At 71.7% G+C, this 57,202-nt stretch carries 50 protein-coding genes, 1 tRNA gene and 1 pseudogene (1 of these 52 cut by a window edge); 33 read left to right on the top strand and 19 right to left on the bottom strand.

The window, feature by feature from the left end; all coding sequences use genetic code 11:
- The 5 genes from QPJ90_RS00260 to QPJ90_RS00240 form a co-directional block, all read left to right on the top strand.
- Positions 1-607 carry the 3' end of a trypsin-like peptidase domain-containing protein gene (locus QPJ90_RS00260; protein ID WP_290132476.1) on the top strand. It extends 1,442 nt beyond the left edge of the window, so only the last 607 of its 2,049 coding nucleotides appear in the window; the start codon falls outside the window, past its left edge; its stop codon occupies positions 605-607.
- A gap of 154 nt (positions 608-761) precedes the next feature.
- On the top strand, positions 762-1,805 hold the full coding sequence (locus tag QPJ90_RS00255) for a glycosyltransferase family 2 protein (RefSeq protein WP_290132475.1): 1,044 nt from the start codon (positions 762-764) through the stop codon (positions 1,803-1,805).
- 5 nt (positions 1,806-1,810) lie between these two features.
- Positions 1,811-2,629: a CDP-alcohol phosphatidyltransferase family protein gene (locus QPJ90_RS00250; RefSeq protein WP_290132474.1), complete on the top strand. Its 819-nt coding sequence runs from the start codon at positions 1,811-1,813 to the stop codon at positions 2,627-2,629.
- On the top strand, positions 2,629-3,534 hold the full coding sequence (locus tag QPJ90_RS00245; RefSeq protein WP_290134275.1) for a glycosyltransferase: 906 nt from the start codon (positions 2,629-2,631) through the stop codon (positions 3,532-3,534). The genes QPJ90_RS00250 and QPJ90_RS00245 overlap by 1 nt, the downstream gene beginning before the upstream one ends.
- A gap of 8 nt (positions 3,535-3,542) precedes the next feature.
- Positions 3,543-4,775 (top strand): CDP-glycerol glycerophosphotransferase family protein, encoded by a 1,233-nt coding sequence (locus QPJ90_RS00240; protein WP_290132473.1) that lies wholly within the window; start codon positions 3,543-3,545, stop codon positions 4,773-4,775.
- Positions 4,776-4,811: 36 nt separating this feature from the next.
- Here QPJ90_RS00240 and QPJ90_RS00235 read toward each other — a convergent pair whose 3' ends face one another.
- The 4 genes from QPJ90_RS00235 to QPJ90_RS00220 form a co-directional block, all read right to left on the bottom strand.
- Positions 4,812-5,114 (bottom strand): hypothetical protein, encoded by a 303-nt coding sequence (locus QPJ90_RS00235; protein ID WP_290132472.1) that lies wholly within the window; start codon positions 5,112-5,114, stop codon positions 4,812-4,814.
- A 115-nt stretch (positions 5,115-5,229) separates the two neighbouring features.
- Positions 5,230-6,000 (bottom strand): ABC transporter ATP-binding protein, encoded by a 771-nt coding sequence (locus QPJ90_RS00230; RefSeq protein WP_290132471.1) that lies wholly within the window; start codon positions 5,998-6,000, stop codon positions 5,230-5,232.
- Positions 6,000-6,779: an ABC transporter permease gene (locus QPJ90_RS00225; protein WP_290134274.1), complete on the bottom strand. Its 780-nt coding sequence runs from the start codon at positions 6,777-6,779 to the stop codon at positions 6,000-6,002. Before QPJ90_RS00225 ends, QPJ90_RS00230 begins: the two co-directional genes overlap by 1 nt.
- An 86-nt stretch (positions 6,780-6,865) precedes the next feature.
- Positions 6,866-7,561: a phosphocholine cytidylyltransferase family protein gene (locus QPJ90_RS00220; RefSeq protein ID WP_290132470.1), complete on the bottom strand. Its 696-nt coding sequence runs from the start codon at positions 7,559-7,561 to the stop codon at positions 6,866-6,868.
- A 323-nt stretch (positions 7,562-7,884) separates the two neighbouring features.
- Here QPJ90_RS00220 and QPJ90_RS00215 point away from each other — a divergent pair, with 323 nt between their 5' ends.
- The 3 genes from QPJ90_RS00215 to QPJ90_RS00205 all read left to right on the top strand — a co-directional run bounded on the left by QPJ90_RS00215 (position 7,885) and on the right by QPJ90_RS00205 (position 11,251).
- Positions 7,885-9,219, top strand: a complete 1,335-nt coding sequence (locus QPJ90_RS00215) for an ABC transporter ATP-binding protein (protein ID WP_290132469.1) — start codon at positions 7,885-7,887, stop codon at positions 9,217-9,219.
- Positions 9,195-10,766: an ABC transporter permease gene (locus QPJ90_RS00210; protein ID WP_290132468.1), complete on the top strand. Its 1,572-nt coding sequence runs from the start codon at positions 9,195-9,197 to the stop codon at positions 10,764-10,766. The genes QPJ90_RS00215 and QPJ90_RS00210 overlap by 25 nt, the downstream gene beginning before the upstream one ends.
- 224 nt (positions 10,767-10,990) lie before the next feature.
- Positions 10,991-11,251: a DUF3039 domain-containing protein gene (locus tag QPJ90_RS00205; RefSeq protein WP_022904204.1), complete on the top strand. Its 261-nt coding sequence runs from the start codon at positions 10,991-10,993 to the stop codon at positions 11,249-11,251.
- 24 nt (positions 11,252-11,275) lie between these two features.
- On the opposite strand, the gene QPJ90_RS00200 is transcribed toward QPJ90_RS00205, so the two are convergent.
- On the bottom strand, positions 11,276-12,565 hold the full coding sequence (locus QPJ90_RS00200; RefSeq protein ID WP_290132467.1) for a nicotinate phosphoribosyltransferase: 1,290 nt from the start codon (positions 12,563-12,565) through the stop codon (positions 11,276-11,278).
- 80 nt (positions 12,566-12,645) lie between these two features.
- On the opposite strand from QPJ90_RS00200, the gene murI reads away from it, so the two are divergent.
- Genes murI through rdgB form a run of 3 tightly spaced genes read left to right on the top strand, consistent with a single transcriptional unit; the run spans position 12,646 to position 14,815 of the window.
- A complete protein-coding gene (gene murI, locus QPJ90_RS00195; RefSeq protein WP_290132466.1) occupies positions 12,646-13,491 on the top strand; it encodes a glutamate racemase in 846 nt (281 codons plus the stop codon).
- A complete protein-coding gene (rph, locus tag QPJ90_RS00190) occupies positions 13,488-14,222 on the top strand; it encodes a ribonuclease PH (RefSeq protein WP_290132465.1) in 735 nt (244 codons plus the stop codon). The genes murI and rph overlap by 4 nt, the downstream gene beginning before the upstream one ends.
- Complete coding sequence (gene rdgB, locus QPJ90_RS00185) at positions 14,219-14,815, top strand: RdgB/HAM1 family non-canonical purine NTP pyrophosphatase (RefSeq protein ID WP_290132464.1); 597 nt, start codon at positions 14,219-14,221, stop codon at positions 14,813-14,815. Before rph ends, rdgB begins: the two co-directional genes overlap by 4 nt.
- A gap of 132 nt (positions 14,816-14,947) precedes the next feature.
- Here rdgB and QPJ90_RS00180 read toward each other — a convergent pair whose 3' ends face one another.
- The 3 genes from QPJ90_RS00180 to QPJ90_RS00170 form a co-directional block, all read right to left on the bottom strand.
- Positions 14,948-15,637 carry a DedA family protein gene (locus QPJ90_RS00180; RefSeq protein WP_290132463.1) on the bottom strand — a complete coding sequence of 230 codons (690 nt, stop codon included), beginning with the start codon at positions 15,635-15,637 and terminating at the stop codon, positions 14,948-14,950.
- Positions 15,638-15,792: 155 nt separating this feature from the next.
- Positions 15,793-15,872, bottom strand: a tRNA-Leu gene (locus QPJ90_RS00175).
- Positions 15,873-15,962: 90 nt separating this feature from the next.
- Positions 15,963-17,264, bottom strand: a complete 1,302-nt coding sequence (locus QPJ90_RS00170) for an MFS transporter (protein WP_290132462.1) — start codon at positions 17,262-17,264, stop codon at positions 15,963-15,965.
- Between the two features lie 38 nt (positions 17,265-17,302).
- Between QPJ90_RS00170 and mnmA the strand changes: the two genes are divergently transcribed.
- From mnmA to gap, 11 genes are all read left to right on the top strand, one after another.
- A complete protein-coding gene (mnmA, locus tag QPJ90_RS00165; protein WP_290132461.1) occupies positions 17,303-18,409 on the top strand; it encodes a tRNA 2-thiouridine(34) synthase MnmA in 1,107 nt (368 codons plus the stop codon).
- Positions 18,410-18,486: 77 nt separating this feature from the next.
- Complete coding sequence (gene ligA, locus QPJ90_RS00160) at positions 18,487-20,829, top strand: NAD-dependent DNA ligase LigA (protein ID WP_290132460.1); 2,343 nt, start codon at positions 18,487-18,489, stop codon at positions 20,827-20,829.
- Positions 20,830-21,011: 182 nt separating this feature from the next.
- Positions 21,012-22,373: an alpha/beta hydrolase gene (locus QPJ90_RS00155; RefSeq protein ID WP_290132459.1), complete on the top strand. Its 1,362-nt coding sequence runs from the start codon at positions 21,012-21,014 to the stop codon at positions 22,371-22,373.
- A gap of 205 nt (positions 22,374-22,578) precedes the next feature.
- A complete protein-coding gene (locus QPJ90_RS00150) occupies positions 22,579-24,969 on the top strand; it encodes a transglycosylase domain-containing protein (RefSeq protein ID WP_290132458.1) in 2,391 nt (796 codons plus the stop codon).
- A gap of 241 nt (positions 24,970-25,210) precedes the next feature.
- Positions 25,211-25,510 carry an Asp-tRNA(Asn)/Glu-tRNA(Gln) amidotransferase subunit GatC gene (gene gatC / locus QPJ90_RS00145; RefSeq protein WP_290132457.1) on the top strand — a complete coding sequence of 100 codons (300 nt, stop codon included), beginning with the start codon at positions 25,211-25,213 and terminating at the stop codon, positions 25,508-25,510.
- Positions 25,511-25,522: 12 nt separating this feature from the next.
- Positions 25,523-27,067, top strand: a complete 1,545-nt coding sequence (gene gatA, locus QPJ90_RS00140; protein WP_290132456.1) for an Asp-tRNA(Asn)/Glu-tRNA(Gln) amidotransferase subunit GatA — start codon at positions 25,523-25,525, stop codon at positions 27,065-27,067.
- Entirely contained in the window at positions 27,067-28,572 is a 1,506-nt protein-coding gene (gene gatB, locus QPJ90_RS00135) for an Asp-tRNA(Asn)/Glu-tRNA(Gln) amidotransferase subunit GatB (RefSeq protein WP_290132455.1), read from the top strand. The genes gatA and gatB overlap by 1 nt, the downstream gene beginning before the upstream one ends.
- Positions 28,573-28,726: 154 nt before the next feature.
- Positions 28,727-29,944, top strand: coding sequence for a type III polyketide synthase (locus QPJ90_RS00130; protein WP_290132454.1), 1,218 nt, complete (start codon positions 28,727-28,729; stop codon positions 29,942-29,944).
- The gene (locus tag QPJ90_RS00125) at positions 29,941-30,660 is read left to right on the top strand and encodes a methyltransferase domain-containing protein (RefSeq protein WP_290132453.1); all 720 of its coding nucleotides are present in this window, start codon (positions 29,941-29,943) and stop codon (positions 30,658-30,660) included. Before QPJ90_RS00130 ends, QPJ90_RS00125 begins: the two co-directional genes overlap by 4 nt.
- Positions 30,661-30,721: 61 nt before the next feature.
- Positions 30,722-31,672 (top strand): DJ-1/PfpI family protein, encoded by a 951-nt coding sequence (locus QPJ90_RS00120; RefSeq protein ID WP_290132452.1) that lies wholly within the window; start codon positions 30,722-30,724, stop codon positions 31,670-31,672.
- A 95-nt stretch (positions 31,673-31,767) separates the two neighbouring features.
- Positions 31,768-32,823, top strand: coding sequence for a type I glyceraldehyde-3-phosphate dehydrogenase (gene gap, locus QPJ90_RS00115; protein WP_290132451.1), 1,056 nt, complete (start codon positions 31,768-31,770; stop codon positions 32,821-32,823).
- A gap of 184 nt (positions 32,824-33,007) precedes the next feature.
- On the opposite strand, the gene QPJ90_RS00110 is transcribed toward gap, so the two are convergent.
- The 7 genes from QPJ90_RS00110 to QPJ90_RS00080 all read right to left on the bottom strand — a co-directional run bounded on the left by QPJ90_RS00110 (position 33,008) and on the right by QPJ90_RS00080 (position 41,180).
- Positions 33,008-34,087, bottom strand: a complete 1,080-nt coding sequence (locus QPJ90_RS00110; protein WP_290132450.1) for a BadF/BadG/BcrA/BcrD ATPase family protein — start codon at positions 34,085-34,087, stop codon at positions 33,008-33,010.
- On the bottom strand, positions 34,084-35,388 hold the full coding sequence (locus tag QPJ90_RS00105) for a 6-phospho-beta-glucosidase (RefSeq protein ID WP_290132449.1): 1,305 nt from the start codon (positions 35,386-35,388) through the stop codon (positions 34,084-34,086). The genes QPJ90_RS00110 and QPJ90_RS00105 overlap by 4 nt, the downstream gene beginning before the upstream one ends.
- Before the next feature lie 7 nt (positions 35,389-35,395).
- Positions 35,396-36,304 (bottom strand): carbohydrate ABC transporter permease, encoded by a 909-nt coding sequence (locus QPJ90_RS00100; protein ID WP_290132448.1) that lies wholly within the window; start codon positions 36,302-36,304, stop codon positions 35,396-35,398.
- Complete coding sequence (locus QPJ90_RS00095; protein WP_290132447.1) at positions 36,304-37,359, bottom strand: sugar ABC transporter permease; 1,056 nt, start codon at positions 37,357-37,359, stop codon at positions 36,304-36,306. The genes QPJ90_RS00100 and QPJ90_RS00095 overlap by 1 nt, the downstream gene beginning before the upstream one ends.
- The gene (locus tag QPJ90_RS00090; protein WP_290132446.1) at positions 37,359-38,699 is read right to left on the bottom strand and encodes an extracellular solute-binding protein; all 1,341 of its coding nucleotides are present in this window, start codon (positions 38,697-38,699) and stop codon (positions 37,359-37,361) included. The genes QPJ90_RS00095 and QPJ90_RS00090 overlap by 1 nt, the downstream gene beginning before the upstream one ends.
- A 112-nt stretch (positions 38,700-38,811) precedes the next feature.
- Complete coding sequence (locus QPJ90_RS00085; RefSeq protein WP_290132445.1) at positions 38,812-40,047, bottom strand: ROK family protein; 1,236 nt, start codon at positions 40,045-40,047, stop codon at positions 38,812-38,814.
- A gap of 83 nt (positions 40,048-40,130) precedes the next feature.
- A complete protein-coding gene (locus QPJ90_RS00080; protein WP_290132444.1) occupies positions 40,131-41,180 on the bottom strand; it encodes an alcohol dehydrogenase catalytic domain-containing protein in 1,050 nt (349 codons plus the stop codon).
- Positions 41,181-41,259: 79 nt separating this feature from the next.
- On the opposite strand from QPJ90_RS00080, the gene QPJ90_RS00075 reads away from it, so the two are divergent.
- The 8 genes from QPJ90_RS00075 (at position 41,260) to QPJ90_RS00040 (ending at position 49,836) form a co-directional block, all read left to right on the top strand.
- Positions 41,260-42,216 carry a DUF3097 domain-containing protein gene (locus QPJ90_RS00075; protein ID WP_290132443.1) on the top strand — a complete coding sequence of 319 codons (957 nt, stop codon included), beginning with the start codon at positions 41,260-41,262 and terminating at the stop codon, positions 42,214-42,216.
- Between the two features lie 71 nt (positions 42,217-42,287).
- Positions 42,288-42,941: a spermidine/putrescine ABC transporter substrate-binding protein gene (locus QPJ90_RS00070; RefSeq protein ID WP_290132442.1), complete on the top strand. Its 654-nt coding sequence runs from the start codon at positions 42,288-42,290 to the stop codon at positions 42,939-42,941.
- A 21-nt stretch (positions 42,942-42,962) separates the two neighbouring features.
- The gene (locus QPJ90_RS00065) at positions 42,963-43,373 is read left to right on the top strand and encodes a DUF3054 domain-containing protein (protein WP_290132441.1); all 411 of its coding nucleotides are present in this window, start codon (positions 42,963-42,965) and stop codon (positions 43,371-43,373) included.
- 80 nt (positions 43,374-43,453) lie between these two features.
- Positions 43,454-45,037, top strand: a complete 1,584-nt coding sequence (locus QPJ90_RS00060; RefSeq protein ID WP_290132440.1) for an inositol monophosphatase family protein — start codon at positions 43,454-43,456, stop codon at positions 45,035-45,037.
- Between the two features lie 82 nt (positions 45,038-45,119).
- On the top strand, positions 45,120-45,866 hold the full coding sequence (locus QPJ90_RS00055; protein ID WP_290132439.1) for a hypothetical protein: 747 nt from the start codon (positions 45,120-45,122) through the stop codon (positions 45,864-45,866).
- An 88-nt stretch (positions 45,867-45,954) separates the two neighbouring features.
- Complete coding sequence (locus tag QPJ90_RS00050) at positions 45,955-46,980, top strand: ATP-binding cassette domain-containing protein (RefSeq protein ID WP_290132438.1); 1,026 nt, start codon at positions 45,955-45,957, stop codon at positions 46,978-46,980.
- Positions 46,977-47,825, top strand: coding sequence for an ABC transporter permease (locus QPJ90_RS00045; protein WP_290132437.1), 849 nt, complete (start codon positions 46,977-46,979; stop codon positions 47,823-47,825). Before QPJ90_RS00050 ends, QPJ90_RS00045 begins: the two co-directional genes overlap by 4 nt.
- A 109-nt stretch (positions 47,826-47,934) precedes the next feature.
- A complete protein-coding gene (locus QPJ90_RS00040) occupies positions 47,935-49,836 on the top strand; it encodes an amino acid transporter (RefSeq protein ID WP_290134273.1) in 1,902 nt (633 codons plus the stop codon).
- A 118-nt stretch (positions 49,837-49,954) separates the two neighbouring features.
- Here QPJ90_RS00040 and QPJ90_RS00035 read toward each other — a convergent pair whose 3' ends face one another.
- Positions 49,955-51,640: a long-chain-fatty-acid--CoA ligase gene (locus QPJ90_RS00035; RefSeq protein WP_290132436.1), complete on the bottom strand. Its 1,686-nt coding sequence runs from the start codon at positions 51,638-51,640 to the stop codon at positions 49,955-49,957.
- Between the two features lie 98 nt (positions 51,641-51,738).
- On the opposite strand from QPJ90_RS00035, the gene QPJ90_RS00030 reads away from it, so the two are divergent.
- Positions 51,739-52,725, top strand: a complete 987-nt coding sequence (locus QPJ90_RS00030; protein ID WP_290132435.1) for an oxygenase MpaB family protein — start codon at positions 51,739-51,741, stop codon at positions 52,723-52,725.
- 118 nt (positions 52,726-52,843) lie between these two features.
- Here the strand turns inward: QPJ90_RS00030 and QPJ90_RS00025 are convergent, their stop codons facing one another.
- The 3 genes from QPJ90_RS00025 to QPJ90_RS00015 all read right to left on the bottom strand — a co-directional run bounded on the left by QPJ90_RS00025 (position 52,844) and on the right by QPJ90_RS00015 (position 55,313).
- Positions 52,844-53,833 (bottom strand): aldo/keto reductase, encoded by a 990-nt coding sequence (locus QPJ90_RS00025; protein WP_290132434.1) that lies wholly within the window; start codon positions 53,831-53,833, stop codon positions 52,844-52,846.
- Positions 53,830-54,396 (bottom strand): TIGR03086 family metal-binding protein, encoded by a 567-nt coding sequence (locus QPJ90_RS00020; protein ID WP_290132433.1) that lies wholly within the window; start codon positions 54,394-54,396, stop codon positions 53,830-53,832. The genes QPJ90_RS00025 and QPJ90_RS00020 overlap by 4 nt, the downstream gene beginning before the upstream one ends.
- Positions 54,397-54,752: 356 nt before the next feature.
- Positions 54,753-55,313, bottom strand: coding sequence for a YceI family protein (locus tag QPJ90_RS00015; RefSeq protein WP_058726641.1), 561 nt, complete (start codon positions 55,311-55,313; stop codon positions 54,753-54,755).
- A gap of 195 nt (positions 55,314-55,508) precedes the next feature.
- On the opposite strand from QPJ90_RS00015, the gene QPJ90_RS00010 reads away from it, so the two are divergent.
- Together QPJ90_RS00010 and QPJ90_RS00005 are read left to right on the top strand one after the other, a co-directional pair.
- On the top strand, positions 55,509-56,513 hold the full coding sequence (locus QPJ90_RS00010; RefSeq protein WP_290132432.1) for an aldo/keto reductase family protein: 1,005 nt from the start codon (positions 55,509-55,511) through the stop codon (positions 56,511-56,513).
- A gap of 191 nt (positions 56,514-56,704) precedes the next feature.
- A pseudogene (locus QPJ90_RS00005) lies at positions 56,705-57,196 on the top strand (glycosyltransferase); the annotation flags it as partial.
- Between the last annotated feature and the right edge of the window lie 6 nt (positions 57,197-57,202).

The raw sequence follows: 57,202 nt of genomic DNA, 5'->3' as shown, positions 1-57,202 counted from the left end.
CGACTCGAACGAGGGCGGCAACGGCAGCCAGGGCGGCCCGTTCGACTTCTGGGGCAACGGCGACAACGGGTCGAGCTCCTCGGCGAACTCGACGGTGTCGCTGCCGGTCATCCAGACCGACGCGTCGATCAACCCGGGCAACTCGGGTGGTGCGCTGCTCGACTCGAAGGGCAAGCTCATCGGCATCAACGTCGCGATCGCGTCCGCCGGCAGCTCCTCGTCCGAGTCGCAGTCCGGCAGCATCGGCGTCGGCTTCTCGATCCCGTCCAACCTCGTCAAGCGCGTGGCCAACGAGATCAAGGACAACGGCTCGGCGACGCACGGTCTGCTCGGCGCCGGGGTCGCGGACTCGACCGACGCCTCGAACGCCACGCAGATGGGCGCGCTGATCAAGTCGGTGACGTCCGGTGGAGCGGCCGCGAAGGCGGGCCTCAAGGCGGGCGACGTCGTCACCAAGATCGGCTCGGCCACCGTCTCCGACGCGACCGACCTGACGGCTCAGGTGCGCTTCTTCGCCGGCGGCACGAAGACCGAGATCACCTACCTCCGTGGCGGGAAGTCCTACACGGCGGACGTGACCCTGGGAACGTACGACAGCAAGGGCTGACGCGACCGACGGTCGGCCTGGAGGCCCGGTGCCAGCTGGCACCGGGCCTCCCGTCCGTCCTGGCGGTGCCCGGCTTGATAGGCTCATGGTCGCTCTGCGGGGCGGCACCGCTCGCGGTGCGCCCCGCGCACCAAGCCACCACCCCGAGGGACGCATGCAGCCAGACGGACAGCCCCTGCCGGGCGTCTCGTACGTGATGCCCGTGCTCAACGAGGTCACCGAGGTCCGTGCTGCCGTGCAGAGCCTGCTCGACCAGGACTACGCCGGTCCGTTCGAGGTCATCCTGGCGCTCGGGCCGTCGATCGACGGCACGAACGAGCTCGTCGCGGAGATGAGCGCGGCCGACCCGCGGATCCGGGCGATCGAGAACCCGGTGGGGTCGACCCCCGCCGGGCTGAACGTCGCGATCCGCGCGTCCGAGCACCCCGTCGTGGTCCGGGTCGATGCGCACTCGGTGCTGCCGCGTGACTACACCCGCATCGCCGTCCGTGTGCTGCAGGAGTCCGGCGCGGACAACGTCGGCGGGATCATGCACGCCGAGGGGCGCACTCCGTTCGAGCGGGCCGTCGCCCTCGCGTACGGCAGTCGGGTCGGGCTCGGGGGCACGCCGCACCACGTCGGCGGGCAGGCCGGACCGGCCGAGACCGCGTACCTCGGCGTCTTCCGTCGCGACCGGCTGTTCGAGGTCGGGCTCTTCGACGAGGGCATCAAACGTGGCCAGGACTGGGAGCTCAACCGGCGGCTGCGGCAGACCGGCGGCACCGTCTGGTTCACCCCGGAGCTCGTCGTCACCTACCGGCCGCGGCCGAGCCTGAAGCGGCTCGTGCGGCAGTTCGTCGCGACGGGGCTGTGGCGCGGGGAACTCGCCCGGCGGTTCCCGGCGAACAACGGGTTGCGCTACTTCGTCCCGCCGGCGATGGTCGCGGCGATGGCGGTCGGCATCGTCGCCGGGGTCGTCGGGATCGTCGGCGCCGCCACGGGCACCGGTGCGGCGTGGGCGCTGCTCGGGTTCGTGGTCCCCGCCGTGTACGTGCTCTTCGTCGTGGTCGGCGCCGTCGCCGTCGCTCGGCGATCAGGGGCGGCGACGCTCCTCTGGCTCCTCGTCGTCCTGCCGTGCATCCACGTCGGCTGGGGGATCGGGTTCATCATCGGCTTCCTGACCAGGACGTCCGAGCTCACGACGCACACGGGACGGTGACCGACATGACCGACGACGCCACCACGGGACGCGCCGCGCGGCCGACCTCGATCGCCGAACTCCGCGCGGTCGCACAGCCGGACGCCGTGCGGATGCGGGCGAACGCCGAGCACTGGACGGCCTCGCTGTACCTCCGGGACGTCTCGCCGTACCTGACCTGGGTGCTGCTGAAGACCCGGGTGAGCGCGAACCAGGTCACCGGACTGATGATCCTCGTCGGCTGGAGCGTCGCGGCCGCCCTGCTGATCCCGGGCATCTGGGGCGCGGCGCTCGCGCTCGTGCTCGGGCAGCTGCAGATGCTGGTGGACTGCAGCGACGGCGAGGTCGCCCGGTGGCGCGGGACGCACTCGCCCGCCGGGGTGTTCCTCGACAAGGTCGGGCACTACACGACCGAGGGGCTGATCCCGATCGCCCTCGGCATCCGCGCCGCCACGTGGCCGGTCCACGACGCGGACTGGATGTGGACGACGATCGGCTGCGCGCTCGGGCTCGTGATCGTCCTCAACAAGGCGCTGAACGACATGGTGCACGTGGCCCGCGCCAACGCCGGGCTCGAGAAGCTCGTCGACCGCCGCGACGCCTCGACCGCGCCGTCCGGCCGCCGACTCGCGACGCTCCGCAAGGCCGCTCGCTTCCTGCCGTTCCACCGCCTGTACCACTCGGTCGAGCTGAGCATCCTCGCGTTCGTGTTCGCGCTCCTCGGACTCGTCATCGGTGACACGACGGCGTCGCGGATCCTCGTCGGGGCGCTCCTGCCGCTCGCGGTCCTCGCGACCGCCGGGCACTTCCTCGCGATCATCGCCTCGAAGCGGGTCCGCGCGTGATGCCCGGGACCGTGCGTCGCCACGCGGTCCCGCACCGGGAACGACCCCGCGTGGCCGTGGTGAGCCTGTCGCAAGGCACGCGCCCCGACGACCTGCGGCGGGGCCTCGACAGCGTCCTCGCGCAGCAGGACGTCGAACTGGACGTCGTGTGCGTCGGCAACGGGTGGGAGCCGACCGGGCTGCCCGAGGGGGTCCGTGCGCTCGCGCTGCCCGAGAACGTCGGCATCCCGGCCGGGCGGAACGCCGGCGCCGAGGTCGTCCACGGCAACTACGTGTTCTTCCTCGACGACGACGCCTCGGTGCCGTCGCCGACCTTCCTGCGCGACGCGATCGCACTGTTCGAGCACGACCCGTCGCTGGGGCTCGTGCAGCCCCGCGTCGTCGACCCGACCGGTGCCGCGAACCCGACGCGTTGGATCCCGCGCATCCGAAAGGGCTCGCCGTCGGAGTCGTCCCCGGTGTTCTCCGTGTGGGAGGGCGCCGTCGTGCTCCCCACCGACGTCTACCGCACGGTCGGTGGCTGGGGAGCGCCGTACTTCTACGCGCACGAGGGCATCGAGCTCGCCTGGCGCGTGTGGGACGCGGGCCGCCGGACCTGGTACGCGGGGGACCTCGTCGCGCACCACCCTGCGATCGATCCCGCACGGCACCGTGAGTACTACCGGCTGAACGCCCGCAACCGGGTGTGGCTCGCCCGTCGGAACCTGCCCCCGGTGCTGCGGCCGCTGTACGTCGGCTCGTGGGCGGCGATCCAGGCCGCCCGCTGGTGGCGGCACCCCCGGCGTCTGGCGACGTGGTTCGGAGGCGTGCGCGAGGGCTGGACCACGGACTGCGGGCCGGCAGCGACCATGGGGTGGTTGACCATCGGGCGGATGACGCTCGCCGGCCGCCCCCCGATCATCTGAGGAGACCGATGTCGATCACCAGCGACGTGCGCACGGCCGTCCGGCTCGTGCAGCGACTCCTGAAGTCACGGCAGAACCGGAACACCCTCGCCCGACGGCTGCGGACAGAGCCGCCGCTCGCGCCGCGGTCCGCCGAGATCGCCGTCTACTTCGCCGACGGTCCCGTGAATCTGTACCAGGTCCGGCAGTGGTACGGCCCCCTGGCGGAACTGTACACCGAGCACCCGGTCGCGATCATCTCGCGGAGCCCCGGTGCCATGCTCGCCCTGCTCGAGGAGTCGCCGGTGCCGGTCGTGTACGCGCGACAGGTGGTGGATCTCGAACGGTTCGTGGACGAGCAGGCCCCGAAGATCGTCCTCTACGTCAACCAGAACGCCCGCAACTTCCAGATGATGCGGTACGGGCGGATGTGGCACGTCTTCGTGAACCACGGCGAGAGCGACAAGATGTACATGACGACGAACCAGTTCAAGGCGTACGACCACGCCCTGATCGCCGGTGACGCCGCTCGTGACCGCCTGGCCGCCGCGCTGTGGGACTACGACCTCGACGCCCGGACGACCGCGATCGGCCGCCCCCAGGCCGACCACTTCGCCGCGGAGGTCCCGTGGCCCGCGGACGGCCGCACCGTCGTGCTGTACGCCCCGACGTGGGAGGGCGACCGTGCCGCCGCGGCCTACGGCTCCATCGCGAGCCACGGCACGACGATCGCCGAGCGGGTGCTCGCGTCGCCGGCGCACCGGTTCGTCTACCGACCCCACCCGCGCTCGGGCGTGCTCGACGCGGAGTACAAGGCCGCCCACGAGCGCATCATCGCGGCGATCTCGGCCGCGAACGCCGCCGACCCCTCGGCCCACCACGTGTACGACGACGGCCCGACGCTCGGCTGGCAGCTCGCGGGTGCCGACGTGGCCATCACGGACATCTCGGCGATGATCTACGACCGGCTCGCGGTGGGGAAGCCGCTCATCGTGACGCGGCCGGTGTCACCGGAAGCCGACGTCGACGAACGTGGGTACCTGGGCGACGCGAACTGGCTGCAGGCGTCGGAGGCGGCGGACGTCGTCGAGCGGATCGACGCCGCCGCGAACGACGCCGAGGAGCTGGCACGCCTCCGGCACTGGGTCGAGCGGTACTTCGGCGACACGACGCCCGGGGCGGCCACCGCACGGTTCCACGCGGCCGTGGAGCAGCTGCTCGAGCGGTGGCGCACCGTCGCGGCCGAGCACGACGGGCGCTGACCCGGACGTCCGTCCGGGCCCGGCCGCCACGGCACGTCAGCGTCCGGTGGCGTGGGCGACGAGCGGCACCTGCCACAGGTACTCGGTCCGGTCGGGTCGCCGCCACCGGAGCACCACCGCGCCGGTGTCGTCCGGGGCCGCTCCGAACACGGCGATGGACAGTGCCCGACCCGGTTCGAGCCGACGGACGGCCATCGGTGGCGCGTAGCCGGTCCCCAGGTGGGTGAGCGTCAACCCGTCGACGGGCTCCGGCCCGGTGTTCACGAGGGTGTAGCGGCGCGGGGCGTCGGTGCGGTCGAGGTGGAACGGGACACGGTACGCGGTGGCGGTGGGGTGCATGCCACGAACGCTAGGTGGGGGTACCGACGTCGGTGCGGTCGGGGAGACCGTGGACCCCCGGCGTTGTGGAGGGAGGCCGTGGTGCGTGCCGTTGTGGAGGGGTGCCGGGCCCTGCTCAGGAGGCGTAGTCGGCGCTGTAGCGTGCGAGGGCCTCGTCGATCGGGCCGTCGAACTGCAGCTGCCCCTTGTCGAGGTAGAGCCCGCGGTCGCAGAACCGGCGCAGGTCCTTGTCGCTGTGGGAGACGAAGAACAGCGTCCGCCCTCCGGCCAGGAGCTCGTCGATCCGCTTGTAGCACTTCTCGCGGAACCCCTTGTCGCCGACGGCGAGGACCTCGTCCACGAGCAGCACCGGTTCGTCCAGGCGGGAGATGACCGAGAACGCGATCCGCACCTTCATGCCGCTCGACAGGTGCTTGTACGGGGTGTCGACGAAGTCGCCGATCTCCGCGAACGCGATGATCTCGTCGAAGGCGTCGCGGATCTCCGCTCGCGACATGCCGTGCAGGCCCGCCGTGAGGTAGACGTTGTCCCGCACCGTCAGGTCGCCGACGAACCCGCCGGTGATCTCGATGAGCGGTGCGACGCCGGCGCCGACCTGCACGCGGCCCTCGTCGGGGAGCATCACCTGTGCCACGAGCTTGAGCAGGGTGGACTTGCCCTGGCCGTTCCGACCGACGACGCCGATGGCCTCGCCGGGTCGGACGTCGAAGGAGACGTCGCGGAGCGCCCAGAATTCGTCACCGCGCTTCCGACGGCTGCGTCCGGCGAAGAGGTCCTTGAAGCTGCGGCTAGCCCGACGGTTCCGCTTGAACCGGATCCCGGCGCCGCGGACGGAGATCACGGGCGTCGTGGTGGTGCTGCGACGTGGCTGGTCGGTGGCGGTCATCAGAGCTCCTTCAGGACGCGGTGCTCGCTCCGCTTGAAGACGACGACGCCGACGACGAGGACGACCACGGTCACGACCGTCGACGAGGCCACCTCGAGCCAGTTCAGCTGGCTCGGGAAGAAGGCCGAGCGGTAGATCCCGATGATCCCGGAGAGCGGGTTCAGCGCCATCAGGTCACGGAACCGCTCGGGGAGTGCCGACGTGCCGTAGATGATCGGCGACGCGTAGAACAGGAAGCGCAGGACCAGCTTGACCGCGCGTTCGAGGTCGCGGAAGAAGACCACCAGCGGCGCGACGATGAGGCCCAGACCGTAGATGAGCGCGCACTGCAGCACGATCGCCAGGGGGTAGAGCAGGACCTCCCAGTGGAGGTGTGCACCCGTCGCGAGCACGAAGATCGCGAGGACCGGCAGGCTCAGCACGAACTCGATGCCCTTGGACGCGTCGATCCGGGCGACCCAGATGCTCCGGGGGATCGTCGTCGAACGGATGAGCTTGGCCTCGCTCGTGAACGCGCGGGTCGAGTCGGACACCGCGCCCGTGAACCACATCCACGGCAGGAGTGCCGAGAGCAGGAACACGATGTACGGCTCCTCGCCCACCTTGCCGCGGTGGAAGACCTGCGTGAAGACGAACCAGTAGATCGCCGACATCACGAGCGGGTCGAGGATCGACCAGAGGTAGCCGAGCGCCGACGTCGAGTAGCGGACCCGGAGGTCGCGGACGGTCAGCAGCCAGAGGGCATGGCGATAGCGCCGACCGGCACTCCGGCTGGCCATCGGGGCAGCAGCCGCGGGCACGGTCGGCGCACTCGCTGTGGTCACGGTTTCCCTCCGGGCGGAACCGCCGAGGGGACGGGGATCGTTCAGGCGAACAGGTTGTTCGCGCGCTCGAGGTCCTCGGCGAAGTCGATCTCGACCGCGTAGAGGTCCGAGATGTCGACCGGCGACCAGCGTAGCCCGTCCTCGGCGATGGCCGCCTCGATGCCGCCCTCGAAGTACTCCTGGTCGTCCACGCGGCCGAGCTGGCGGATGAGTGCCTGCTTGTCGGCGGCGGAGACGTAGTTGATGCCGACGGCTTCGCCGAGGCCACCGACGACCTGCTTCGAGAGCTTCTCGATGAAGCCCTCGGCGTCGACGGTGTACTTGACCTCTTCGTCGGAGACCTTGTCGGTGTTGACGCTGACGAACGAGCGGTCCTCGTCGATCATGTCCGCGGCACGGACGAGCGCGCGCGGGTCGAAGACGACGTCGCCGTTCATCCAGAGCACACCGCTCTTGCCGGTGGCCTTGAGCGCACGGAGGAGGCTCTTCGAGGTGTTCGTGGAGTCGTAGGACTCGTTGTAGACGAAGTTCGCCTGGGGGAAGGCCTCGACGATGTACTCCGACTTGTAGCCGACGACGATCGTCACGCGGGCGCTCGAGCCGAACGCGGCGCGGATGTTGTCGAACTGCTGCTGCATGATGGTGCGGCCGTCGGAGAGCTCCGTCAGCGGCTTCGGCAGGCTGCGCCCGAGGCGGCTGCCCATCCCCGCGGCGAGGATGACGATCTGCGTGGTCATGCTGGTCCCTTCTGGTGTCCGCCCGCGCGCCGATGGGCACGGGCGGGCCTGGTCGAGTCTGCTCCCGCAGGGTCCGGATCCGCCGTGAACCCTGCGCTTCTCGGATCAGACTCCCAGCGCGGGCTGCATCACGTTGGGCGGCCCGAGCGGGTTTCCAAGTGGTGAACACTTCGGCGTGTCCCGGTGAATGATACGGAACGACCGGGCCGGCGGGGTACACCCGGAGCCGCTTCGTTCTCGTTTCGTGACCCTCGCACGGGCGACGTCGGTGACGGTCCGGTCACGGTCTCCACCGGTCGTCGCACCGTTGGTACGGTGGGGCGATGGCCGCAGGAGCAGACGACGAGGACGTGTACGCGACGTCCGACGCTGCCTGGCTGACCGAGGCCGAGAGCGACATGGGGGACGGGGATGCGCGTGACGCGCCCGCTGGTGACGAGATGACCGACGACACGACCACGATCGAGGCCGACGGCGTCGAGACCCCGACGGTCGAGGACACGACCGGCACTGCAGCGGAGGACGCGACCGGCACGGCAGCGGACGACGCTCCCGACACGCGCGACGAGGCCGGCGACACGCGCGACGCCGCGCTCCCTGCGTCGGCGAAGACGACGTCGAAGCGGCCGTCGGGGTCTCGCGGCGCCAAGGGGCGGGTCAAACGTCCGGCCGGCGCCCCGGACGGCCCGCCGCAGCGCGACGGAGCGACGGCCCGCGCAACGTCGTCCCGGACGACGTCGAGCAGCACACCGCCGAGCGATGCCGCCCCGAGCAGCGACACCGCCGCAGGCAGCAGCGACGCCGGCCGGGGCAGCGACACCGCCGCGGGCAGCACGCCGTCGAAGAAGCGCGCGCCCCGGGCCACCGCCAAGCGCCCCGCGGCCGCCGCACCGAAGCAGCCCGTGGTCCTCCGCGCCGAGGGCCTCGTGAAGCGCTACGGCCAGACCCTCGCCGTGGACGAGGTCGACCTCGAGATCCGCCAGGGTTCGATCTTCGGCGTCGTCGGCCCGAACGGCGCCGGCAAGACCACGACGCTCTCCATGGTCACCGGCCTGCTCCGTCCGGACGCCGGCACCGTGACCGTGCTCGACCACGACGTCTGGGCCGACCCGACCGCCGCCAAGCGCAGCCTCGGCGTCCTGCCCGACCGGCTCCGGCTGTTCGACCGCCTCACCGGTGCACAGCTCCTCTACTACTCGGCGACGCTCCGGGGCCTCGACGGCGCCACGGCACGGGACCGCAGCGCCGACCTCGCCGAGGCGTTCGGTCTCGGTGAGGCCCTCGGTCGCCAGGTCGCGGACTACTCCGTCGGCATGGCGAAGAAGATCGCGCTCGCCGCGACGCTCATCCACTCGCCGCGGGTGCTCGTGCTCGACGAGCCGTTCGAGTCCGTCGACCCGGTGAGCGCCGCGACCATCACGGAGATCCTGCGTCGCTACACGGCGGGTGGCGGCACGGTCGTGCTCTCCAGCCACTCGATGGAACTCGTCCAGCGCACGTGCGACTCGGTCGCGATCATCGTCGGCGGCAAGGTCCTCGCCTCCGGCACGATGGCCCAGGTCCGCGGGCGCAAGAGCCTCGAGGACAAGTTCGTCGAACTCGCGGGCGGCCGCGTCGTGGCAGAGAGCATGGAATGGTTGCACAGCTTCTCCGCCTGAGGGCCGACCTGCTCGCGGGCGGCGTCCGGGGGAGCGCACGTCGCTCGGTCCTGGTCGTCCTCGGGAGCCTCGTCGGGCTCGTCGTCGCGGTGGCGATCGCCGTCGTGGCCGCCGGTCTGCGCACGGTCGACCCGGAGTCGGCACGCGCGGTCGTGGTCCCGGTCGGCACCCTCGTCACGTTCGGCTTCACGGTCGTCCCGCTCGTCGCGGGGCACGGCGACCAGTTCGACCCGCGCCGCTTCGCCGTGTTCGGTATCGGCCGGAAGGACCTCGCGGTCGGGTTGTTCGTCGCCGGCCTCGTCGGCGTGCCGGTGGTCGCGGTGGCGATCGTCGCCGTGGGCCAGTCCGTCACGTGGATGCGCGGCGGCGGCACGGCGGTGCTCGGGGTGGTCGGTGGTCTCCTCGCGATCGCGACGTGCGCCCTGCTCGTCCGGGTCGCGTCCACGGCGGGGTCCCGCCTGATCGGGCAGCACCGCACCCGTGACGCCGGCTGGCTCGTCGCGCTCGTCATCGCGGTCCTGGCCGTGCCCACCGTCTCGCTCCTGGTCGACAGCGGCTGGATCGACCCGGCGGGCGCCGAGACGCAGCGGGTCGCGAACGTCGCCGGCTGGACCCCGTGGGGTGCAGCGTGGGCCGTCCCCGCGGACGTCGCGGTCGGCGCGGTCGGCGTGGGCCTCCTCAAGATGCTCGTCGCCGTCGTCACGGTCGCCCTCCTCGCCTGGGCCTGGTGGGCACAGGTCGGCCACGCCCTCGAGACCGTCGAGTCCCGGACGCGCAGCCGTCGGTACCGCGGGCTGGGCTGGTTCGACCGGCTCGGCTCGACGCCGGTCGCCGCCGTCGCCGCACGAGCCCTGACCTACTGGGGACGCGACCCCCGCTACCGCACCTCGTACCTGGTGCTCGTCTTCGTGCCGATCGTCGTCATCCCGCTCGGGGTCGCCGGGGTGCCGTGGCACTGGACGGCGCTCGTGCCGCTGCCGCTCATGGCGCTCATCGCCGGGTTCCTGCCGCACAACGACGTCTCGTACGACAACACCGCCGTCTGGCTGCACGTCGCGTCCGGCGCACCCGGCTGGAGCGACCGGCTCGGTCGGGTCGTCCCCGTGCTCGTGGTCGGGATCCCGGCGCTCGTCGCGGGTGCAGCGGTGTCCGCGCGGCTCTTCGGTGACTGGGTGGCGTTCCCGGTGCTCATCGGTATCGGCGCATCGGCGCTCCTGGCTGGCCTCGGTCTGTCGAGCATCGTCTCCGTCCTGCTGCCCTACCCGACGGTGCGTCCGGGTGACCACCCGTTCCAGCAGCCGCAGGCCGCCGGCGTGACCGCGACGGTCGCGCAGTCGGTGATGGTCATCGGGACCGTGGTCTTCTCGATCCCGGCCGTGTGGCTCGCGGTGCTCGCCTTCCGCGACGGCGCGGGCCCGTGGGCGACCGCGACGCTGGTCGTCGGTGCGGTCGTCGGCGTGCTCGTGCTCGTCGCCGGGGTCGCGATCGGCGGCCGGGCGTTCGACCGGCACGGACCGGACCTCCTGGCGGCGGCCCAGCGCAACTGACCGGTCGCGCACCGCGCGCCGACCTGTGCGCCCCCACCACGCCGACCGTGCAGCGGGACCCAGCGGGTCGCCCCCGGCGCGTGGCGACCGACCGACGGCCGGGAGGCGCGTGGCGGGTCCGCCCCGCGCCTCCCGGCCGTCATCGGTCGAGTCCCGCACCCGGTGGCGGCCGCGCGCGACGCGACCGCATCGCACCGTCGCGCGCCGCGTCGTACCCTGGACCCATGAGCATGACGGAACCCGGTGGCGGCCTCGACGTGATGGACCGCGAGCTCGAGAAGCTCCTCGAGGACGAGGGGATCGAGCCCGGCGATCACGAGCGGTTCTCGCACTACGTGAAGAAGGACAAGATCCTCGAGTCGGCGCTCAGCGGCAAGCCCGTCAAGGCGCTGTGCGGCAAGAAGTGGATCCCCGGGCGCGACCCGGAGAAGTTCCCGGTCTGCCCCGACTGCAAGAAGATCTACGAGCGGATGAAGGCGGAGTAGCCCTCCGCGACCCACGACCGCCGGTCAGATGACGAGCGTGTGGATGGCCGGGTCGCCCCGACCGATGCGTGACGCGTCGGCGGGCAGCTCGGCCTTCGCCATCCTGTGGTGCTTCCGGGCCGCCTCGACGCCCTGGCTCCCGAGGAACGCCGGGTCGACCTCGCCGTCCGTCACGACCGGCACGAGCAGCGGTCGCTCGTCCGGCCCCACCGTTCCCTTGGTGAGCACGACCTCGGCGGTCGCGATGCCGTTGCGGAGTCGTCGCCCCGCCTCCTTGCGCCCACCCGTCGATGCCTTGTCAGCGGACTTCTTCGCCACCGGTACCCAGGCCTCGTCCGCGGCGTCGCGGTGGGCCACGAGCTTGAACACCATGCCGGCGGCCGGGTGACCGGAGCCGGACACGACGGACGTGCCGACGCCGTAGGAGTCCACCGGCGCCGCCCGGAGCGCCGCGATCGTGTACTCGTCGAGGTCGTTGGTCACGGTGATCTTCGTGCCGGTCGCGCCGAGCCGGTCGAGCTGCGCGCGGACCGCGGCCACGACTGACGGCAGGTCACCGGAGTCGATGCGCACGGCACCGAGCTTCCCGTCGGTGAGCCGGACGGCGGTCTCGACCGCGGCCTCGATGTCGTACGTGTCGACGAGCAGGGTCGTGCCGTTGCCGAGGGCGTCCAGCTGCGACCGGAACGCCGCTTCCTCGGAGTCGTGCAGCAGCGTGAACGCGTGCGCGGCGGTGCCCATCGTCGGGATGCCCCACGTGCGCCCGGCCTCGAGGTTGCTCGTCGCACCGAACCCGGCGATGTACGCGGCCCGGGCGGCGGCGACCGCGTTCCACTCGCCCGTGCGGCGGGACCCCATCTCGGCGAGCGGCCGGTGGTCCGCGGCGGACACCATGCGCGCGGCCGCGCTCGCGATCGCACTGTCGGCGTTGAAGATGCTCAGCGCGAGGGTCTCGAGGACGACGGCCTCGGCGAACGTGCCCTCGATCTGGAGGACCGGGGAGTTCGGGAAGAAGACCTCGCCCTCGCGGTAGGCCCGGACGTTCCCGGTGAACCGGTAGTCGGCGAGCCACCGCGCGGTGCCCTCGTCGATGACGCCGCGGTCGCGCAGGAAGCCGATCTCCTCGTCGCCGAAGCGGAAGTCGCCCAGCGCGGTGAGGAACCGTCCGAGGCCGGCCGCGACGCCGTACCGGCGGCCGTCCGGCAGGCGGCGGGTGAACACCTCGAAGACGCACCGACGGTCGGCGGTGCCGTCCTTCAGTGCGGCGTCCACCATGGTGAGTTCGTACTGGTCCGTGAGGAGCGCGCTGGTCACCTCCCCGACACTACGGCAGGGGTCGGCCGGGAGGCACGGGTTGCGTCGGGCGGTCGGCTCGCGTCGGTACGCTGGTCACCGTGACGGATGCACCGATCGGAGTCTTCGACAGCGGGGTCGGCGGGCTGACGGTGGCGCGGGCGATCATCGACCAGCTGCCGCGCGAGAGCATCCGGTACGTCGGGGACACCCTGCACTCGCCGTACGGGCCGAAGCGCATCGCCGACGTCCGCCGCTACGCCCTCGAGGTCATGGACGACCTCGTCGAGCAGGGCGTGAAGGCGCTCGTGATCGCGTGCAACACCGCCTCGTCCGCCGTGCTCCGTGACGCCCGGGAGCGCTACGAACAGGCGTACGGCATCCCCGTGGTCGAGGTCATCCAGCCCGCGGCCCGAGCCGCCGTGAAGCAGACCCGCACCGGCCGCGTCGGGGTGATCGGGACGGTGGGGACCATCGCCTCGCGCGCGTACGAGGACGCCTTCGCGGTCGCGGCCGACGTCTCCCTGTCGCTCGCCGCCTGCCCCCGTTTCGTCGAGTTCGTCGAGGCCGGGGACACCTCGTCGCCGGCGCTCCGCACGGTCGCCGAGCAGTACCTCGCCCCGGTCCGGGCCGCCGACGTCGACACGCTCGTGCTCGGCTGCACCCACTACCCGCTGATGTCCGCGGCGATCCAGTACGTCATGGGCCCCGACGTCACCCTCGTGTCGAGCGCCGAGGAGACCGCGAACGACGTCTACCGCCGACTCGTCGAGCACGGCCTCGAACGCACCGCACCCGAGCCGCCGACCTACGCGTTCGAGGCCACCGGCGACGACAAGAACGGCTTCATCCGGCTCGCCCGACGCTTCCTCGGACCCGAGGTCTCGAGCGTCGGCCACCTCCAGACCGGGGCCATCCTGCTGCCCCACACCGAAAGGACGCCATGAGCACCCGCATCGACGGCCGCGCCGCGACCGACCACCGTCCCGTCACGATCGAGCGGGGGTGGAGCACGCAGGCCGAGGGCAGCGCGCTCATCTCCTTCGGCGACACGAAGGTGCTGTGCACCGCGTCGTTCACCAACGGCGTGCCCCGCTGGCTCGCCGGCAAGGGCACCGGCTGGGTCACCGCCGAGTACTCCATGCTGCCGCGCTCCACGAACGAGCGCATGCAGCGGGAGTCGATCAAGGGCAAGGTCGGCGGCCGCACCCACGAGATCTCCCGACTCATCGGTCGCTCGCTGCGCGCGGTGGTCGACACGAAGGGCCTCGGCGAGAACACCCTCGTGATCGACTGCGACGTGCTGCAGGCCGACGGCGGTACCCGCACGGCGTCGATCACGGGCGCGTACGTGGCCATGGTGGACGCGATCGAGTGGGGCCGCGAGCGCGGCTTCGTCGGGAAGAAGGCGACCCCGCTGCTCGACAGCGTGCAGGCGATCTCGGTCGGGATCGTCAAGGGGGAGCCGATGCTCGACCTCGCGTACACCGAGGACTCCGCGGCCGACACCGACATGAACATCGTCACGACCGGCTCGGGCAAGTTCATCGAGGTCCAGGGCACCGCCGAGCACGCGCCGTTCGACCGCGACGAGCTGGACACGCTGCTCGACCTCGGTCTCGCGGGGAACGCGTCGCTCGCCGCGATCCAGCGCGAGGTGCTGGGGCAGGCCTCGTGACCGACCGTCGGGTCGTCCTCGCCAGCCACAACGCCGGCAAGCTCGTCGAACTCCGGGACATCCTCGGCGACGCGCTCGGCGCCGGTGTCGAGCTCGTCGGGTACGACGGCCCGGAACCCGTCGAGGACGGTGACTCCTACGCCGCGAACGCCCTGATCAAGGCCCGGGCGGCGGTCGCGCACACGGGGCTCCCGGCGCTCGCCGACGACTCCGGCATCGCCGTGGACGCGCTCGACGGTGCGCCCGGCATCCACTCGGCCCGGTACGCGGGGACCCGGGTGGACGCGGACAACATCGCGCTGCTGCTCCGGAACCTCGAGGGGGTCGTCGAGCGGACGGCCGCGTTCGTCTGCGCCGCGGCGTTCGTGACGCCGGACGGCACCGAGCACGTGTTCGAGGCGGTCTGGAACGGCGAGGTCACGACCGAGCCGATCGGCGACGGCGGACACGGGTACGACCCGGTGTTCCGGCCGGACGACGCGGACCGGACCTCGGCCGAGCTCACGCGCGACGAGAAGAACGCGCTGAGCCACCGCTCGAAGGCGTTCCGCGGCATCGCGCCGATCGTGCGCGAGTACTTCGGCGCGGAGTAGTCGCCCGGCGCGGATCGTCCCCGCACGACGGAAGTCGCCCCGAAATACGCGATCACGTGCTTCGGGGCGACTTCGGTTGTGCGAACGTGCCGCAGCCGAGCGCGCCGCAGCCGGACGCGCCGCAGCCGCGCGTTACTGCGGCTCGACCTCGGCGTGCTGCTCCGCCTGCTTCGCCTTGCGGGCGTTGCGGAAGTAGGTCAGCGCCATCGGGACGACGGTCACGACGACGGCTGCGAGCAGGATCACGTCGATGTAGGACCGGACGATGTGCGCCACGAACGGGATGTGGCCGATGAAGTAGCCGAGGAACGTCACGCCGACACCCCAGATGACCGCGCCGATCGCGTTGTACAGCGAGTACTTCTTGTAGTTCATCCGGCCGACACCGGCGGCGATCGGCAGGAACGTGCGCACGACGGGCACGAAGCGGGCGAGGATCACGGCGAGCGGCCCGAAGCGGTGGAAGAACGCGTTCGTGCGGTCGACGTTCGCCTTGGAGAACAGGCCGCTCTCCTTGCGTTCGAAGATCGGCGGCCCGGCCTTCTTCCCGATGTAGTAGCCGAGTTCACCGCCGATGAAGGCGGCCGCGGCGATCATCAGGGCCGCGACCCAGATCGGGATGCCGCCGATCGCGCCGCCCCGGTCGAAGGCGAACAGGCCGGTGATGACGAGGAGGCTGTCGCCCGGGAAGATGAAGCCGACGAGCAGGCCGGTCTCGGCGAAGATGATCGCGCAGACGACGAGCACGGCGACGGCCCCGAAGTGGTCGAGGATGTACTGCGGATCCAGCCAGGGGATCAGGGCGAGTGCGACGGAGTGCATGGTTCTTCCGGTCGGGCGGGCGGGGGCACGAGGACGACCCCGCAGGGGTCAGGGTACCGTCCCCACGTGTCCGGACCATCCGCCCTCGGTATGAGTCTGCGGACGTGGCCAGGAATCTGCGGACGTGGCCAGGAAGGTGCGGAGAACCGCCGTCGTGCGGAAGGAGGGACTCGAACCCTCACGCCGGGGCACAGGAACCTAAATCCTGCGTGTCTACCAATTCCACCACTCCCGCGAGCAGCGGCAGTCTACCGAGCGGGACCGGCGGGACGGACGCGCACCGTGCCTCCCGGCCGTCCCGACGCGCGCAGCGCCGTCGACGCCGTCACCGCGAGCGGCGGGGGAGGTACCGCGGCACGTACCGCAGGAGCACCCCGGCGCCGACCAGACCGAGGACGCCCATCACGCCGCTCGCCACCGCGATCGACGCGACGGCGGTGACCCCGGAGATGACCAGGGGCGCGGCGGCCGAACCGAAGTCCCCGGTGAAGCGCCAGGCGCCGAGGAACGGCGCTGGGTGGTCCCGCGGAGCGAGGTCCGCGCCGAGCGTCATGAGGATGCCGGAGCCGACGCCGTTCGCGAGCGACATCCCGATCGCGATCGCGACGAACCAGCCGACGCGCGCGTCGAGGTGGCCCGACCAGGCGAGCAGGAAGTAGCTGATGCTGAGTCCGAGCATGCAGGGGAGGGCGCTCGCGAGGCGTCCCCACCGGTCCATGATCTGCCCGCTCGTGTAGAACAGCGCGAAGTCGACGGCTCCGGCGATGCCGATGACGAGCGCGGCGGTGGAGTCGTCCAGGCCGACGCTCACGGCCCACAGGGGCAGGATGACCTGCCGTCCGGCGCGGAGCGCGCCGATGAGGCCGGCACCGCTGCCCAGACGGAGCAGGACCTTCCGGTGGGTGCGGATGGTGCGGAAGAGGCCGTGGGCCTCGTCCTGCACGAACTGCGCGCCGGTGTCGTTGGGCGGCTCCGCGACGGTCGTGGCGGTCGCGGGGACCGCGGTGTCCGGCCGGGAGGCGCGGGTCGGCTTCCGGAAGCCGCGTGCGCCCGTCGCCGGGTCGCGGATGACGAGGAGCACGACGGCCGCCAGCAGGCAGCAGGTGACGTGGATCCAGAACGCGCTCTGCGTCGCACCCGTGAGGTGGATCACGCCCGCCGAGACGAACGGGCCGACGAAGTAGCCGAAGCGGAACACGCCGCCGAGGCTCGACAGCGCGCGGGCCCGGACGTGCACCGGGATCGCGGTCGTCATGTACGCGTGCCGGGCGAGCGCGAACACGGCGGTCGAGACACCGACGAGGAACACCCCGACCGCGAGGACCCACGGGTTCGGCGACCAGACGCAGACGAGCAGCCCGACGACCGACACCGCGGCCGCGCCGATCATCGCGTTCCGCTCGCCGATCCGCCCGACGACGACCCCGGACGGCACGTCGCCGATGAGCTCGCCGACGAGGATGAGCGACGCGACGAAGCCCGCGAACGCCAGACCCGCGCCGAGGTTGTCGGCGGCGATGGGGATGATCGGGATGATCGCGCCCTCACCGATCGCGAACAGGGCTGCGGGGAGGAAGCCGGACAGGACGACCGCCCGGAGGTCGAAGGCGGGGGTCTCGGAGGGCATCGTTCGCACAACGCTACGCCGGTGCTTACCCTGGGTGCATGCGAGTACTGGCAGCGATGAGCGGTGGCGTCGACTCGGCGGTCGCGGCGGCACGGGCCGTCGACGCCGGACACGACGTGGTCGGGGTGCACCTGGCCCTCAGCCGGATGCCGGGCACGCTCCGGACCGGCAGCCGCGGGTGCTGCACGATCGAGGACTCGATGGACGCTCAGCGTGCGGCCTCGGTGCTCGGCATCCCGTACTACGTGTGGGACTTCTCGGCGCGGTTCAAGGAGGACGTCGTCGACGACTTCGTGGCCGAGTACCAGGCCGGCCGGACGCCGAACCCCTGCATGCGGTGCAACGAGCGGATCAAGTTCGCGGCGCTGCTCGAGAAGGCGCTCGCCCTCGGGTTCGACGCGGTCGCGACCGGGCACTACGCCTCGGTCGTCACCGGGCCGGACGGGTCGCGCGAGCTCCACCGGGCCGCGGCGTGGGCGAAGGACCAGTCCTACGTGCTCGGGGTGCTGACCGCCGAACAGCTCCAGCACGCGATGTTCCCGCTCGGTGCCACGCCCTCGAAGGACGAGGTCCGCGCCGAGGCCGCCGCCCGCGGGCTGACCGTGGCGCAGAAGCCCGACTCCTACGACATCTGCTTCATCGCCGACGGCGACACCCGTGGCTGGCTCGCAGACCGCGTCGGCACCGCCCCCGGCGACGTCGTGGAGCGCGACGGCACGGTCGTGGGGGAGCACCAGGGGGCGACGGGCTACACCGTCGGGCAGCGGCGGGGCCTGCACCTCGGCCGTCCCGCGCCCGACGGGAAGCCGCGGTTCGTGCTCGAGATCCGCCCGAAGGAGAACACCGTCGTGGTGGGCCCGAAGGAGGCGCTCGACGTGTCCTCGATGTCCGGCGAGCGCTTCACCTGGGCGGGTACGGCCCCGGCAGACCCGTCGGTGCCGTTCGCGTGCGACGTGCAGATCCGCGCGCACGCCGACCCGGTGCCCGCGACCGCACGCGTGTCCGACGGCCGGCTCGTCATCGACGTCGACGAGCCGCTCTCCGGTGTGGCTCCGGGGCAGACGGCCGTGGTGTACGTCGGCACGCGCGTGCTCGGGCAGTGCACGATCGACGCGACGGTGTCGGCGGTGCCGGTCGGCGCCTGACCGCGCCGCCGCCTCGCCGCTCCCGGGCCGGGTGCTCGCTGCGCGCTCGGTCGGTGGTTGCCGGTAGAACTGAGGGCATGAGCGAGAGCACGCCCGACGACGACACGACGTTCGAGACGACCGCCCCGTCCGACCTCGACGCCGCCCAGTCGGCGCGTGAGGTCGACCGGCTCCGCGCCCGCATCACCGAGCTCCGGCACGAGTACTACGAGGGCAACGCCTCCACCGCGTCGGACGCCGACTACGACGCGCTGCAGCACCGGCTCGCCGCGATCGAGGAGCTCCACCCCGAGCTCCTCACCGAGGACAGCCCGACGCAGACCGTCGGCGGCCAGGCGCAGACGACGCAGTTCGCCCCGGTCGAGCACGCCGAGCGCATGCTCAGCCTCGACAACGTGTTCAGCCCCGAGGAACTCACCGAGTGGGCGACCAAGGTCGAGCGCGACGCCGGTGCCGAACGCGTGCGGTGGCTCACCGAGCTGAAGATCGACGGGCTCGCGATCAACCTGCGGTACGAGGACGGCCGACTGGTCTCGGCCGCCACGCGCGGCGACGGCGTCGTCGGTGAGGACGTCACCGGCAACGTGCGGACCATGGGCACGATCCCGGACCGCCTGTCGGGCACCGGTCACCCGCCCATCGTCGAGGTCCGCGGCGAGATCTTCTTCCCCGTCGCCGAGTTCGACGAGCTCAACGCGAAGCAGCGCGAGGCGGGCGAGAAGGTCTTCGCCAACCCGCGCAACGCGGCCGCTGGGTCCCTCCGGCAGAAGGAGGAGGGCAAGTCCGAGGCGAAGCGTGCCCTCATGGTGGACCGTCTGCGCCGGCTCCGGATGCTCGTGCACGGCATCGGCGCGTGGCCCGTGCGCGAGCTCGAGCGCGCGACCGAGGCGCACTCGCAGTCCGAGGTCTACGAGCTGCTGCAGACCTGGGGGCTGCCGACGAGTTCGCACTACCGGGTGTTCGACACGGTGGACGAGGTCCTCGCCTTCGTGCGCGAGTACGGCGACCGTCGCGCATCGGTCGAGCACCAGATCGACGGCATCGTGATCAAGGTCGACGACCTCGCCCTGCACGAGGAACTCGGATCGACCTCGCGCGCGCCGCGGTGGGCGATCGCGTACAAGTACCCGCCGGAAGAGGTCCACACCAAGCTGCTCGACATCGTGGTGAGCGTCGGGCGCACCGGCCGTGCGACCCCGTTCGCCTCGATGGAGCCGGCCGAGGTCGCCGGGTCCGTCGTGCGGCAGGCGACGCTGCACAACCAGGACGTCGTCAAGGCGAAGGGCGTCCTCATCGGCGACACGGTGGTGCTCCGCAAGGCCGGCGACGTCATCCCGGAGGTGCTCGGCCCGGTCGTCGAGCTCCGCGACGGCACCGAGCGCGAGTTCGTCATGCCCGCGGCGTGCCCGGAGTGCGGGACGCCCCTCGCCCCGGCGAAGGAGGGCGACAAGGACCTGCGGTGCCCGAACGCGAAGAGCTGCCCCGCGCAGGTCCGGGGCCGGGTGGAGCACATCGCCTCGCGCGGCTCGCTCGACATCGAGGGCCTCGGCGAGGTCGCCGCGGCCGCACTGACCCAGCCGTCGCACCCGGAGACCCCGCCGCTCGTGACCGAGGCCGGGCTGTTCGACCTGACGATGGAGGACATCGTCCCGATCGAGGTGATCGTCCGCGACGCCGAGACCGGCATGCAGAAGACCGACGACGCCGGTTCGCCGAAGCGCGTGACGCCGTTCAGCCGCGCGCGCAAGAAGACCGACCCGCCGTTCGACCCCGGAGCCCGCGGCGCGGACTACACGGGCGAGCCGAGCCGCTACCCGTCCAAGAACGCGTTCGAGATGCTCGCGAACATCGACGCCGCGAAGACGAAGGACCTCTGGCGCCAGCTCGTGGCGCTGAACATCCGGCACGTCGGACCGGTCGCGGCGCGTGCACTCGCCACGCACTTCGGCTCCCTCGAAGCGATCCGTGCGGCGACCCGCGACGACCTCGCGGCGGTGGACGGGGTCGGTGGGATCATCGCCGACGCCCTGCTCGCCTGGTTCGACGTCGACTGGCACCGCGACATCGTCGACCGGTGGACCGCGGCAGGGGTGCGGTTCGCGATCCCGGGCCACCCCGGGCCGGGTGCGGCCGCTGCCGAGGGCGGGGTCCTGACCGGGGTCACGGTCGTCGCCACGGGCACGCTCGAGGGGTACACGCGCGAAGGTGCGCAGGAGGCGATCCTCGCCGCGGGCGGCAAGGCGGCGTCGAGCGTCAGCAAGAAGACCGACTTCGTCGCGGCCGGTCCGGGGGCCGGGTCGAAGCTGACGAAGGCGGAGCAGCTCGGGGTGCGGATCATCGATGCCGAGCAGTTCCGGGTGCTCGTGACCGAGGGCCCGGACGCGCTCGGGGACGCACTGGAGACGCCCGCAGAAGACTGAGCAGCACTCAGGAGCACGCCGTACTCGTGTCCGCTCAGAGCGGCACACCCCTCGGTGCACCCAGTTGGGGGGCCAAGTTGCAACAGGCATGTTCCCAGAGGGGCCGGTTTCCGTAGACTCGACGGAGCATCACCCGTCGTCTGCAGGGGGACGACGGGACGGCCTTCCCGGGGGAGACCCGATTGCTGCTCATCGCCGCGGCTCTGCTCACCGCCTCGATGCACTCGTTCGGAGTGGTCGAGGCCCCCGCCGTGCCCGCTCCCACCCCGGTGGCCGTCGTGCACACCGCGCAGCGCGTCCTCGAGGACGCCTCAGTACCCCAGAGTGCGTCGATCGGGGTACAGATCGACGCCGACGCCGTCGCGCACGCCCCGGGCAACGAGTTCCTCGACGACCTGGTGTCGATGCCGACCGCCGACCTCCGGCGCGTGGCCGTCGACCCGGCCGTCGTGGCCACCGTGCAGGACGACCCGCCGACGGCGCGGCAGGTCGCGTCGTGGTGGGCGGGTCTCGGCGACGACGAGCACCAGGTCCTGGAGACCCTCGCGCCGGGGGTCGTCGGCAACCTCGAGGGCGTTCCGTACGCCGTCCGGGACCGCGCGAACCGCATCACGCTCACCGCGGCCCTCGAGGACCCCGCCACCCCGTCCGCCGAGACCGCGATGCTCGGCCAGGTCCGCCGCTCACTCGAGTCCGCTCCCGGAGACCCCCGGCGGACGCTCGTCACGCTCGACACCCGCGGTGCCGGACGGGCAGCGATCGCGATCGGCGACCTCACGACCGCGGCCGACGTGACCGTCGTCGTCCCCGGCATGTTCTTCACCGTCACCGGCCAGATGCGGGACTTCACCGACACCGCGAACGACCTCGCCACGGAGCAGGCGACGCTCGCGCCCCTGGCCGCTGCGGGGCACGGACACGGCGTGGCCGTCGTGGCGTGGATGGGGTACCGCACGCCGGACCTGTCGAACATCCTGTCGCTCTCGCTCGCGCAGACCGGGGCCGAACGGCTCGAGCGTGCGGTGACCGGGCTGCGGGAGGTCCGCGGCACCGAACAGCCGCGCCTGAACATCGTCGCGCACTCGTACGGCTCGACGACGGCGCTCATCGCCCTGGCCTCGGGGCGGATGCACGCGGACAGCCTCACCGTGCTCGGGTCGCCCGGCAGCTCCGTCCGGACGGCATCGCAGCTCGCGGTGACCCGGGGCGAGGTGTTCGTCGGGGGTGCACACAGCGACCCGATCGCCGGGTCCGGGTACTTCGGCACCGACCCCGGCTCGGCGTCCTTCGGCTCGACCCTGCTCGACCTCGCCGGGAGCGCGGACACCAGTGCGGCGGGTGACGTGTTCCGTCGTCCGTCGGGACACAACGACTACCTCAAGCCCGGCACCGCATCGCTGCACGACGTGGCCCTCATCGCCGTCGGCCGGGGCGACCTGGTGCGCGAGCAGCTCCGACGGGGCGAAGGCACCGGCGGTGGTGGTGTGCCGGGCACGCCGGACATGTACCTCGTCCGGCCCCAGGACGTCCAGCAGCGCGACTGACGCGACCGTGCCGGGGTGCACCGTGACCCGATCGTGACCGCCGGCCGGTCCGTCGGGGGTTCGCCGTGCCTCCAGGCCGGATCCGCAGCCCCGCGCGGGAGCCGAGCGGGTACGTCGTCAGCCTGAGCGGCAACCTGAGCGACGGTGCAGTCTGCGGTGGTTCCGCGGCAGAACCAACCCAGGGCGCCCACCTAGCGTGCTCGCCATGCGTGTGATCCGGTGGCCGGCGGCCCTCCTGACCTTCCTCGGCATGTCCGTCCTCGCGGGGATGCTCGTGACCGTCGCCGTCACGCCCGCCGTGGCGGTCGTCGGCGAGGGGGCGTCCGGGGCGGCCTCGTTCTTCGAGGACCTGCCCGACTACCTCGACATCCAGACGCCGCAGCAGGTGTCCGCCGTCTACGCGACGAAGGGCGGCAAGCAGGTCAAGATCGCGTCGTTCTACGCCGAGAACCGGACGAACGTGACGAGCGCGCAGATGGCGGACTCCCTCAAGGAGGCCGCCATCGACACCGAGGACCCCCGCTTCTACGACGAGGGCGGCATCGACGTCATCGGCACCCTCCGGGGCGCGGCGGCGACCGCGGTCGGCGGCGACGTCCAGGGCGGGTCGAGCATCACGCAGCAGTACGTCAAGAACGTCCTCGTGCAGCAGTGCGAGTCGCTGACCGGCAAGGACGCGGCCGCCACGAAGGCGAAGGTCGACGCCTGCTACGCGGACGCGGCCGGCGTCACCCCGCAGCGCAAGCTGCAGGAGATGCGGTACGCGATCGCCGTGAACAAGAAGTACTCGAAGGACCAGATCCTCACCGGGTACCTCAACATCGTCGGGCTCGGCGGCCGGGTCTACGGTGCCGAGGCCGGCGCCGAGTACTACTTCGGCGTGCACGCGAAGGACCTCTCCCTCGTGCAGTCCGCGACCCTCGTGGCGATCCTCAACAACCCGTCGAACCTGCGCATCGACCAGCCGAGCGACAAGGCGAACGGCAAGGCGAACGGCTACGCCCTCACGAAGGAGCGTCGCGACTACGTCCTCCGGCGGATGGAGGCGCACCACTCGATCACGAAGGCGCAGATGACCGCGGCCATCGCGACGCCGGTCCAGCCGAAGATCACCGCGACGGCGAACGGCTGCTCGACCGCGGCATCCGGCTTCGACGCGGGCTACTTCTGCGACTACGTGCGCGACGAGGTGCTGCAGGACCCGGCGTTCGGCAAGACCGCGGCCGAGCGCATCGCGACGCTCGACACGAAGGGTCTGCAGATCCACACCTCGCTCGACCTCGACCTGCAGGCGCAGGGGCAGTCGGCTCTGTCCGCCTACGTCCCCGCGACGATGGCCGGTGTCGACGTCGGCGGCTCGAACGTCACGGTGGAACCGGGGACCGGCCGCATCCTGTCGATGGTGCAGAACACCGCCTACACGCAGGGCGACAGCAGTGCGCCGGGCACGACCGCGGTGAACTACAGCGCGGACACGGCGTACGGCAACTCGGGCGGGTTCCAGACCGGTTCGACGTTCAAGGTGTTCACGCTCGCGGAGTGGCTCGCCACCGGACACACGCTCAGCGACTCGGTCAGCACGACCGAGCACTCGTACCCGACGTCCGAGTTCACGAACTCCTGTGCGAACATCGCCGGACCGAACTGGAACGTCGCGAACGCCGAGGCGGTCCCGGCCTCGATGAGCGTCCAGGACGCCACCAGCGAGTCGATCAACACCGCGTTCGCCGCGATGGGCAAGCAGCTCGACCTGTGCAACATCGCGAACCTGGCGCAGAAGATGGGCATCCACCTCGCGAACGGCGGCAAGATCAGCTCGGTCCCGTCGATGATCCTCGGCACGAACAACCTGTCTCCCATCGACCTCGCCGAGGCGTACGCGGGCTTCGCGAACGACGGCATCGTCTGCACCCCGACCGCGATCGACTCCGTCACCGAGGCCGACGGCACGAAGATCACGCCCACGAAGTCGTCGTGCACCCAGGGCGTGGACCCGGCCGTCGCCGGCACGGTCGACTACGCGCTCCAGGGCGTGCTGAAGGGCAACGGCACGGCCGTCAAAGCGAACCCGAACGACGGGGTCCCGAAGTTCGCGAAGACGGGCACGACCGACAGCGACGTGCAGAACTGGCTCGTCGCGTCGACGACGAAGTACACGAACGCGACCTGGATCGGCAACGTGCAGGGCAACGTCGGGCTCGCGAACACGCCGTTCCTGCAGAACACGACCGGGTACAGCGCGAAGTTCGGGGTCGGCAAGCAGATGATGACCTACCTCGACGGGCACTACGGCGGCGATGCGCTGCCGACGCCGGACCCGGCGATGATCGGACACGCGTCGTCGTCCTCGTCCGCGTCGTCCTCGTCGTCGGGCTCGGCGGGCTCGGCGGGCTCGCAGTCCGGCGACGGGTCGGGTTCGCCCGCGACGCCGGGGGACCAGCCGTCCTCCGGGACGCAGCAGCCCGGTCAGCAGCAGACGGGCGCGCCGGCTGCACCCGCGGGTGCCGGTGGCACCGGCTCCGCCGGCGGAGCCGGGGCGGGCGGTGCCGGCGGGAAGAGCGGCGGGGCGGGCAAGGGCGGTACGACCGGCGGGTGACGGCCGGGAGGCACGGCTCGGCCCCGTCTCCCCGTCGCCGACGTGCGGACGGCCGGGTCGCGACGCCGCGCCCGGCTGGGGCACGCCGGCGCGGCTCGCCACCGCACGGGCGAGTGCGGCTCGTTCCTGCACCGGCGGTGGTGCGACGCGCTCCGTCCACGGCGTCTCGTCCGGCGGGCAGGCCCGCCGGACGTCGGCAATAGACTGGTGCGCATCCCACGAACGCAATCGACGGAGCACCATGCCTGACATCACGAGCGAGCAGGTCGCCCACCTGGCGAGCCTCGCGCGTATCGCACTCACGCCCGACGAGATCGAGAAGATGACCGGGGAGCTCGCGCACATCGTCGAGAGCGTCGCCAAGGTCACCGAGGTAGCGACGCCCGACGTCCCGGCGACGAGCCACCCGGTCCCGCTCGAGAACGTCACCCGCCCGGACGAGGTCGGGACGACCCTCACGCAGGAGCAGGCGCTCTCCGGTGCGCCCGACTCCGACGGTGAGCGTTTCCGGGTCACCGCCATCCTCGGCGAAGAGCAGTAAGGGGCCACGACCGTGACCGACATCACCAAGCTGAGCGCCGCTGCGCTCGCCGATGCCCTCGTCGCCCGCGACGTCTCAAGCGTCGAGGCCACGCAGGCCCACCTCGACCGCATCGCTGCCGTCGACGGGGACGTGCACGCGTTCCTCCACGTCAACGAGAACGCCCTCGCCGTCGCGAAGTCGGTGGACTCCCGCCGCGCGGCCGGTGACGAGCTCGGGGCGCTCGCCGGCGTGCCCGTGGCCGTGAAGGACGTCCTGTGCACGCAGGACATGCCGACGACCTCCGGCTCGAAGATCCTCGAGGGTTGGCGGCCCCCGTACGACGCCACTCCGGTCGCCAAACTGCGTGCCGCCGGCCTGGTGCCGATCGGCAAGACCAACATGGACGAGTTCGCCATGGGGTCGACCACGCAGTTCTCGGCCTACGGCCCGACCCACAACCCGTGGGACCTCGACCGCGTCCCCGGCGGCTCCGGTGGTGGCTCGGCGGCTGCGGTCGCCGCGTACGAGGCGCCCTTCGCGCTCGGCTCCGACACCGGTGGCTCGATCCGGCAGCCCGGCGCGTTCACCGGCACCGTCGGCGTGAAGCCCACCTACGGCGGCGTGAGCCGGTACGGCGCGATCGCCCTCGCGTCGTCGCTCGACCAGATCGGCCCGGTGTCGCGAACGGTGCTCGACGCCGCCCTGCTGCACGACGTCATCGGCGGGCACGACCCGCGCGACTCGACCTCGATCCCGGCTGAGTGGCCCTCGATGGCGGACGCCGCCCGTGCGGGGCTCCAGGCCGACACGCTGCGCGGACTCACGGTCGGTGTCGTCAAGGAGCTCGCGGGTGGCGAGGGCTTCCAGGCCGGTGTGACCCAGCGTTTCCAGGAGACCGTCGCGCTCCTCGAGTCGGCAGGTGCCGAGGTCGTCGAGATCGACGCCCCCTCGTTCGCCTACGCGATCAGCGCGTACTACCTGATCCTGCCGGCCGAGGCGTCGTCGAACCTCGCGAAGTTCGACTCCGTGCGCTTCGGCCTCCGTGTCACGCCCGAGAACGGTGCGACCGTCGAGGACGTCATGGCCGCCACGCGTGAGGTCGGCTTCGGCCCCGAGGTCAAGCGACGCATCATCCTCGGCACCTACGCGCTGAGCGCCGGCTACTACGACGCGTACTACGGCTCCGCGCAGAAGGTGCGCACGCTCGTGCAGCGCGACTTCGCGGCGGCCTTCGACAAGGTCGACCTGCTCCTCAGCCCCTCCGCGCCGACGACGGCCCTGCCGTTCGGCGACCGCATGGACGACCCGCTGGCGATGTACCTCAACGACCTCACCACGATCCCGGCGAACCTCGCGGGTGTGCCCGGCATGAGCATCCCGAACGGCCTCGCGCCCGAGGACGGCCTGCCGACCGGTGTGCAGCTCATGGCGCCGCAGCGTGAGGACGCCCGTCTCTACCGGTACGGCGCCGCGCTCGAGCGACTGCTCGAGCAGCAGTGGGGCGCCCCGCTCATCGACCGAATCCCCGACCTGGACGCCTCCCAGCAGTCGGCAGCGCAGGAAGGCGTGATCTGATGGCGCAGAAGGAAGCCCTGATGGACTTCGACGAGGCACTCGAACGCTACGAGCCGGTGCTCGGGTTCGAGGTGCACGTCGAGCTCGGCACGAAGACCAAGATGTTCTCCGACGCGCCGAACTTCTTCGGCGGCGAGCCGAACACGAACGTGACGCCGGTCGACCTCGGGCTGCCCGGGTCGCTGCCGGTCGTCAACGAGCAGGCCGTCCGCTACTCGATCAGCCTCGGCCTCGCGCTCGGTTGCTCGATCGCCGAGTCGTCGCGGTTCGCGCGGAAGAACTACTTCTACCCGGACAACCCGAAGAACTACCAGATCTCGCAGTACGACGAGCCGATCGCGTACGAGGGCGAGGTCGAGGTCGAACTCGTCGACGGCACCATCTTCCAGGTGCCGATCGAGCGCGCCCACATGGAGGAGGACGCCGGCAAGCTCACGCACGTCGGCGGTGCCACCGGACGCATCCAGGGCGCCGAGTACTCGCTCGTCGACTACAACCGTGCGGGTGTCCCGCTCGTCGAGATCGTCACGAAGCCGATCTTCGGCGCCGAGCACCGTGCACCCGAGCTCGGCGCGGCGTACGTGCAGGTCATCCGTGACCTCGTCCGGGCGCTCGGTGTCTCCGAGGCCCGCATGGAGCGCGGCAACCTCCGCTGCGACGCGAACATCTCGCTCCGCCCGCGCGGACAGGAGAAGCTCGGGACCCGCACCGAGACGAAGAACGTCAACTCGTTCCGCTCGGTCGAACGCGCCATCCGCTACGAGATCCAGCGGCAGGCGGCGATCCTCGCAGCCGGCGGCACGATCACGCAGGAGACCCGGCACTGGCACGAGGACACCGGTCGCACCTCGGCCGGCCGTCCGAAGTCGGACGCGGACGACTACCGCTACTTCCCGGAGCCCGACCTCCTGCCCGTCGTGCCCGACCCCGCGCTCGTCGAGGAACTGCGTGCCGCGCTGCCGGAGGCGCCGGTCGCTCGTCGTCGTCGGCTCAAGGGCGAGTGGGGCTTCGCCGACCTCGAGTTCCAGGACGTCGTGAACGGCGGCCTGCTCGACGAGGTCGAGGGCACGGTCGCGGCCGGTGCAGCGCCCCAGGCCGCGCGCAAGTGGTGGACGGGTGAGATCACCCGCGTCGCGAACGCACAGGACGCCGCCGCCGGCGACCTCGTCTCGCCGCAGCACGTCGCCGAGCTCATCGCGCTCGTCGAGTCCGGCGACCTCACCGACCGCCTCGCGCGTCAGGTCCTCGAAGGCGTCATCGCCGGCGAGGGGTCGCCGGCACAGGTCGTCGAGTCGCGCGGGCTGAAGGTCGTCTCGGACGACTCCGCGCTCACGGCCGCGGTCGACCAGGCACTCGCCGCACAGCCGGACGTCCTCGCGAAGATCCAGGACGGCAAGGTCCAGGCCGCCGGCGCGATCATCGGCGCGGTCATGAAGGCCATGCAGGGCCAGGCCGACGCCGCGCGCGTCCGCGAGCTCGTGCTCGAACGGGCGCAGCAGGGCTGACGCAGCAAGGCTGACGCACCCGCCGCCGAGCCCGGCCGAACCAGGTTCCGGACACAGCACCGTGGTTCTCCACGGTGCTGTGTCCGTTCCACGGCGCCGTTCCCGTTCCGACGCAACCTGGGGACGCGTCAGCGACCCGGTGACAGGATGAGTCGTGTCTGCAACGATCCGCGCCATCGGTACCGCCGTCCCGCAGACGACCCTCGGACAGTCCGCCGTCCGCGACCTCTTCCGCAGTCAGACCGCCACGTCGCGGTTGGCGCAGCGGCTCATCGGTGCGGCGTTCGACGGGTCCGACGTGGACACGCGACACACCGTGCTGCCCGAGCTCGACCCGGCGGCCGACGCCGGTGCCTTCCGCGACGTCCGGGGTGCGCTGGTCTCCCCGTCGACCGGGTCCCGGAACGACGCGTACCGGGTCCTCGCCCCGCCGCTCTTCGTCGCGTCCGCCCGTGACGCGCTCGACCGTGCGGGGACGGCGCCGGAGACGATCACCCACGTCGTGACGGTCTCGTGCACGGGGTTCACCCAGCCCGGGCCCGACCTGGACGTCGTCGAACAGCTCGGCCTCCGCCCCTCGGTCTTCCGGCAGCACATCGGGTTCATGGGTTGCTGTGCGGCGTTCCCGGCGCTCCGCATCGCCGCCGCGTTCGTCGACGCCGACCCGGACGCGGTGGTGCTCGTCGTCTGCGCCGAGCTCTGCACGCTCCACGTCCGGACCTCGGACGACCCGGACCAGATCGTGTCGAACAGCGTCTTCGGCGACGGGGCGGCGGCGGCGGTGGTCGCCGCTGACGGCCCGGGCCTCCGGATCGACGACTTCGCGACGAGCGTCGTGGCCGAGGGTGCGGGCGACATGGCGTGGAACATCGGTGACGAGGGCTTCGAGATGGTGCTCTCCACGGCCGTCCCGAAGCTCATCGGGGAGCACGTCGGTGCGGCGGTCGCCCCGCTGCTCGGCGACGCTCCGGCCGCTGCGGTCCCGATCTGGGCCGTGCACCCCGGTGGTCGGGCGATCCTCGACCGGACGGAGGAGGCGCTCGGGCTGCCCGCCGACGCCCTCGCCGCGAGCCGGACCGTCCTCCGGGAGCACGGGAACATGTCGAGCGCGACCGTCCTGTTCGTGCTCGCCGAGGCACTCGGGAGCGGCCTCGAGGACGGTGACCCGGTCATCGCCCTCGCGTTCGGGCCGGGACTCACCGTGGAGTGCGCGCGCCTCACCGTGGCGGCACCGGCGCGCACCGGACTCGCCGGAGCCGCGTCGGCGACCGTCGCGGCCGACGCCGATGCCGCCCGCGACGCCGACGCCACCGACGCGACCGACACCGACCCGGTCGCCACTGGCGCAGCGGTGACCGCAGGCCGGCCGTGAGCCGGCGCGACGGGGCCGCGCCGCGCCTCCCGGTCGACCTCTCGGTCCGTGACCTCACGTTGCGCGAGCTGATGGACGACCCCGACTGCGACCCGCGCGCGCTGGACCGGACCTTCCGGCGCTTCGCCGTGGTGAACGCCCTCGTGAGCGGGTGGCGGACGGCGTGGCGGACGCACGTCATGCCCGCGCTGCCGCCGACCGGGCGGGGCCGGGTGCTCGACCTCGGGTGCGGCGGCGGCGACCTCGCCCGTGCACTCGTGCGGTGGGCGGCGAGCGACGGTTTCGACGTCGAGGTCGTCGGCGTCGACCCCGACCCGCGTGCGATCGCCGCGGCCAGCCGATCGCGGCTCCGGGGCGCGACGTTCCGGGAAGCGTCGAGCGGGGACCTCGTCGCGGCCGGTGAACGCTTCGACGTGGTGGTCTCGAACCACGTGCTGCACCACCTCGGCGACGACGAACGCTCCGGCTTCCTCGCCGACTCCGTGCGCCTCGCCGCGTCACGGGTGGTGCACTCCGACATCCGGCGCTCGCGCAGCGCCTACCGTTCCTACGCCCTGGCGTCGCCCCTCGTGGCCGCGGGCACCTTCGTGCGGGTCGACGGACTCCGGTCGATCCGACGGAGCTTCACGGTCGACGAGCTCCGACGGGCACTGCCGACCGGCTGGGTCGCCGAGGCCGCGTCCCCGCACCGCGTCCTGGCCGTCCACGACACCTGACCCCGGCGGCTGCCGCGGCCGGTCCGCCCGGTGGTCGTAGCTGATCCGCTAGCGTCGGCGCATGGCCGATCGTCCGCACCGCGTGGCCGTCCTCGTCCTGCCCGGCGCGAAGCCCCTCGACGTCGGGATCCCCGCGCAGGTGTTCTCGAACCGCCCGAGCATGCCGTACGAGGTCCGGGTCTGTGGCCCACGAGCGGGCACGGTACGGGGCGGCGACGGACTCTCGTACGCCGTCGGCCGCGGGCTCGAAGCCGTGGACTGGGCCGAGACGGTCTTCGTGCCGGGCTACCGCTTCCCGGCTGACACCCCACCGCCCGAGGCCGTCGTCCGTGCCCTCCGGGGAGCCCACGCCGACGGCAAGCGCATCGCGGCGATCTCCACCGGAGCGTTCGCGCTCGCCGCTGCAGGACTCCTCGACGGGCGTCGGGCGACGACGCACTGGCAGTACACGCGGGTCCTCCGTGACCGGTACCCCGCGGTCGACGTCGACGAGGACGTCCTCTTCGTCGACGAGGGCAGCGTCCTGACCAGCGCGGGAGCGGCGAGCGGCATCGACCTCTGCCTGCACCTCGTGCGGCGCGACCACGGCGTCGGGCTCGCGAACCACGTCGCGCGACGGCTCGTCAGTGCGCCGCACCGCAGCGGCGGGCAGGCGCAGTACATCGAGCGCTCGGTCCCGGAGCCGACCGACGCAACGTACGCCGACACCCGGGAGTGGGCACTGCGGCACCTCGGGGATCCGCTCACCCTCGCCGACCTGGCCGGACACGCGGCAGTCTCCACCCGGACGTTCTCGCGGCGCTTCGTCGAGGGGACCGGGTACACCCCGATGCAGTGGGTGCTGCGGGCACGGGTCGACCTCGCACGAGAGCTCCTCGAGCGGTCCGACCTCGCCATCGACCAGGTCGCCGCACGGGTGGGACTCGGGACGGACGCGAACCTCCGGCTGCACTTCCGGCGCGTGCTCGGGGTGACGCCGACGGCGTACCGGAGGACGTTCCAGCAGGAGTGAGGGAGCTTGGCGAGATCCTTCCGGAAGAGGGCGCGAGCGCCACTGGGGGAGTCCGCGGCCGCCGGTGAGCATTGAGGTCGAACGAAAGGAACGCCATGACCCGCATCGGCATCAACGGCTTCGGCCGCATCGGTCGCAACACGCTCCGCGCCCTGCTCGCGCGCGCAGGAGACGCCGCCCACCGCTCCGACGGTGACCGGCTCGAGGTCGTCGCCGTCAACGACCTGACCGCGCCCGACACCCTCGCGCACCTGTTCCGGTACGACTCCGCCCTCGGGCCCTTCGACGGGACCGTCGAGGTCGCGCACGACGACGGCAGCGACTTCCTGGTGGTCGACGGGCACCGCATCCGTGTGCTCGCCGAGCGCGAACCGTCCGCCCTGCCGTGGGGCGCGCTGGGCGTCGACGTCGTCCTCGAGTCCACCGGCCGGTTCACCTCCCGCGAGGCCGCGGCGCAACACCTCGACGCCGGCGCACGACGGGTGCTCATCAGCGCTCCGGCGACCGGTGCCGACGTGACCCTGGCGTACGGCGTCAACACGGACGCGTTCGACACGGATCAGCACACGGTGGTGTCGAACGCCTCCTGCACGACGAACGCGCTGGCACCGCTCGCCTCCGTCCTCGACGACCTCGCCGGGATCCAGCACGGCTTCATGACGACCGTGCACGCGTACACACAGGAGCAGAACCTGCAGGACGGCCCGCACCGGGACCTCCGCCGGGCCCGCGCGGCCGCGGTCAACATCGCGCCGACCACCACCGGCGCGGCGAAGGCGATCGGTCTGGTGCTGCCGCGCCTCGACGGCAAGCTGTCCGGCGACGCGATCCGGGTGCCGGTCCCGGTCGGGTCCATCGTGGAGCTCAACACGGTCGTCGGGCGGGACGTCACCGTCGACGAGGTCAACGCCGCCTACCGTGCCGCCGCCGGAGGAGCGCTCGCCGGGGTGCTCGCGTACACGAGCGACCCGATCGTGTCGACGGACGTCCAGCAGAACCCGGCGTCGAGCATCTTCGACTCGCTCCTCACCCGGGTCGACGGTGGCCGGCACGTGAAGGTCGTCGCCTGGTACGACAACGAGTGGGGCTTCTCGAACCGGGTCGTGGACACGCTCGGCCTGCTCGGCCGGGCGGTCGCGGCCGCCGTCTAGCGGCACGGCACGGCCGAGACTCGGCCCCACGGACACCCTCGTGGGCGGGGCGTCGCGAAAGTGTCCGCACAGCCGAGACTCGGGTGATCGGGCGGGGCCGCGCTCTGCGCGCAACGCACGCAGCAGACGGACGGGAGGCCCGTGGCGGCGCCGCCACGGGCCTCCCGTCCGTCGTGTGGTGCGGTCAGACGATCGGCGCGGCCGTCGACGCGAACTCGCGTCCGAGGACCGCTGCGCGGTACCGGTCCAGCGCTTCCGGTCCGGCCCCGACCGACTCGAGCGCCGCGAGTCCCGCGCCGAGCACCGGCGGCGCGGTGACCCACGTCGGGACCGCACCCGGCACCCGCTCGGCGAACCCGGCGACGACCGGCTCGACGAGGAGTGGGTGCCGTGCCGCGAGGACCCCGCCGCCGAGCACGATCGGCACCGGGGCGTCCGTGCCGCCGAGACCGAGCCGTTCGAGTGCGACCGAGGCCATGAGCACGATCTCCTCCGCCTGCCGCTCGATGACCGACCGGGCGACCGCGTCCCCGTCGCCCGCGACGTCGAAGAGCACCGGGCAGAGCCGACCGACGGCAGCGGGCTCGAGGCGTCCGAAGTGCAGGGCCTCCGTGACCTCGCGGACGGACCGGAACCCGAGCGACCGCGGGACGGCGTCGACGAGGGCGGTCGCCGGACCGCGGCCGTCGTCGGCGCGGGCGGCGTGCCAGAGTGCCCGGTTGCCGAGGTAGGCGCCACCGCCCCAGTCGCCGGAGACGTCGCCGATCGCCGGGTAGCGGATCGTGGCGCCGTCGGCCCGGACCGCGAGGGCGTTGATGCCCGTGCCGCAGACGAGCGCCGCGGCGTCGGGCGAGAGCGTCCCGGCACGGAGCAGGGCGAACAGGTCGTTGTCGAGGACATCCGGTGCTCCGCCGTCCTCCGACCAGTGGGCGAGTGCTGCCTCGGCCGCGACGAGCTCGTCGTGCAGGTCGAGCCCGGCGAGGTAGACGTGTGTCGTCCGGACCTCGCGTGTGCCGATCTCGTCGAGCACGGCGGCGCGGACCTCGTCGAGCACCGGCCCGACGGCCGCCCAACCCCGCGTCTGCGGGTTCGATCCCGGCCCTCGGGCGTGGGCGATCAGCGAACCGTCGAGCCCGATCGCGACGACGTCGGTCTTGCTGCCGCCGCCGTCGACGGCGAGCACGACGTCGTCGGAGCGCACGACGTCGTCCGAGCCGTACCCGGAGTCACTCGGCGCGCGGACCACGCCGTCCGCGGTGGTCATCGTGCTCCGGCGAGCGCGCCGCCCGCCCAGGGGAGGAGGTCGGCGTTCGCGGCGAGCAGCAGGTCGGTCAGGCGCTCGGCCTTGTCGACCTGTCCGACGAGCGGGTGCGCCCACATCGCCCGGAGCACCCGGTCGTGGCCACCGTGGAGCGCGGCCTCGAGGGCGAGCCGCTCGTAGCCGGCCACGTGCGAGACGAGTCCGACCATGTCCGGAGCGAGCGGCGCGACCGGCAGCGGGGTGATCGCCTGCCGGGTGACGCGCGCGGGGACCTCGATGACGTGGTCGTCGGGGAGGAACGGGAACGTGCCGTCGTTCCGCACGTTGAGGACCTGCACGTCGCCGCGGTCGCCGAGGATCGAGGACAGCACGTCGATCGCGGCCTCGGAGTAGTACGCGCCGCCGCGCTGTTCGAGCTCGGCCGGCTTCGTCACGACGGCCTCGTCGGCGTACTTCGCGAGCAGTGCCCGCTCGGTGTCCATGACGGCCTCGGCGCGGGTGCGCTCGTGCAACTGCTCCTCGAGCACGACGTCGTGGGCGTAGAAGTAGCGGAGGTAGTACGAGGGCACGGCGTGCTGGAGTCGGATGAGGTCGGCGGGCATGTGCACGCTCTCGGCCATCCGGTCGAGGGCTCCGCTGTCGGCGGCGAGGAGGTCCGGCAGGACGTCGCGCTCCGTCCCGTCGGCGGACCGGACGTGCACCCCGCGCTCCCACGTCAGGTGGTTCAGGCCGACGTGGTCGAGCCGGACCGCCTCGGGGGCGACGTCGAACTCGCGGGCGAAGCGGCGCTGGAACCCGATCGCGACGTTGCAGAGCCCGACCGCGCGGTGCCCGGCGTCGAGCAGCGCACGGGTGACGATGCCGACGGGGTTCGTGAAGTCCACGATCCAGGCGTCGGGCTTCGCGTGCTCGCGGACCAGATCTGCGTACTCGAGGACCACCGGCACCGTCCGGAGCGCCTTGGCGAACCCGCCGGGCCCGGTGGTCTCCTGGCCGATGCAGCACGCCTCGTGCGGCCACGTCTCGTCCTGCTGCCGCGCCGCCTGTCCGCCGATGCGGAGCTGGAACATGACGGCGTCGGCGTCCGACACCCCGGCGACCACGTCGTCCGTGACGTGCACCGTGCCCGGGTGCCCGGCGTGCGCGAACATCCGCTGCGCGACGCCGCCGACCAACCGGCGGCGCTCGGGGTCGGGGTCGACGAGCCAGAGCTCGTCGATCGGCAGCTGATCGCGGAGCCGGGCGAAGCCGTCCACGAGTTCGGGGGTGTAGGTGGATCCGCCACCGATGACCGTGAGTTTCACTGTGGTGCTATCCCTTCACGCCGGTGAGCGCGATGCCCTCGACGAATGCCTTCTGTGCGAAGAAGAAGATGACGACGACCGGGACCATGACGACGACGGTCATCGCCATCGTCATCGACCAGTCGGTACCGTGCTGACCGCGGAACGTGGCGAGGCCGTACGCCACCGGCCACGCGGCCTGGTTCTCGGACGCGTAGAGCAGCGGCCCGTAGTAGTCGTTCCAGGAGTGGAAGAACATGAAGATCGCCGCCGACGCGATGCCCGGCCGTGCCATCGGGACGACGACCCGGGCGAGCACGCCCCACTCGCTGCAGCCGTCCATGCGGGCGGCGTCGCCGTACTCCTTCGGGATCGTCAGGAAGAACTGGCGGAGCAGGAAGATGCTGAACGCGTCGCCGAGCAGGTTCGGCAGGATCAGTGGCCACAGCGTCCCGGTGAGGTGCAGTTCGGACCACATCACGTAGACGGGCACGGCGGTGACCTGGGGTGGCAGGAGCATCGCCACGATGATGATCGTGAAGATCGCGTTCGCGCCCCGGAACCTGATCTGGGCGAGGGCGTACGCCGCCGGAACAGAGCTGAGGAGCATGAACGCGGTCGCGAGCACGGCGTACAGCGCGGAGTTGCCGAACCACTGCGCGAGGGGCAGCTCGGTGAACACCCGGCCGTAGTTCGCGAGGTCGAACGGCTTCGGGATGATCGACGCCGTCAGGGCCTGGTTGCTCGACATGAGCGACGTCAGCACGACGAACACGATCGGGGCGATGGTGACCACCCCGAGCGCGACGAGGGCCGCGTGCTCGGCGATCCAGACCAGCAGGCTCCGGCGCGGGCCGCGGGCGGTGCCGGGCGTCGAGCCGCCCGGAGCGGCTCCGCGGGGTGCCCGGGCGAGCGGGGACTGGGACACGGCGGTCATCAGGACTCCTCGGGTCGGAAGACGGAGATGCGGCGCATGGTGAGGACGAGGACGATCGCGGTGACCACGAACAGCACCACGGCCATCGCGGAGGCGTAGCCGAACTGGAAGTTCGCGAACCCGTGCTGGTAGAGCAGCTCGGTGTAGGTCAGCAGCGAGGTGCCCGGGTACCCGAGCTGCGCCGCCGTGCCACCACCGATCGTCGCCTTGCCCGACGCCGCCCCGGACGCGACGGCTGCCTCGGTGAAGTACTGCAGCGCCGCGATCACCCCCGTGACGACCGCGAACCCGATGACGGGCGCGATGGTCGGCAGGGTGATGTGGCGGACCTGTTGCGGGCCGTTCGCGCCGTCGAGTGACGCTGCCTCGTAGAGGTCACGGGGGACGTCGAGCAGCGCCGCGAGGAAGATGATCATGATGTCGCCCATGACCCAGACGCCCATGATCACGAGCGACGGCTTCGACCACGCCGGGTCGTTGAACCACAGGGGACCGTCGATGCCGAAGAACCGCAGGATCTGGTTCACGGGCCCGGTGCCGGGGTTGAACAGGAACACGAACGCGACGACGCTCGCCACGGGCGGCACCAGCGCCGGCAGGTAGAACAGCGTCCGCCAGAACCCGGTGGCCGCCTTCGCTCGGCTGAGCAGCCCGGCGACGAGCAGTGCGCAGACGATCCGGACCGGCACGAGGATCACCACGAACCAGATCGTGTTGACGACCGCGGCCCCGATCTGCGGGTCCTGCGTGAACAGGAAGCGGTAGTTGAGCAGCCCGACGAACTGCGGCTCCTGCAGCTGGTTGTACCGCGTGAACGAGTACACGATCGACGCGACCAACGGGTACGCGAAGAAGACCACGAGCCCGAGGATCGCCGGCGCGAGCATCGTCAGGGCGACGGTGCGACGCCGGGACTCGGCGCTGCGGCGCCGACGCGACGTGCGCGCGGGCGCACCGGACGGGGTGCGAGGCGACCCGGCTGGGCCGGCCGGCCGGGAGGCGCGGGTGGGCCGCGCCTCCAGGCTGTCCGTTCCGGGGGTGGTGACGTCCGTCATCACGGACCCGCCAGCTGGTTGGCGTTGTCGATGTCCTCGTCGAGTTGCTTCAGCTTCTGGTCGAGGTTCCCGCCGTTCTCCTGGTACGCCTGCCAGAACTTCGTGAAGGTGCCGATGTACGCGGCGCCGTCGGCGGTGCCGGGCGAGGTCATCGTGTCCTTGTTGCCCGCGACGTCGACGAAGGTCTTGTAGTTCTCGTCGACCTCGAGCTTCGGTGACTCGAGTGCCGAGGTGATCGTCGGGATGTTCTTCAGCCCGTTCGCCATCGTGACCTGCGCGTCGGTGTTCGTCGACAGGTACTTCAGGAGTGCCCAGGCGAGCTCGGGGTGCTTCGATCCCTTCGCGATGCCCGCCACGTTGCCCGCGATGTAGGTCGAGCCGTAGTTGCCGAGGCCCTCCATCACCGGGGTGGGGGCGGTGCCGTAGTCGAGGTCCGGCTTCTGGTCCTTGATGAACGCCGTCCGGTACTCGCCGTCGATCTGCATGGCGACCTGGCCGGTCTGGAACGCGTTGTCGGCCGCGAACTCCTGCCCGAGGCCGGACGTGAACGCTTTGAGCTTGTCGTAGCCGATCTCGTCGACGAAGTCCTTCTGCCAGGCGATGAGCTGCTTCCACGCGGAAGAGGTGCCGATCTCGCTGTCGCCCTTGCTGTCGAGCCAGCGGCCGTCGATCATCGGCGCCCAGTGCTCGGGGGAGTTCTCGTAGAAGTCGATCAGCGGGTTGAAGCCGAGCTGCTTGATCGACCCGTCGGCGTTGTAGGTCGTGAGCTTGAGTGCGTCGGTCTTCAGCTCGTCGAGGGTCTTCGGCGGGGTGCTGATGCCGGCCTTCTCGAGCAGCGGCTTGTTGTACATGAGCGCGCTGACGTCGGCGAGGGCCGGGAGGGTGCAGCGCTTGCCCTTGTACTCGGTGTACGACCGCACGGCCTTCGGGATGTCGGAGAGGTCGACCTTGTCCCGCTCGACGTACGGAGTGAGGTCGCGGAAGGCACCGGACGAGCAGAAGCTCCCGACGATCGCGGTCGAGTAGGACAGGCCGACGTCGATGTTCTGGCCCGACGAGATCGCCTTCTGCAGCTTCTCGTCGTCCTGGCCGGCGTGGATGTCGACCGTGACGCCGGGGTTGGCCTTCTCGAAGCCCGCGACGGCCGACTTGACCACGCCGGCCTCACGGCCCGTGAAGAAGTGCCACAGGGAGACGGTGCCCGTGAGCTCCTTCGGCGCGGTCTTGTCGATGCTGTCGGCGCTCGACCCCGAACTGCAGCCCGCGATGACGAGCGCTCCGGTGGCGGCGACGGCGGTCGCGGCGACGATCCGCCGGATCCTGGGACTGGGGAGTGACATGTGGGACTCGCTCTCTGCGCTCGCTCCGGCGCGGCCCGTTTCCGGGCGCGCCGAAGAGCCCTGGGACAGGGCTGGTGGTGGTGCCTCGAGTGGTGCGGGTGGGTGGTGCTGGTCAGGTGCGCTCGACGGGGGTCGGTGCATCGTCACTGATGCGGTCGACCCGGGCGGCGAGTGCGGAGCGCACCACGTCGATGAGGACGTGCCGTGCTCCGTGCAGGACGGGTGTGTCGGGGACACCGGGTGCGACCACGGCGGTGGACCAGCGGGTGCGGGTCCGGAGCCAGGCGGTCACGGCGGCGGCCAGGGCGGGACCGCCCGCGATGCCGGTCGGGCCGTGCAGGACGACCGTCTCGGGATCGGCGACGGCGAGGGCGGGGAGCACGTTGTGCCCGATGCGCTCGCCGAGGGCGGTCGTGAAGGGGTGCTGCTCGGGGAGTCCGGGCAGCCGCAGGAGCACCTCGCGCCAGTCGGCCGGTGAGCCGTCAGGTGCGGTGATCCCGTGCTCGGCGGCGAGCGCGGTGATCGCGGACTCGGAGATGAGGTCCGCGATGATCGTGGCCGACGGGTCGATGGGGCGTGCGTCGGCGGGCACACCGAGGTAGCCGATCTCACCGGCGGCTCCGGAGGCCCCGGTGTGCAAGCGGCCGTCGAGGTCGAGTGCCATGCCGAGGCCCTCGGCCATCCAGAACAGGGCGAAGGAGCCGACGGTCCGGCCGGCGCCCATGCTCCGCTCGGCGATCGCGGCGAGGTTGGCGTCGTTCTCGACGACGACCTGCACACCGAGTTCGGCCGAGAGCGTCGCCGCGACACGCTCACGCGGCCAGCCGGGCAGGCCGTCGGTGAAGATCAGGGTGTCCGTGGTGTGGTCGACCGAGGCCTGCACACCGACCGCGACCGCCGTGACGAGGTCCTCGTCGATGCCGGCAGCCGACGCTGCACGGGCGATCGCGGCGGCGACGATGTCCGCTCCGGGGGCGCGCACCTCGTCGGGCGTCATGGTGTGGGTGGCGACCGGGTAGGGCCGACCGACCGCGTCCACGACGGTGGAGCGGACGTCGACGAGCTGGACGTCGACGGCCACCGCGAGGTCCCGGTCGGTGATGGCCTCGTACACAGCCGCGCTCGGGCCACGCCGGCCGGCCTGGGCCTCGGTGCCCGCGGCGCGGATGAGGTCGGCGGACTCGAGTCGGCGGATGATCTCAGCTGCGGTGGGCTTGCTCAGCCCGGTGCGGCCGGCGATCTCGTTCCGGGTGAGCGGCCCCTCGTCGAGGAGCAGCTCGAGAGCGGCTCGGTCGTTGAGCACGCGCAGCAGACCGGGCTGGCCGGGAGTGCGTCCACGAGTGCTCATGCGAGGACTGTAACGGACAACCTTCTTTACTGAAAGGTTTGTTCACAGATCCGAAACACGGGTTCCGCACCGCGGAACGCGGACTACGGGCGGAGCAGTACCTTGATCGCGCGACGCTCGTCCATCGCCCGGTACGCCTCGGCGGTCTCGTCGAGCGGCAGCTCGAGGTCGAACACCCGGCCCGGGTCGATCGCGCCCGAGAGCACGTCGGGCAGCAGTTCGGGGATGTACTTCCGCGCCGGGGCCATCCCGCCCGCAACGGAGATGTTCGTGTCGAAGAGGTAGCGCGTCCCGATGGTCGGCACCCCGTGCGGGACCCCGACGAACCCGAGTGCGCCACCGGGGCGGACCGAGTGCAGGGCCTGGTCCATGCTCTCCTCGGTGCCGACGGCCTCGACCGCTGAGTCGGCGAGGTCCCCGCCGAGCAGCTCGCGGATCGCCGCGACGCCCTCGGCACCGCGCTCCGAGACGATGTCGGTGGCGCCGAACTCCCGTGCGAGGGCCTGCCGGTCGGCGTGTCGGCTCATCGCGATGATGCGCTCCGCCCCGAGTCGCTTCGACGCGAGCACCGCCGAGAGCCCCACCGCGCCGTCGCCGACCACGACGACGGTCCGCCCGGGGCCGACCTGTGCCGACACCGCGGCGTGGTGTCCGGTGGAGAACACGTCCGACAGGGTGAGGAGCGACGGGACGAGCGCGGGGTCGACCGGCCCGGGGACCGCCACGAGCGTCGCCGAGGCGTCCGGGATGCGCACGTACTCGGCCTGCGCGCCGCCGACCGGGTCGCCGTACGCGTCCTTCCCGCCGAACCCGGACAGGTGCTCGCACCCGGTGGTCATGCCGTGGCGGCAGGCCTGGCACGTGCCGTCGTTCATGGTGAAGGGGGAGATGACGAAGTCGCCCTCGTGCAGGTCGGTGACCGCGTCGCCGACCTCCACCACCGTGCCGACGAGCTCGTGGCCGATCGGCCGCGGCCGCTTCGTCTCGGTCACGCCGCGGTAGGGCCAGAGGTCGGAGCCGCAGACGCACGCCGCGACGACCTGGACGACGACGTCCCCCGGCGTCAGGACGGTCGGCCGGTCGCGGTCCTCGACGCGGACGTCGTTCGGGGCGTGGATGATGGCTGCGCGCACGGGGGTACCTTCCGTCGGATGGGTGGGTGTCCGGCCCGGCGACGTCGTCCTGGGCCGCATCGACACTACGCTCCTGCGGGTGGACGACGACCGGTACGGCAACGACGTCCTCTCGGGCGACTGGCGCTCGCGGGGCGTGAAGAAGGTGCGGCAGGTGCCGCTCGAGCGGGACATGGTGCTCGAGGACCCCACGACCGGCTGGGCCGGCGCGGTGGTGCGGCTCGAGGCCGGCAACGTCGAGCTCGAGGACTGGAAGGGTCGCACGCGGTCGTTCCCCTTCACCGGGCAGTTCCTGCTCGAGGGCGAGCTCGTCACGCTGGGGCGTCCGCAGGCGCCCGTCGGGCGCCGGGCGGGCAACAGTGCCGGTGTGACCGGTACGGCCGGGCGGTCTGCCGCGGCTGCTCCGCCGGCCAGGAGGCCCGGATCGGCTCCAGCGGTGCAGCACGCGTCCGATGGTGGTCGCCTCCGCACCGCGTCCGGATCGTTCGCGGTCGAGCAGCAGCGCGCGCGTGTGGCGCTGCCGTCGCGGATCATGGTCGAGGGCAAGCACGACGCCGAACTCGTCGAGAAGGTCTGGGGAGCCGACCTCCGCGTCGAGGGCGTCGTCGTCGAGGAGCTCTCCGGGGTGGACAACCTCGCGGACGTCCTGGACGACTTCCGGCCGACCCGGGAGCGCCGCGTGGGCGTCCTCGTCGACCACCTCGTGCCGGGCTCGAAGGAGTCCCGGTTCGCCGACGCCGTGATGCGCGGGAAGTGGGGCGCGCACGTGCTCGTCGTCGGGCACCCGTTCGTCGACGTCTGGCAGTCGGTCAAGCCCGCGCGGCTCGGCCTCGAAGCGTGGCCGACGATCCCGCGCTCCGTCGAGTGGAAGCAGGGCATCTGCCAGCACCTCGGCTGGCCGCACGCCGAGCAGGCCGACATCGCGCGCGCGTGGCAGCGCATCCTCGGACGGGTCCGCACGTTCGCGGACCTCGAGCCGCAGCTGCTCGGCCGCGTCGAGGAGCTCATCGACTTCGTGACGGAACCGAAGGCCTGACGACCCGACCGTTTCGTCCACGCGCGCGGGATGGCGGGGGCGATCCGGGCCTCCAGGCCTACTGTTGAGGGATGGACGGCATCGACGGTCGCGTGCGGAGCGCCGTCGACGTCTGGTTGCGGTGGTTGCCGCGGTGGCAGATCGGCACCGCACGCCCGCGGACCCGCATCTGCCGGAAGTGCACCGGGTCACCGATCGCGAGCGCGGCCGGGTTCGGGCCGGACGTGCCGCACGCGGTCCAGCACGCCCTCATCGGACGCATCTCGACGATCATCGAGGACGCGGTCGACGACTACACGGCGCGGAACCTGCCGCTGCTGCACCGCGAACTCGAGCGCGCGGCGGCGCGCAAGCGGCACGCCGGGTACCAGCCGACCGAGGGGCTGTCGCCCGAGTTCCAGGGGCTCGACGTCGACCCGGAGCCCTCGCCGGGATCGCCGTTCCTGTTCACCCTCGGCGAGATGACCGGCACGGGCGCGGGGGAGCAGACGCCGCGCGAACCGCTGTCCGACGAGGCGAAGGCCGCGCTCCGACGCGAGATCGAGCTCTCCGACGAGTGTGCCCGTGCCACCGGGACGGCCGTGTGCCTGGCGCTGATCGAGCACCGGCCGCGGATCGCCGAGGCCGTCGAGCGGCTGGTCGAGCCGCAGATCGAGGCGCTCGTGTCCGACATGTTCCGCGGGTTCGACGGACTCGGGGAGGACCGGCGCGACGGACTGTTCTGAGCGGCGCGGGAGAATGACGCTGTGACTCGTACCTGGGGCTGGCTCGCAGCCGTCGTCGACATCGTCCTCATCGTCGCCTTCGCCGCGATCGGTCGGTCCTCGCACGCCGAGGCGTTCTCGCCGCTCGGCCTCTGGACCACCGCGTACCCGTTCCTCGCGGGCTGGGCGATCGGCTACGTCTCGAGCGGTGCGTGGGGTCGTCCGCTGCGCCTCTGGCCGACCGGGGTCGTCGTGTGGGTCCTGACCGTGTTCATCGGGATGGCCGTCCGGGTCGAGACGGGGCAGGGCGTCGTCGACGGGAACCCGCTCCCGGTGTCGTTCGTCATCGTCGCGACGATCGTGCTCGCGGTGTTCCTGCTGGGGTGGCGTCTGGTCGCGGGGCTGCTCGTCGCCCGGCGCGAGCGGCGCTCGGTCGGGGCGCCGGCGCGCTGACGGTCGGGCGCGGGAGCGCTGACGATCGGTGTTCACCGACGCGTCACCGGGGGTTCGCCCGGCGGCGGCACGATGCCGGGATGACGACGCTCGACCAGGTACCGACGACGGGTCACCTGCGACCGGGGACGCGTCCGGCGCTGGTCGCCCGGGGCGGCGCGCCGCGGGTCCGACGGGAGAACACGATGCCCGCCGTCGCGGTCGCGGAGGCGCTCGGCGCGGAGGTGATCGAGGTCGACGTCCGCCGGACGTCCGACGGTGTCGCCGTCCTGCTCCACGACGAGACCCTCGGACGACTGTGGGGCGACGCCCGCCGTGTGGACGAGGTGCCGTGGTGCGAGGTCGCCCGCCTCGGCAACGGTCTCGACCGGATCCCCCGGCTCGACGCCGTGCTGGAGCGGCTCGACGGCTGCCGGTCCGCGCTCGTGGTCGCGTGCCGTTCGGCGGAGGACGCCGAGGTCGCGGCGGACACGGTCGCGACGTCGTCCGCCGACGTGTCGGTGGCCTGGCGCGGGGCCCCGGACGCCCTGCGCGCTGTCCGGGCGGCCCTGCCGGACGCGGACACGTGGCTCGCGTGGGAGTCGCTCGAGCCGCCCACCCGCGACGACCTCGTCGGTGCCGCTGCGGGTACCGGTGCCGAGCCGTCGACGCTCGACCTCGACGTCGCGTTCCTCACGCCGCGCACCGTGACGGCCGCGCACCGGCTCGGCCTGCGGGTCGCGGTGCGGACCGTCGACGACCCGGAGCCGGCGCTCTGGGCGGCCAGGACCGGGGCAGACCTCGTCGCGACGGACGACCTCGCGACCCTGCACGCGACGTTCGCGGCGGCGGAGCGGGACGGCTGGCCGACGGACACCCACGAGCCCACGGAGGCCGAGGTCGCCTCACGGGCACAGGCCCTCGCACACCGCATCGCGCACGAGGTGGTCGCCTTCACCCGCGAGCACCCGGTCGAGCAGGTCGCCACGAAGGCCCACGCCGCCGACCTGGTCACGGACGTGGACCGTCTGGTCGAGCAACACGTCCGAGGACGGGTCCGAGCAGCCTTCCCGACCCACGGCTTCACCGGAGAGGAGTACGGCGACGCGCCCGGCGACCGGCACCGCTGGTACCTCGACCCCGTCGACGGCACCACCAACCTGGCGAACGGCGTCCCGTGGACGTCGATGTCGCTCTGCCTCACCCGCGGCGGGCAGCCGGTCGTCGGGGTCGTGGCGGACCCGTGGCGCGGCGAGGTCCTCGAGGCCCGACGCGGGCGCGGGGCCGTCCTGCGCGACCGACCCCTGCGCCTGGACGACGACCCGCGGCCGCTCGCCGGCGCGGTCGTCGCCACCGAGCTCGACGGGCACCGGCCCTGGCCCGGGTTCGGGAGGTTCCTCGACGCCCTCGCGGAGCGGTCGTGCACGCTCCGGGTGCCGGGTTCGGGCACGCTCACGATCGCGCAGGTCGCAGCCGGACGGGGCATCGGCGGCTGCGTGTCCGCGTTCGACCCGGTGGACCACGGCGCCGCGGTGCTGCTCGTGCACGAGGCCGGTGGCGTCGTGCTGACGCGCAGTGGTCCCGTCGACGGGTTCCCTCCGCTCGGCGAGCCGTTCCTCGTCGCCCACCCCGGTGCCGCCGACGAGCTGCACACGGTCTGGGTGTCGGCGCTCGGCGTTCTCTGAGTCGGCGTACAGGGACCGGCCGCCGGTCGCTCGTAGGCTCGGCATCCCAGCACCGCACCGACCTCCCGAAGGAGCACGGACCATGGGTTTCCTCGATCGACTGCTCGGCCGCCCCGAGCGCCCGCAGCAGGACCAGAACCAGTGGGGGCAGCCCCAGCAGCCGCAGCAGCCGCAGCAACAGGGCTACCGCTACGGGCAGCAGTCGTACCAGGTGCCGTCCGGAGCGCCGCAGTGGGGGTCCGGATCACCAGCGGGCGCTCCTGCCTGGGGACCGGCGCCGCAGGCCGGGTCGGCCGAGGACGAACGCGCCGTCGAGCGCTACCGCTACCTGCTCCGCACCGCGCCGCCGGAGCGCATCGAGGAGGTGCACGCCGAGGCGTTCGCGACCCTGACGCCCGAGCAGCGGCGCATGGTCTACGACGAGTTCACCCGCAGCGCCCCCGCTGGCGAGGCCCCGCGCGGTGACGACCCGCGCTCCCTCGCCCAGGCGGCGACGCGGTCCGAGATCCGGCAGCCGGGGTTCATGGAGCGCTCGCTGGGCGGGATGGGCGGCGGCGGTGTCGGCGGTGGGTTCGGCGGACGCCAGGGGCCGTCGTTCGGCCGCATGGTCGGTGCCTCGATCCTCGGCACGGTGGCGGGCTACGTGATCGGCTCGGCGATCATGAGTGCCTTCCTGCCGGATCCCGGTTCGTTCGACGGCGGTACCGACGCTGCGGATGACGGCGGTTCGGGGGACACTGGTGGCGGGTACGACGAAGCGTCTGCCGACGGCGGCTCCGACTGGGGCGGCGACTTCGGTGGCGACTTCGGTGGTGACTTCGACGTCTGAGCGTGCGGAACGACCGGCAACGGTCGTCCACAGGTGTCCGGTCACCCGCTGACACACTGGTATTCTCCATGCTCGAACGAGGAGCGACATGGCGATCATCGAAGCAAGCGGACTGACCAAGACCTACCGGTCGAAGTCGGGTCCCGTGCACGCCCTGGCGGGGCTCGACCTCGCCGTCCCCCAGGGCACCGTCAAGGCCCTGCTCGGCCCGAACGGCGCGGGCAAGACCACCACGGTCAAGGTGCTGACCACGCTCATCACCCCCGACAGCGGCACCGCGACGATCGACGGTGTCGACGTCGTGCGGGACCCACAGGCGACCCGCCGGTCCATCGGGGTGTCCGGGCAGTACGCCGCGGTCGACGAGAACCTGACCGGGTTCGAGAACCTCGAGATGATCGGCCGGCTGTACCACCTCGGCCGTCGGACCGCGCGGGACCGAGCCCGGCAGCTGATCGACGTGTTCGACCTGTCCGAGGCCGGCGACCGGCCGGTGAAGGGCTTCTCGGGCGGCATGCGTCGCCGCATCGACCTCGCCGGCGCCCTCGTGATGAACCCGCGCGTGCTGTTCCTCGACGAGCCCACCACCGGACTCGACCCGCGGAGCCGACTCGCCCTCTGGGACATCATCGAGGGCCTGGTCGCGGACGGTGCGACGGTGCTCCTGACGACCCAGTACCTCGAGGAAGCCGACCGCCTCGCCGACGACATCGCGGTGATCGACGGCGGCACGGTCATCGCCGAGGGCACTGCCGACCAGCTGAAGGCACAGGTCGGCGGACACCGCGTGGTCGTGACCCTGGTCGACGCTGCGGACGGGGACGCCGCCACCACAGCGCTCCGCCGGTACGGCGTGGGTGACGTCGAGGTCTCCGGCGACGGCCGCACGTTCGCCATCGCGGTGGACGCCGGGCCCGCTGCGCTCCAGCGGGTGCTCGCCGACCTGGGCGAGGCGGGCATCGACCTGCACGACGCCGGGATGCGCCGTCCGACCCTCGACGACGTGTTCCTCCGGCTCACCGGTCACGCCGCTTCCGAGGACGAACCCGACGACACCGCCACGGGACCGAGCCGCACGAAGCAGAAGCAGAAGCAGAAGGAGTCGGCGCGATGACCGCCACCGTCTCGGCGCCGGGTCGGGCGCTCCCCGTCGCGATCACCTCGCCGGTCGCCGTCTGGTTCGAGGACGGCTGGACCGTCACGAAGCGGAACCTCACGAAGATCAAGCGGTCGCCGGACATGCTCGTGTTCGCCGTGCTGCAACCGATCATGTTCGTCCTGCTCTTCAGCCAGGTCTACGGCGGCGCGATCGACGTCAAGGGCACGGACTACACGCAGTTCCTGATGGCCGGCATCTTCGCGCAGACCGTCGTGTTCGGCGCCACGTTCTCGGGGTCGGCGATGGCACAGGACCTCAAGGAGGGCTTGATCGACCGCTTCCGCACGCTGCCCATGTCGGCCTCGGCGGTGCTCATCGGACGCACGAACTCCGACCTCGTCCTCAACGGCATCTCGATGGTGATCATGATGCTCACCGGGCTCGCCGTCGGGTGGCGGGTGAACTCCTCGCCGCTGGAGTTCCTCGCCGGCATCGCGCTGCTCCTGCTGTTCAGCTACGCGTTCAGCTGGGTGATGGCGCTGCTCGGGATGAGCGTCAAGACGCCTGAGGTGATCAACAACGCCTCGTTCATGATCCTCTTCCCGTTGACCTTCATCTCGAACGCGTTCGTGCCGAGTGACACGCTGCCGCTCGTGCTGCGGGTGTTCGCGGAGTGGAACCCGGTGTCCTCCCTCGTGCAGGCCGCCCGCGAGCTCTTCGGCAACGTCGGGTCGGCGCCGGTGCCGGACATCTGGACCATGCAGCACCCCGTCGTCACCGTGCTCATCGGCATCGCGGTGATGCTCGTCGTGTTCGTCCCGTGGGCGGTGAACAAGTACACCCGCATCAGCGCGAAGTGAGGAGCGCGACAGGGTGCACCGGGACGACTCCGTGACCGCTTAGCATCATCCCGTGACCGCGACCGAACCCCGACGCCTGCCCGAGCGTCGAAGCCGCCTCAAGCGCTGGATGCTCGAGGGCACCGACCGTGGCGCCTCCCACCAGGGGCCGCACCAGGTCGAGGTCGAGAAGACCCACTCCTGGTGGCGCGTGATGTGCCTGACCGGCGTCGACTACTTCTCGACGCTCGGCTACCAGCCGGCCATCGCCGCGCTCGCGGCCGGGCTGCTCTCGCCCATCGCGACGATCGTCCTCGTGCTCGTGACCCTGTTCGGTGCGCTCCCCGTGTACCGCCGGGTGGCGCAGGACAGCTTCAAGGGTGCGGGGTCGATCATGATGCTCGAGAAGCTCCTGCCATGGTGGGCGGGCAAGCTCTTCGTGCTCGTGCTGCTCGGGTTCGCGGTCACGGACTTCATGATCACGATGACGCTCTCGGCCGCCGACGCCACCGCGCACATCGCCGAGAACCCCTTCACGCCGCACTGGTTCACCGAGATCCCGGTGCCGCTCACGCTCGCGCTGCTGCTCCTGCTCGGGGTGGTGTTCCTCCGCGGCTTCCGGGAGGCCATCGGCATCGCCGTCGGACTCGTCGCCGTGTACCTCGCGCTCAACGCGGTCGTGGTCGTGGTGGCGCTCGCGCACGTGTTCGAGAACCCGATGGTGGCGAGCGACTGGTGGAGCGGCCTGACCGCCCAGCACAGCAACCCGCTGGTCATGATCGGCATCGCGCTCGTGGTGTTCCCCAAGCTCGCGCTCGGCCTCTCCGGCTTCGAGACCGGCGTCGCGGTGATGCCGCAGGTCCGCGGCGACGCGTCCGACGCGGGGTCGCCCCGGCCCGAGGGGCGGATCCGCGGGACGAAGCGACTGCTCACCACGGCGGCGATCATCATGAGCAGCTTCCTCATCACCTCGTCGATCGTCACGACGTTCCTCATCCCGCAGCGCGAGTTCCAGGCCGGCGGGCAGGCGAACGGCCGTGCGCTCGCGTACCTCGCGCACGAGTACCTCGGTGGCGTCTTCGGATCGATCTACGACTTCTCGACCGTCGCGATCCTGTGGTTCGCGGGCGCGAGTGCGATGGCCGGGCTGCTCAACCTCGTGCCCCGCTTCCTGCCGCGCTACGGCATGGCGCCGCAGTGGGCTCGCGCGACCCGACCGCTCGTCGTCATCTTCACCCTCATCGCCTTCGCGATCACGATCCTCTTCGACGCGAACGTCGACGCGCAGGGTGGCGCGTACGCCACCGGCGTGCTCGTGCTCATCACCAGCGCGGCGGTCGCGGTGACGCTCTCGGCACGACGCAAGGGACAGAAGAAGCGCACGATCGGCTTCGGGATCATCACCGTGGTCTTCGTCTACACGACGGTCGCGAACGTCATCGAACGCCCGGACGGCGTCCGGATCGCCGCGGTGTTCATCATCGCGATCGTGGTCGTCTCGCTGGTGTCCCGCGTGCGGCGGTCGTTCGAGCTCCGCGCCTCGTCGATCGAGCTCGACGCCGTCGCCCGGCAGTTCGTCGAGGCCGACGCCGACCAGTTCAGCTCCGTCTGCATCATCGCCAACGAGCCCGGGGCGGGAACGGCCGAGGCGTACCGGTCGAAGGGGCGGGAGGAACGCCGTGACTCGGGCATCCCGGCGCGCGTCCCGACGATGTTCCTCGAGGTCCTGCCCGCGGACTCGTCCGACTTCGAGGAGGATCTCGTCGTCGAGGGCCACGTCGTGCACGGCCACCGGGTCCTGCGGGTCCGGTCCGGCAACGTGCCGAACACCATCGCGTCGACGCTGCTCGCGATCCGTGACCTCGCGGGCGTCGTGCCGAGCATCTACTTCGAGTGGAACGAGGGCAGCCCGATCCAGAACGCGCTGCGCTTCGTGTTCACGGGCGTCGGCGACGTCGCTCCGGTGACGCGCGAGGTCCTGCGCGAGGCCGAGCCGGACGTGCACCGCCGACCGAGCGTCCACGTGTCCTGACGCGACGAGACGGCGCGCGCCGTCGACGTGACGGTGCACGCCATGGACGTGACCGCGAAACGGACGGGAGGCCCGTGGCGGCGCCGCCACGGGCCTCCCGGGCTTCGTGCCGGTCGCGTCAGGAGCCGCCGGTGATCTGGTCGCGCACCTTGCGGCGCAGCACCTTCCCGATCATGGAACGGGGGAGATCCTCGACCACGACGATGCGCCGCGGCACCTTGTACGGGGTGAGGTGCTCGCGCGACCACGCACGGAGCGCGTCCGCGTCGAACGACGACGGGTCCTTCGGGACGACCGCGGCGACGACCTGCTCGTTGCCGCCCTGCGTGATGCCCACCACCGCGACCTCGCGCACGCTGGGGTGGCGCATGAGGGTGTCCTCGACCTCGGACGGTGAGACGTTGAACCCACCGGTGATGATGAGTTCCTTGAGGCGGTCGACGATCCGGACGTAGCCGTCGGGGTCGATCGCGACGATGTCGCCGGTGCGGAACCAGCCGTCGGCGGTGAAGACCTCGTCCGTGGCCTCCGCCTTGCCCCAGTAGCCCCGGAACACCTGCGGGCCGCGGACCTGGAGCTCGCCGGCCTCGCCGGTCCCGAGGATCTTCGTGGCGTCGTCCGGGTCGGCGACGCGTGCCTCGGTCGACGACAGCGGGAGGCCGATCGAGCCGAGTCGGCGCTCCGGTGACACCGGGTTCGCCATGAGCACGGGGGAGCACTCGGACAGCCCGTAGCCCTCGACGAGGTAGCCGCCGGTGCGGGCCTCCCACGGCTCGACGACGTCCTGCGACAGTGGCATGGCGCCGGAGATGCCGATCTCGATGCCCTCGAGCGAGACCTTCGCCGAGTCTGCCGCGTGCTGCAGTCGAGCGTAGATCGGGGGCACGGCCGGGAGGAAGGTCGGCGGGTGCTTCCGCATGGCCTTGAGCACGAGGGCCGGGTCGAACGCCGGGAAGAGCACGAGCCGGGAGGCCATGCTCATCGCGAAGGTCAGGCAGAGCGTGAGGCCGTAGGCGTGGAACATCGGCAGGACCGCGTAGACGGTGTTGTCGCCGCGGCGGATCTGCGGGACCCACGCCCGTGCCTGTGCGGCGTTGGCGATGAGGTTGCCGTGCGTCAGCACCGCGCCCTTCGGCGTGCCCGTCGTCCCGGAGGTGTACTGGATCAGCGCGACCGCGTCGGTCGCCGGGCGCGGGTGCCGCTTCGCGAGCTTCCGGTTCCCGACGAGGTCGTCCCACCTCGTCGTGCCGCGGACCTTCGTGGTGAGCTTCGCGCGGCTCTCGCGGGCCTTCGCGACCGGCAGCGACAGCGCCAGCCGCGTGCTGCGGGGCATCGCCCGGGTGAGGTCGACGGAGACGATCGTGTCGAGCGCCACGTCGGCCGGGAAGTCCTGCACGGTGGCGACGGACTTGTCCCACACGATCGCGACCTTCGCGCCGTGGTCCTCGAACTGGTGGCGGAGCTCGCGCGGGGTGTACAGCGGGTTGTGCTCGACGACGATCGCGCCGAGCCGGAGGGCGGCGTAGAACGCGACGACGTGCTGGGGGCAGTTCGGCAGGACGATCGCCACCCGGTCGCCCGCCGTGACGCCGGCCTTGCGCAGGCCGTTCGCGGCGCGGAGCACCTGCTCCTCGAGTTCGGCGTAGGTCGTCGTGCGGCCGAAGAACTCCAGGGCGACGCGCTTCGGGAACCGCCGTGCGGACTCCTCGACCAGGTCGTACAGGGAGCCCGTCGGCTCGTCGATGTCGTGCGGGACCCCCGGGGCGTACGAGGCAAGCCAGGGACGAGGCGTGTCGATGCTCACGCCGTCCAACCTAGCGGCCGGGCCCCAGGGCGCCTGGGAGGTGCCGCGCTGCGACGATCCCTCGGCGGAGTGTCAGGGGCGGGACGGAACATGGGGGCATGGCCTCGCTCTCGAACGCCTTCCGCTCCCGACTCGACGACACCTTCACCGGCGGCTCTCCCGGCCGTCCCGAGTGGATCGACGCCCTCGAGCAGGGCTCTGACGCCGGGTACTTCGGCCCCGGGTCCGCGACGTGGAGCGTCCACGGCGGCCGGCAGACCGTGCTCGCGGGCGTCCGGGCGCTGCTGGTCCAGGCACTCCACCCGGGTGCGCTCGCCGGTGTGGTCGACCACTCGCGCTACCGCGAGGACCCGTTCGGGCGGCTCGCCGGCACCATCCGGTGGATCTACACCGTCTCGCACGGCGACCGGGCCGCGGCGGAGCACGCGAGCGCCTGGGTCGTGCGGTTGCACGAGAAGGTCCGGGGTGAGTACGTCGACGGACACGGGGTGTCGCGGCCGTACGCGGCGAACGACCCGGACCTCGCGCGCTGGGTGCACCTGGCGTTCACGGATGCCTTCCTCCGCAGTGCCCAGACGTGGGGTGAGCCGATCCCCGGCGGGCCCGACGCGTACGTACGGGAGTGGGCGACCGCCGGACACCTCATGGGCGTGACGGACGCCCCGGAGTCCGAAGCCGAGCTCCGGGCGCAGATGGACGGCTACCTCGAGCGCGGCGAACTCGTCGCGACGGCGCGCACCCACGAGGTCGTGCGGTTCATCAAGGACCCGCCGCTCGCGAAGCTGCTCCGACCGGGCTACCGGGCGCTCTTCGCGGGGGCGGTGTCGACGCTCGACCCGCGGCACCGGGAGATGCTCGACCTCCGGGTGCCGACCGTGGGGCCGCTGGAGTTCCCGTCGCGTCGGGCAGCGGGGCTCGTCATCGACGGGATGACCGGCGTCCTCGGCGGGCGGCCGGACACGGAGACGGCGGCGAGGCGGCGCATCGCGCGGCTCGCAGCGGAGTCGGCTGAGCCGGCGGGGTCGGCTGAGCCGGCGGGGTCGGCTGAGCCGGCGGGGTCGGCTGGGTCCGCTGCGGCGTCCTAGTCCGCTGCGGCGTCCTCGTCCGCGATCCCGCCCCTGACGTGGGGAAGACGCGACCCGCCGTCGGCCTGGAGGCGCGGTGCGGGCCCGCCCCGAGCCTCCAGGCCGTCCGGTGCGAGCGTCAGAACCCGGAAGGCACCCGGGGCGTGTACGCCTGCTCGAGCCGCGCGACCTCGTCCGCGGTCAGCTCCATCGCGGACGCGGCGACCGCGTCGTCGATGTGGTGTTCCTTCGTCGCACCGACGATCGGCGCGCTCACCACGGACCGGCCCGCGACCCACGCGAGGGCGACCTGTGCCATCGGCACGCGGCGCTCGTCGGCGACCTGCGCGACCGCCTCGACGATCGCGCGGTTCGCGTCCTCGTCCTGCCGGTAGAGGGTCTTGCCGAACTCGTCGGTGTCGGCGCGCGAGCCTGAGCCCTGCGCGTCCCACGGGCGGGTGAGCCGGCCGCGGGCGAGGGGGCTCCACGGGATCACGCCGACGCCGGTGTGGGCGCAGAACGGGTGCATCTCGCGCTCTTCCTCGCGCTCGAGGAGGTTGTACTGGTCCTGCATGGCGACGAACCGCGTCCAGCCGTGCAGTTCGGCGACGTGCTGCATCTCGGCGAACTGCCACGCCCACATGCTGCTCGCGCCGATGTAGCGCGCCTTGCCGGCCTTGACGACGTCGTGCAGTGCCTCCATCGTCTCCTCGACCGGCGTGTGCGGGTCGAAGCGATGGATCTGGTACAGGTCGACGTAGTCGGTGCCGAGGCGGGTCAGTGAGGCGTCGATCTCGTGCATGATCGCCGCGCGGGAGAGCCCGGCGCCGTTGCGACCCGGCCGCATCCGGTTGAACACCTTCGTGAAGACCTGGACGTCCTCGCGCGGGGCGACCTCCTTGAGGAGCTGGCCCGTGATCTCCTCGCTGCTGCCGGCGGAGTACACGTTCGCGGTGTCGAACGTCGTGATGCCTGCCTCGTACGCGCGGCGCACGAACGGGCGGGCCTCGTCGATGCCGACGCTCCACTCGTGCGACCCCTTCGCCGGGTCGCCGTAGGACATCATGCCGAGGATCACGCTGCTGATCTCGAGGCCTGTGGCGCCGAGTCGGGTGGTGGCGGTGGTCATGCGTCCACCCTGGCATCACGCCCTGTGACCGCGAGGAGCCGGACCTGCAGCGGTGCGTCGTCGGGGACCCGGACCGGCGGGGCGTAGAGGCCGGTGGCGGCGAGGTCCTCGATCTTGGGCTCGAACCGGTGCCACACGGCCTCGACCAGCTCGTCCGGGAGCGTCTCGTCCGATCCCGTGGCGCGCGCGAGGTCCCACGTGTGGATCGTGATGTCGCTCGTCTGCTCGGCGAGGTACTCGTGCGCGGGGACGACGTCGGTGCTGAGGTGCACCGGGACGTCGGCCGGGGCGTCGCGCCAGGCCTCGGTCGCACGGGAGGCGTGCTTCGACCACTCGGCGGTCAGGTCGTCGCCGATCGGTTCGAGGTCGGCCTCGGCCTGGGCGTACTCGCACCCGGTCAGGAGCAGGGGGATCCACCGCTGCTCGTCGACCACGTGTGCGACGAGGTCGCGGGTGGTCCACTCGGAGTCGGGGGTGGGGGCGTCCCAGTCGGTGACTGCGGCGACGCGGCGGCCGAACTCGGCGGCGGCGAGGGCCTGCAGTGCGATCCAGTCGGTGGCCATGCGGGTGCTCCTGTCCGTGGTGCGGGTCGTTCCGAGGTGCGGGTCGTTCCGTCGTGCCGGTCGTTCTGTGTGCCGGTCGTGTGGCGGCGGTGGACGCCACGAACCGGAACCCGTGTTCGGGTCGGGCGATTCCCGTGCCCCACACGCTACTGCGCCGGGCCCCCTCGACGAGCGGCCGCCGGCCGATCTGTGGACACGACCTCCGGACACGACGACGCCCCGGCTCCGTGGGGGAGGAGTCGGGGCGTCGAGGCGGGTACTGCAGTACTGCTGTTCGGTGTCCTCAGGTCGCGCGGGTCAGGCGGACCTCAGGCTCGGGCGACCGGCCGGACCGGTGTCGCCGGGGTGTGTGGTGCTCAGGCCGCCTGGAGGACGAACTGCACGTCGAGGTTGATCGTCACGTCGTTGCCGAGCGTGAAGCCACCGGCCTCGAGCGCGGCGTTCCAGTTCACACCGAACTCGGTGCGGTCGATCTTGGTCGTCGCCTCGGCGCCGAGCTTGACCTGGCCGTAGCCGTCGGTGGTGACGCCGCCGAACTCGGTCTTGAGGGTCACGTTCTTGGTGACGCCACGGAGCGAGAGCTCGCCGTCGATGAGCATGTCGTCGCCGTCCTCGCGGATGCCGGTCGATCGGAAGGTCATCTGCGGGTGCTCCTCGGCGAGGAAGAAGTCGCCGGTCGCGAGGTGCTGGTCGCGCTGCTGCTGGTTGGTGTTGACGCTGGCGACGTCGATCGAGGCCTCGAGGGTCGAGTCGAGCGGGTTCTCGGCGGTGACGAGCGTGGCGTCGAAGCGCTCGAACGAGCCCTTGACCTTGCTGATCGCGAGGTGGCGGACCGAGAAGGTGACCTCGGAGTGCGTCGGGTCGATCTTCCAGGTACCGGTCTGGTAGCCGGGGATGGCGGAAGCGGTGAGCGTCATGGTGTGTCCTTCGAACGGTGTCTGCGGTCCCGAGCGGCGCGGAGTGTTCCATGCGCCTGCATCGACTTGAACTGTACGCCATTCTGCACCTGTTTGGTTGAAGCGTCAACCAATTCTTCCCGAACAGGTAGCATCACGCTCACGGGTACCGGCACTGCCCCTCTGGCCGCCGCATGAGCCAGTAGCGTCGGGACCATGGAATTCAGGTACCTGGGCAACTCCGGACTCAAGATCTCCGAGATCACCTACGGCAACTGGCTGACGCACGGATCGCAGGTCGAGAACGACGTCGCGTCCCAGTGCGTGCGGGCAGCGCTCGACGCCGGCATCACCACGTTCGACACGGCCGACACCTACGCCAACACCGCCGCCGAGACCGTCCTGGGCGAAGCGCTCAAGGGGGAGCGTCGGCAGTCCCTCGAGGTCTTCACGAAGGTGTACTGGCCGACCGGGCCGAAGGGGCACAACGACACCGGCCTCAGCCGCAAGCACATCCTCGAGTCGATCGACGGGTCGCTCGAGCGCCTCCAGACGGACTACGTCGACCTCTACCAGGCGCACCGGTACGACCACGAGACGCCGCTCGAGGAGACCATGCAGGCCTTCGCCGACGTGGTCCGGCAGGGCAAGGCGCTCTACATCGGCGTCAGCGAGTGGAACGCCGAGCAGATCCGCGCCGGCGCCGCGCTCGCGAAGGAGCTCGGCTTCCAGCTCATCTCGAACCAGCCGCAGTACTCGATGCTGTGGCGGGTCATCGAGGGCGAGGTCGTCCCGGCCTCGAAGCAGCTCGGCCTGTCGCAGATCGTCTGGTCGCCCATCGCGCAGGGCGTGCTGACCGGCAAGTACAAGCCGGGTCAGCCGCTGCCGGAGGGCTCGCGCGCCACCGACGAGAAGGGCGGCGCCGACATGATCAAGCGGTTCATGCGCGACGAGGTCCTCGAGGCCGTGCAGCGCCTGCAGCCCGTCGCGGACGAGGCCGGCCTCACGCTCGCCCAGCTCGCGATCGCGTGGACCCTGCAGAACGAGAACGTCGCCTCGGCGATCGTCGGGGCCTCGCGCCCGGAGCAGGTCACCGACAACGTCAAGGCGTCCGGCGTGCGGCTCGACGCCGACGCGCTGGCCGCGATCGACGCGGCGCTCGGGGACATCCCGGAGCGCGACGTCGCGAAGACGGTGTCGCCCGCCTCGCGCGTCGCCTGATCGACGACCCGGCGGACGGACGGGAGGCACGGTGCGGGTTCCGCGCCGTGCCTCCCGTCGTCCGTGCGGTCGCGTCCGCTCCCAGGCACCGGTCAGCCCGTTCGTAGGGACCCTGTCCGGGTTCGAAGTGGCGTCGCGGCACCTTCGCACCGCCCGACCGGTACCTTGGCCAGCGAGCAAGGAGCACCACCATGGACGAGTCACTGGTCATCATCCCGACGTACGACGAGGCGGAGAACATCCGTGCGATCGTGGCGCGCACGCTCGCGGCCACGGACGCGTCGGTGCACGTGCTGGTCGTGGACGACAACTCGCCCGACGGCACCGGTGACATCGCCGACCAGCTCGCGACCGAGACCGACCGGGTGCACGTGCTGCACCGCACCGTGAAGGACGGCCTCGGCGGCGCCTACCTCGCTGGGTTCGCCTGGGGGCTGGAACACGGCTACGGCAAGCTCGTCGAGATGGACGCCGACGGCTCCCACCACCCGGAGTACCTGCCCTGGATGCTCGAACTCGCCGACACCAACGACCTCGTCCTCGGCTCCCGCTGGGTCCGGGGCGGGCAGGTCGAGAACTGGCCCTGGTACCGGGAAGCGCTCTCCCGTGGCGGGAACCTCTACACCCGGATCGCGTTGGGGATCGCGGTGCGGGACGCCACCGGCGGGTTCCGGGTCTTCACCCGCAGC

This window comes from Curtobacterium sp. 458 (genome assembly GCF_030406605.1).
Taxonomy (GTDB): domain Bacteria; phylum Actinomycetota; class Actinomycetes; order Actinomycetales; family Microbacteriaceae; genus Curtobacterium.
Note: the sequence above shows the minus strand (reverse complement) of the source record. Positions and strands in the feature narration are given on the sequence as shown.

Coding starts and splice junctions, on each gene's coding strand:
- QPJ90_RS00235 (WP_290132472.1), bottom strand. CDS start 5,114: ATGCACCCCACCGCCACCGCGTACCGTGTCCCGTTCCACCTCGACCGC.
- QPJ90_RS00210 (WP_290132468.1), top strand. CDS start 9,195: ATGGTTGCACAGCTTCTCCGCCTGAGGGCCGACCTGCTCGCGGGCGGC.
- QPJ90_RS00180 (WP_290132463.1), bottom strand. CDS start 15,637: ATGCACTCCGTCGCACTCGCCCTGATCCCCTGGCTGGATCCGCAGTAC.
- QPJ90_RS00110 (WP_290132450.1), bottom strand. CDS start 34,087: ATGACCACCGCGGACGGCGTGGTCCGCGCGCCGAGTGACTCCGGGTAC.
- QPJ90_RS00225 (WP_290134274.1), bottom strand. CDS start 6,779: ATGGCCAGCCGGAGTGCCGGTCGGCGCTATCGCCATGCCCTCTGGCTG.
- QPJ90_RS00215 (WP_290132469.1), top strand. CDS start 7,885: ATGGCCGCAGGAGCAGACGACGAGGACGTGTACGCGACGTCCGACGCT.
- gatB (WP_290132455.1), top strand. CDS start 27,067: ATGGCGCAGAAGGAAGCCCTGATGGACTTCGACGAGGCACTCGAACGC.
- QPJ90_RS00050 (WP_290132438.1), top strand. CDS start 45,955: ATGGCGATCATCGAAGCAAGCGGACTGACCAAGACCTACCGGTCGAAG.
- gatC (WP_290132457.1), top strand. CDS start 25,211: ATGCCTGACATCACGAGCGAGCAGGTCGCCCACCTGGCGAGCCTCGCG.
- QPJ90_RS00070 (WP_290132442.1), top strand. CDS start 42,288: ATGGACGGCATCGACGGTCGCGTGCGGAGCGCCGTCGACGTCTGGTTG.
- QPJ90_RS00095 (WP_290132447.1), bottom strand. CDS start 37,359: ATGACGGACGTCACCACCCCCGGAACGGACAGCCTGGAGGCGCGGCCC.
- QPJ90_RS00245 (WP_290134275.1), top strand. CDS start 2,629: ATGCCCGGGACCGTGCGTCGCCACGCGGTCCCGCACCGGGAACGACCC.
- QPJ90_RS00170 (WP_290132462.1), bottom strand. CDS start 17,264: ATGCCCTCCGAGACCCCCGCCTTCGACCTCCGGGCGGTCGTCCTGTCC.
- QPJ90_RS00060 (WP_290132440.1), top strand. CDS start 43,454: ATGACGACGCTCGACCAGGTACCGACGACGGGTCACCTGCGACCGGGG.
- QPJ90_RS00085 (WP_290132445.1), bottom strand. CDS start 40,047: ATGAGCACTCGTGGACGCACTCCCGGCCAGCCCGGTCTGCTGCGCGTG.
- QPJ90_RS00010 (WP_290132432.1), top strand. CDS start 55,509: ATGGAATTCAGGTACCTGGGCAACTCCGGACTCAAGATCTCCGAGATC.
- QPJ90_RS00020 (WP_290132433.1), bottom strand. CDS start 54,396: ATGGCCACCGACTGGATCGCACTGCAGGCCCTCGCCGCCGCCGAGTTC.
- QPJ90_RS00250 (WP_290132474.1), top strand. CDS start 1,811: ATGACCGACGACGCCACCACGGGACGCGCCGCGCGGCCGACCTCGATC.
- QPJ90_RS00045 (WP_290132437.1), top strand. CDS start 46,977: ATGACCGCCACCGTCTCGGCGCCGGGTCGGGCGCTCCCCGTCGCGATC.
- QPJ90_RS00220 (WP_290132470.1), bottom strand. CDS start 7,561: ATGACCACGCAGATCGTCATCCTCGCCGCGGGGATGGGCAGCCGCCTC.
- QPJ90_RS00040 (WP_290134273.1), top strand. CDS start 47,935: ATGCTCGAGGGCACCGACCGTGGCGCCTCCCACCAGGGGCCGCACCAG.
- QPJ90_RS00055 (WP_290132439.1), top strand. CDS start 45,120: ATGGGTTTCCTCGATCGACTGCTCGGCCGCCCCGAGCGCCCGCAGCAG.
- QPJ90_RS00120 (WP_290132452.1), top strand. CDS start 30,722: ATGGCCGATCGTCCGCACCGCGTGGCCGTCCTCGTCCTGCCCGGCGCG.
- QPJ90_RS00240 (WP_290132473.1), top strand. CDS start 3,543: ATGTCGATCACCAGCGACGTGCGCACGGCCGTCCGGCTCGTGCAGCGA.
- QPJ90_RS00090 (WP_290132446.1), bottom strand. CDS start 38,699: ATGTCACTCCCCAGTCCCAGGATCCGGCGGATCGTCGCCGCGACCGCC.
- mnmA (WP_290132461.1), top strand. CDS start 17,303: ATGCGAGTACTGGCAGCGATGAGCGGTGGCGTCGACTCGGCGGTCGCG.
- QPJ90_RS00255 (WP_290132475.1), top strand. CDS start 762: ATGCAGCCAGACGGACAGCCCCTGCCGGGCGTCTCGTACGTGATGCCC.
- gap (WP_290132451.1), top strand. CDS start 31,768: ATGACCCGCATCGGCATCAACGGCTTCGGCCGCATCGGTCGCAACACG.
- QPJ90_RS00030 (WP_290132435.1), top strand. CDS start 51,739: ATGGCCTCGCTCTCGAACGCCTTCCGCTCCCGACTCGACGACACCTTC.
- QPJ90_RS00025 (WP_290132434.1), bottom strand. CDS start 53,833: ATGACCACCGCCACCACCCGACTCGGCGCCACAGGCCTCGAGATCAGC.
- QPJ90_RS00150 (WP_290132458.1), top strand. CDS start 22,579: ATGCGTGTGATCCGGTGGCCGGCGGCCCTCCTGACCTTCCTCGGCATG.
- rph (WP_290132465.1), top strand. CDS start 13,488: ATGAGCACCCGCATCGACGGCCGCGCCGCGACCGACCACCGTCCCGTC.
- QPJ90_RS00015 (WP_058726641.1), bottom strand. CDS start 55,313: ATGACGCTCACCGCTTCCGCCATCCCCGGCTACCAGACCGGTACCTGG.
- QPJ90_RS00100 (WP_290132448.1), bottom strand. CDS start 36,304: ATGACCGCCGTGTCCCAGTCCCCGCTCGCCCGGGCACCCCGCGGAGCC.
- QPJ90_RS00230 (WP_290132471.1), bottom strand. CDS start 6,000: ATGACCGCCACCGACCAGCCACGTCGCAGCACCACCACGACGCCCGTG.
- ligA (WP_290132460.1), top strand. CDS start 18,487: ATGAGCGAGAGCACGCCCGACGACGACACGACGTTCGAGACGACCGCC.
- QPJ90_RS00205 (WP_022904204.1), top strand. CDS start 10,991: ATGAGCATGACGGAACCCGGTGGCGGCCTCGACGTGATGGACCGCGAG.